Below are 55,251 nucleotides of genomic sequence, written 5' to 3' on the forward strand. Positions count from 1 at the left end.
ATCCCCGACAGCAGAGTGTCTGTGTTCGCTGTCAATCCTGTAGATCTTGATCAAACTTTCAAAATCAAGCCTGAACGTGACGCCCGACCCTCTTTTTCTCAGGAGCCACGCTTCGATTTCCGCCACATCCACGTATCTCTCCACCTTTACCTTCCTCTTCAGCTTTTTCTTGAATGCATTTCTGAGGAATTCGACATCTATCTGGACAGCGTATCCGACCAGGATGTTATCTCTCAGGAGCTTTTCGATTTCATCTGCAATATCCTCGAACCTCGGCGCCTCTCTGAGATCGTTCTCTGTTATTCCGTGATACTTAACTGAGTCCACCTTGAACTTCTCTGGCCTGACGAATGTGCAGTATACCTTGTCCATGTCTATTTTCAGATTTCTGATAGGAATTACTGCGATGGATAGAATCTCATCCTTCTTCGTATTCAGTCCAGTGGTTTCCAGGTCGATTATGCAGTAATTCTGCTCATACAAATCGCTTACCATTCTCAACAACCCGCAGAACCTCGTCGATATATTTCCTGAGATATATGATGGACTCCTTAACAATAAGGTTCTCAATTCTCTCTGTTTTATCGAACATCCTTTGCTTTAACCTGATGAATTTCATTGCCATATATGCCTCAGAAGCGCTTTCAGAGAGTTTACTGTCGGGGATTTTTGCTTCCCTCAACCTGTCTGCCGTGGATTTGGACAGAAAGTCTCCCCTGAGAATTGACATGTATCTTGCGAATTTCTCCACCATCTCACAGCAGTTCTCGTAATTTAACTTTCTCGGAGATACTTCCAGCAGAAAGTCTCTAATCTCTTCCCTTCTGCTGTTCATTTTTTTCTCGATTTCCTCTCTGAATCTGATGTATGTCTTTCCCTCACCGTAAATGTATCTGGAGTCCACAAGTCTTGAGAGTCCCTCGACATCATCCCGAAATGCATGCAGATCCGAAACTGAGACAAAGTCCTCGAGTATTTCAGTTATTCCTGTATTCTGCCCGTCAAATGAAATCAGTTCATAACTGACCGGAAACTCGACTTCTCGCCTTCCAAAACTGCCTATTACTGCGAACGTCGGCCTCTCTCCAGAAAGCCTGCTGGTGAGTATTTTCTCCACTATACTGTCTGTCACAGGAACGATAATTGATGAAATTCTGTCATAACTGAAACCGAGATTTATGAATCTCCTGATAGTGGTTTCAACTTCGTTCAGTATTGCTTCAATATCTCCCGGTTTTTCCAGTTCTTTAATTCTTCTCGGGAGATTCAGCAGGGACATCTGTGGCTCAAAGTGCTTGAGAAGATTCTTCACGGTGATAACTCCAACAATTTTACCGTTCTCAGCCACCGCCAGATGGTTTATTCCATACTCCACGAACTTTCTGTATGCATCGAAGAGCGATGAAGTAACATCGACTGCCTGAACGGGACTCGTCATGACTTCTCCTGCCTGTCTCGAAAGGTTGTCCATCTTCCCCGCAACAAGTCTGACCACATCTGAATGGGTTATTATCCCGACAGGGTTTTTCGAGCTGTTGAGTACAATCACACTCCCGACGTTGTGTCTGTCCATGAGCTGTATCACATCAATCAGTGTATCGCTCTCCATGCAGGTGACAGGTTGTTTGGAGATCACTTCAGATATTTTTAACGAGAAAAGTTTTACAACTCCATTTTCCTCTGAGTGGACGAGCTCTCCGAATCTCTTTGAGATTAGGTTATTCACAAAGTCAGAAAAATCCTGACTGTTTGAAAGTACTTTTGAAATATCGCTGGCCTTAAATTCAAAACAGATCGTGTCTGAAATCGCTCTGCCTTCGAATTCAGTTTTTTCCCTTTTCAGAGCAGATGTCCAGCCGACAAATTCACCCTCGCCAATCGTCTCGACAAGCTCACTTTCATGAAACAGTCCAATTTCCCCACTTCTCACGAGGTAGATTTTGTCCAGAACCTTTCCCCGCTTGAAAACGGTCTTACCAGACTTGTAAAGGGAGACACTCATTTTTCCCACAAGGTAGGCTATGTCTTCCTGGTTCAGATAGTAAAAGGGTTTTATTTTCGAGAGGTATTCTGCTGGAGGAAGAATCTGGTTCATATAAGAAAAAATAAAGATTATTTAGCTTTCTAAAGCTTTCTTTACCATTTCGTAGGCCTTCTTCGCCTCCTCAACTGCCACATCGCTCTCGAGGGTTGTTATGTCTCCAAGTTCCTTGCCCTCGGCCACGGCTCTGAGCAGTCTTCTCATGATCTTTCCGCTTCTTGTTTTTGGAAGTGTATCGACAAATGTTATGAGCGCATCCGATGCAACAACAGGACCCATGGTGGACCTGAGGTGCTTCTTCAGCTCCACTACCATCTCATCGCTCGGTTCGTATCCCTTCTTCAGGACAACATATATGAGTGGAACCTCTCCTTTTATCTCATCGCTCTTTCCAACACATGCAGCTTCTGCAACGGCTGAATGGCTCACCAACGCAGACTCAACCTCAGCAGTTCCAATTCTGTGACCTGCCACCTTCAGGATGTCATCAGCTCTGCCAAGCACCCAGACATATCCATCGGGATCAAGCATCGCAAAATCTCCGGTATAGTAATACCATCCCTTGCTCTTGTATTTGCCAAAGTAGACGTCAATGTATCTTTCCGGATCCTTGAACAGCGTCATCAGCATTCCCGGCCATGGATTTGTTATGACATAGTAACCTCTCTTGCCCGGTTCGACCGGATTGCCATCGTCATCAAAAACGGCGACATTAATACCGGGAATCGGAAATCCATTGGTACCGGGTTTCAGCGGGGTAATCTTCCCGAGTCCGGGGAAGTGGCCGGTAATAATTCCTCCTGTCTCCGTCATCCACCAGGTGCTTGTAACAACAGCATCGTTATGCCCGAAAACCTTGTAGTACCAGTTCCAGGCCTCCGGATTGATAGGTTCACCGACACTGTTGACTATTCTCAGCGTGGAGAGGTCGTACTTTGTGAACGTCTCCTCCGGCTCTCTCATGAGCATCCTGATTGCTGTTGGGGCAGTGTAGAATATCGTAACTCCATATCTCTCGATCATGGCCGCCCATCTACCGATGTCGGGGTAGTTCGGAGCACCCTCATACATAATGCTTGTTGCCCCCGTCATGAGCGGGCCGTAAACGATGTAGCTGTGGCCGGTTATCCAGCCTATATCTGCGGTACACCAGTAGATATCGTCATCCTGTATGTCCCATATCATTTTCATTGTGGCGTAGAGGTGTACTGCATAGCCACCAACAGAGTGCTGGGCACCCTTTGGTCTGCCGGTTGTACCTGAGGTGTAGAGTATGAAGCTGAAATCCTCGGATCCGAGAGGTACACACTCTACCTCCACATTACCGGAAACGTCTTCAAGCAGCTCATCATGCCAGACGTCCCTGTCCTCGTACCAGCTGATTTCGTTTCCTGCTCTCTTCACCACAATGACCTTCTCGACCTTGTGTCCCTCCTTCTCGCAGATCTTCACCGCCTCATCCACGATCGGCTTCAGAGGGACTACCTTGCCCCTTCTGTATACTCCATCGGATGTTACGACAATTCTTGCTCCGGCATCCATTATCCTTATTGCGAGAGCTTCAGCACTGAATCCACTGAAGACAATACTGTGCTTCGCACCAAGCCTCTGGACGGCGAGCATGTAGAACGGAAGTTCAGGGATCATTGGCATGTAGAATGTGAGAATCTCGTCTTTCTTTACCCCGAGCTTCTCTTTCAGCATGTATGCAATTCTGTTTGACTCTCTGTAGAGGTCATAGTATGTTATTTTTCTGACTTCGAGAGGTTCACCCTTCTCGTCAACCGGTTCACCTTCCCAGATAATCGCGACCTTGTTCTTTCTGCCCTGCTCAATCTGCCAGTCTGCACATAAATACGCCAGATTGGTCTCCCCTCCGATAAACCATCTGTAGAATGGTGGATTGCTGTCATCGAGGACCTTGTCCCACTTCTTGAACCAGAATATTTCATTTGCCCACTTCTCCCACCACTTCTCGAGAGATTCCCTGTCTTTCAGTATATCCTCCCTGAACTTTCGGAAGTCCTCGATCTCCCAGATTCTATCTTTCCAGCTTGGTGGAACAATGTAGTTCTCAAATTCTTTTTTTAAATTCTCAATCGGGTCTGTCATACAGGTTATGGGTGTAAAATTATGATATTAAAACGTTTCGAATTATTGATAATGAGAAAAACGTAAAACTCTTATATCAGAGCCATTACACCGGGTAATTCCTGATTAATTCTGCAGAACTCACGAATTGCTGGCAGAGGCCCCACGATGTCTGATACAATTGCATCCTTCCAGTGTGTCCACAGCGGGTGGTTATTAGTTTAACTGGCCAGAATCACCTTTTGAGAATGGAATAAACTTCAGATAGCTCTTTCATCAGGTGGATCAGCTCCTTCAACTCATGGAAATTGTCGGTCTGCATGGCTCTGTCGAGCAACCTGCTGAATAGGCTGTCTATCTTTCCCGTGATTGTGTTCATGTTCTCATCGTGGTCAGCTCTGACAGACTCTCGATGGGTATTTTTCTGATTGTGATCTCTTTTTTCTTCAGTTTTTATTTTCAGGATTTTTCTATTCCCGCTTTCAATAATTTCAAACTCTTTTTTACACGATGGACAGAAAACGGTCTCGTCTTTCTGGAAAAGGGGAAGCATGCAATCTGGACAGTGAAGGCTGAGCATTTTTGCTCCCTTCATTAAAAGTTCAGCAGCTTCCGAAATTTTTTTATCTTGAGTCATTGGAGAGAGTAGAGACGCCAAGATATTTAATTTTGTTTGGGGGTGGTAGCTTGAGTGATGCTATGAACGAAGTGCTTGAAACTCTGGACAGAATTATCCACGATGATAGTGTTCCGAGAAATGTTAGGAAAACTGCCGGTGAGATTAAAGAAGACCTGCTGGCCGGTGGGGATATCTCGCTTAAGGCCGCCAGTGCAATTTCGATCCTTGAGGACCTCTCCGCTGACCCGAATCTTCCGATGCATGTGAGGACGATGATCTGGAACCTGGTCAGCAATCTTGAGAGGCTTACAGTTCAGTAATTCTACTTCAAATTTTCTCCAAAAATTGTTGCGCATATCGGTTTGCGGTTTCTCCGAAAATTCATGTACCTTCTGTAGGGGATAGGCTGTACCCTGACCTGGGGGTCATTGTTACTGACACTTTATGGAAAATCTATTAATTTGGTTTGCGAAAATTGAGATGTGGAAAGGCAGTTTGTGAGAGGGTTTATTGACGGAGCGCTGTCTGTGCTTGGTGTTGTCATAGGAGCATCGGGAGGCCAGCTTGATATCATCATTTCTGCAGGAATAGGTGGTGGAGTCGCCAACGGTATTTCGAACATATTCGGTGCTTTTACGGCTGAGCGCGTGGAAGAAGAACGGGAATTCCGCGAACTTGAAAAATCCATGCTCGTTGAGCTGAGGGAGACTGAACTTTACAGAAAGGTTAGAAAGAGGGTGATGCTCAGAGGCATCGTGGATGGCATATCTACCATTCTGGGAAGTATTGTGCCAGTACTTCCGTTCATACTTGCGTACTTTCTGGATTTCTCAGTTCAGCTTGCCCTGATCGCATCCGTAACGCTGACAGCGTTATCGCTTGGCGTCCTTGGATTGTACTTTGGAAGTGTTTCAAAGGAGAATCTCGCAGTTTCTTCGGCAAAGATGGTTCTCATGGGTCTTGTAATCGCCATCGTCTCTATAGCAATCGAGAGAGGCATTCATACTGTAGTTAAATAGTAACAGAAGCTTTTTACTTCTCTTCTTTTATTTCCGCCGGTCTGTAATGCAGGTAGAGCTTTTCTATGAAAGCATCGAAGTCAATTTCCTCAAGTATGCTCCAGTTGAATGGTTCTGCGTCTCTTTCCTCTATGTAGAGAGAGTTTGCCGGACAGACGGCTATGCATGAACCAAAACCGTCACACAGCTTTTCATCAATGAGCTGGACTTTTCCGTCCACCATCTTCAGTGCACCTGTGGGGCATGACTCAATGCATCTTCCACAAGATATGCAGGTGTCGTGGTTTACTGCAATTATCATCCTCTTTGATTTCATCTAAAACCCCCTGTGGGCTTTTTTCTCTGCCTCAATCATGCTCTCATCGATTTTGCCCCTGTATTCTTCAACGTTCCCGTTCACTCTGACAATGAACCTCCTGATTTCCTTGTCTCCCTTCTCTCTTTCCACCATCATGTGGAGTGCCTGACAGCACGGCACTTCCATCGTGAAAACCTGGACGCTGTTGAATTCTCCTTCCTTCATCAGCATCTGTATTTTTTCATAGACTCTTTTCGGGTCTTCCAGCATGGGGCACCCTATAAGCACAGCTTTTTTTCCGAATCTGTCCGAAATTTCCCTGTTTACAAGTACTGCACAGTCCGCAGCAATCGTAATTTCATCATCTTTCAGGAAATCCGCTTTTGGATGCACGAGCATTATTTTAACTGGCCACTGTGTCATGGTGGAATATATGCCTTCTTACAAGATATACCTTACCCCTAAGCTCTTCACTTTCCAGTGGAAATCATGGGGTGGGAGTGTGCTTGCAGCAATGAGGGACATTGGTGTTCCACAGGAAATAAAGGGGGTGGGCATTATTAATAATTTAAAAATCTGAAAAAAACCCATGTCCGGCCAGACAGGAGAAAGGGATAAGGACGTGTGCTCTCTCAGCTTATCTGAAATCTGCAGACTCGTCTTACGAATGTTTTGATTTTGGCCATCTTGATGGCCTGATACACATGTTTTAGCCCCCTGTTTGCGAAACAGAAATGTTACAAAGCAAATTTTACCTTTCCACACGAAATCATGGGGTGGGGGAGTGTCTCTCGATCCACCTCAAAAGCCTGACGATGGCCTTTTCGATGTCTTCTCCCATGCCCAGTCCCCTGCAGTTCCTGTCAACCAGTATGTAGTAACGTTTTCCATTGTACATGAATTCGGACCTTTTATCCCCTGAATTGCGTATGTAAAATGGATACTTTCTGCATGCCACAGGTCTGAACCGGTAAATTTTGCATCTGTTCTTTCTGAAAATGCATTTACTGTTTCTCCTTTTCAGATATACCCCTATTTTTCCGTAGCTGAAAACACTGCCGAATTTTCTGAGAATTCTTTCGTCTTCATATCCGAGAGAAATATCGTATTCCCTGCAGCAGTACCCGCAGTGGATGCACCTCCAGCGTCTGAACTCGCTGTATGGTGCGAGGTCCATGATATTTCAAATCCGTTACTGTTAAAAATACAGCTTGTTATGGCATATCATGGGTAAGACCATCACCGAAAAAATATTCTCTGATGCTTCCGGAAAAGATGTGAAATCGGGAGAATATGTTTTTGCGAAAATAGACAGAGCAATGATTCACGATATAACCGGACCCCTTGCCGTAAAAGCTTTCAGGGAAATTGCTGGTGAGAATGGAGAGGTCTGGGACAGCTCAAAAATAATCATGGCGTTTGACCATCAGGCTCCTGCCGATAGTGTTGTTGCAGCCGAAAATCAGAAAATGCTGAGGAAGTTTGCCGAAGAACAGAACATTCTTAATTACGACATTAAGGAGGGAATTGCTCACCAGATTATGGTAGAGAAGGGTCATGTCCTTCCAGGAATGCTTGTGGTTGGGGCCGATAGCCATACCTGCATGTATGGTGCTCTTGGAGCATTTTCAACCGGTATAGGCTCCACTGACATGGGTGCGGTATTCGCTCTCGGCAGGCTCTGGTTCAAGGTGCCTGAGACCATCAGGTTTGAGATAAATGGAACTCTGCCTCGCAGGGTTTACAGCAAGGACGTCGTGCTTAGAATAATCGGCATGATTGGTGCGGATGGTGCAAATTACAGGGCCGCGGAATTTGCAGGCACGACCATTGAAAAAATGGAGATGTCCCAGCGTTTCACAATCACAAACATGGCGATAGAGATGGGCGCAAAAACGGGAATAATCGAGCCTGACAGGGAGACTGAGAGGTATTTAAGGAGCATTGGAGTTGAAGGAAAGCTCGAAGACTGGGAGTGGCTGGAAAGCGATGAGGATGCAGAGTATTTCAGAAAAATTGAGATTGATGTGAGCAATCTCGAGCCTCAGGTTGCTCTGCCCCACTCGGTTGACAACGTGAAACCCGTAAGTGAGGTTGAGGGAATAAAGGCCGATCAGGTCTTCATTGGCTCATGCACCAATGGCAGGTATGAGGATCTGAAAATAGCTGCCGAGATTCTGGAAGGAGAGCAGGTTGCACGCGGAACGAGGCTCATAGTGATTCCAGCTTCGAGATCGATTTACATGAAGGCTTTGAATGACGGACTCATTGATACGTTCGTTGATGCTGGAGCAGTTGTGGAGTTTCCGAGCTGCGGTCCGTGCATGGGCGGGAGCTTCGGTCTGATCGCCGGAGGGGAGACGAGCATTTCCACGTCCAACAGGAACTTCATAGGAAGGCAGGGCAGTCCTGAGGGCAGGGTGTATCTTGTCTCTCCAGCCACAGCAGCAGCAACTGCAATTTACGGTCAGATAACAGACCCAAGAAAGGTTTGAAACAACCTATTCTTATTTTTACGATTTTGACCAATGGACGTGACGGGCTGGCTTTTTTGCCCTTCTGATGGCAAATTTAAAGGTCTTTCAGAAAAACTTATCTTGTGAACTGAAAAACTTAATCACAATGAGTCGTGCAGAAAAACTTACAGACCAGATTCTTGAGAGAATTAAAGGTAAAGACGTTAAGGTGAAGAGGGAAGACATTCTCAGAAGGATGAAACTGCTCATTGAGGAATTCAAGGTTCCGGAAAGTGAGGCAGTAAGAACTATAATGAACTATCTTGTCAGAGAATATGGGATTCCCAGGGAGGAGCTTTTCGATAGAGACAGTCCTCTTGTAAAAATTGCTGACATTTCCAAGGTTAACCAGTGGGTCAGCCTCAGGGCCAAGGTTGTTCAGCTCTGGGATTCCAATTCTCCAAACGTCTCGCAGGTCGGTCTGATTGGTGATGAAACGGGAATCGTGAAGTTTGTCGTGTGGGCCAAGGCCAGTCAGCCCGAGGTTGAGGAGGGAAAGAGCTACATTTTCAGGAATGTCGTTACTGACAGCTTTCAGGGAAGGATGCAGATAAATGTAACGAGGACAAGCAGAATTGAGGAGATCGATGAGGACATCCAGCTGCCTCCAAGGGAGATCGAAGTGGTTGGGTCAATGGTGGCGATTCAGCAGAACAGCGGGCTCGTCAAGAGATGCAATGAGTGCGGAAGGGTGCTGAACAAGGGCGTTTGCCATCAGCACGGAAAGGTTGAGGGTTATGATGACCTGAGGATCAAAGCCGTAATCGATGACGGTGAGAACGTCTATGAGATCATTTTAAATGAGGAAAATATAAAGGAGCTTACCGGAATTGGGCTTGATGAGGCTCTGAAAATAGCACACGAGACCCTCGACAGGAATGCAGTTCTTGCGGAGCTTAAAAATATGCTTCTGGGGAGGTACTTCAGGGTAAAGGGGCTTAGAGGGGGCAGGTATCTGCTTGTCAAGGAAATTTCGGTTCACAAACCAAAGGCTGATGATTTTAACGAAATTCTGGAGGCATTGGCATGATGAGGAGGAGAGAGGTCGCCAAAAGGGTGTTTGCTTACGAACTTTTGAGAAGCACACATCAAATAGAATCCGAGGGTTTGAGATACGTTCTCACGCCAACCGGCGAGAGGGTGAACAGGATTTTCAGCGTGGCGGTTCTGCTTGACAAGGAAGAGATTGGTGCGGATACCAACAACTGGAGGCTGAGACTTGCGGATCCTACCGGGACGTTTTATGCGACCGTAGGAAAATTCCAGCCCGAAGCGCTTGAGGCAATCAATGAAATGAACGTTCCGGAGCTTGTGGCAATCGTGGGAAAGCCGAGAGTTTTTGAGGGAGTTTCGAGAAAGCTTATCTCAATCAGACCCGAAAACATAGTTGCCGTTGATCTCTCTGTCAGGGACTACTGGGTTCTTGAAACTGCCAGACGCACGCTGGAAAGGATTGAAGCGATGGAGAAAAGGGAAGGTGAAGACGTGGAACTTGCCTGGACAGTGTATGATCCTGACCTGAATGAGTACAGGGAGATGGTGAAAAAAGCGCTCCTGACGGTGAAGGAAGACGTTGAAATCATGGAGAAACTTGAGGAGTCCCCACATGAAGATGAACCCGAAGAGGAGTTCGATTTCGAAGAATTTGAATTTGAGGAAGAGGAGTTTGATTTAACCGATCTTCTGGAGGATTGAAGATGGCGGCTGAAAGAGTTAGGGAAATCTCGACATCCCTCATAAGGAGGATGTTTGAGATTGTGGAGAGAGCGAGAAGGGAAGGAAAGGATGTCATAAATCTCAGCATTGGTGAACCGGACTTTTCAACACCTGCGGAGCTTGTTGACCTCGCTCATGATTACATGAAAAAGGGATACACGCATTACACACCCAATCTGGGCATTGAAGAGCTCAGAGAAGTCATTGCTGGCAGATACGGGGTGGAGAAGGACGAGGTGATGGTTACTGTTGGTGCAAGTGAAGCACTGCTCAACGCATCTCTCGCCTTCATAGAACAGGGATCCGACGTCCTGATACACACTCCGTCATTCCTCTCTTACTTCACGTACGCCAGACTCGGCATGGGAAATATTGTGGAAATCAGCACTTTTCCGGACTTCAGGCTCAATCCTGATGATGTAGCAGAAAAAGTATCTGGGAACACCTCTTTAATGTTTCTGAACTTTCCCACGAATCCAACGGGTGCTGTGCTTGGTCAGAAAGAACTTGATGCTGTCCATCAGGCGCTGGATGGAAGGGCAATCATCGTGAGTGATGAGGTTTATGACAGGATTTACTACGATAAAAAGCCGGGAACCCTTGCAGGCTACGAGAACACAGTTGTGGTCAATGCATTCTCCAAAACGCTTGCAATGACCGGCTGGAGAATCGGATTTGTCATCGCTGACAGGCATCTGCTGGATGAAATGCTCAAAGTCCATCAGGTGAACGGCGTCTGTGCCCCGGCATTTGCCCAGAAGGCTGTTGCGGATTTCATGGCCGATGGTAAGGACAGGGAATTCGTGGAAGGCATGGTGAGGGAATTCAGAAAGAGAAGGGACTTTGTTGTTTCCAGGCTCAAAAGGCATTTTGATGTGGTTGAGCCACAGGGTGCCTTCTACGTATTTGCAAAGGCTTATGACGGATTCATTGAGGACGTTCTGCTCGAAAAAGGTGTGGCTTTAACTCCCGGTAACGCGTTTGGCTCCGGTCTTGATGACTACTTCAGGCTGAGCTATGCAACGTCCATGGAGAATCTGGAAAAGGCGATGGACAGAATTGACGAATTCATGGAAGAGAAGAAAGATTGATCTCTCTTATTTTATTTTGCCTGTTAATTCAGTCAAGCCTGAGAGCCAGCTTTAAGACTGCCTCCTCCTTGCCCATCAGGTGATATTCCGGTCCAAACCGCCTTTCGACCACGAATCCATACTTCCGGAAAATGTGTATGCTGCATGCGTTGTTCTCGTTTATGAACGCTATGAGCTTCTTTATGCCCTCTTTTCTGGCGAACTCAATTGCCTCTCTCACGAGACTCTGGCCTATTCCCTGATACTGAAATTCGTCATGCACAACGAAGCCAATCTCTCCGGAGCCGGTCTCATGCATGATTATTCTGAGCTCTCCGACAATTCCGAAATCCCTTTCCTCGGCCACTATTGAATATACCCTTTCAAAATCGACCTTCCGGAACATCTCTCTGACTTCATCTTCTGTAAATTTTTCAGCCCTCATGTATTTCAGCGTTGAATCTGACAGAGTCGTGTACATCTTGATCAGGGAGTCCAGATCATTTTCATTCAGGGGTCTGATTCGGATTACCCTGCCCTTCGGTGTGAGCATCTTCTTCTGCATTTACAGTTCGTATGGCAGTGAGGATTTATAAACTTAAATAATAATGATAAAAAATTAGCAATAAAATTCGAGCTGAAAACCACTAAATTTTTAATGTTTCATGAAAAGTCTGAAAACATGAAATTCACTGCAGATGTCATTATAAGCCTGAAAAAAGGGGTAATCGACCCCGAGGGAGAGGCAACGAAAAAAGCGCTCAATCTTCTCGGCTTCAGGAACGTGAACAGGGTAGAATCCATGAAAATCTTCAGGATTGAGCTTTCTGCCAAAACAAAAGAAGATGCTGAGGACATGCTCAGGGATATGTGCGACAGGCTGCTCGCGAACCCCGTAATTCAGGACTACTCCATAAGGTGGGTAGAGTGATGTACAGACTGATACATCCTGAACCGGAGGTTTATGAAATTGATGTACTGAATGCGGACGATTCCCAGCTTGAGAAAATAAGCAATGATCTTGGACTGAATTTAAATCTGGACGAAATGCGTAAGGTTAAGGGCTATTTTGCCGAAAAAGGCAGAAATCCCACCGACATAGAGCTTCAGTCCATCGCCCAGGCATGGAGTGAGCATTGCTGTTATAAAAGCTCCAAGTACTACCTCAAAAAGTACCTGCTCGGTTACAGACCGGATTACGTTCTCTCCACAACAGATGATGCCGGAGTGGTTGAATTCGATGAGAATTATGCTTATGTGATTGGTTTCGAGAGCCACAATCACCCATCTGCAATTGAGCCGTACGGTGGGGCTGCAACCGGAATTGGCGGGATTCTGAGAGATGTTGTTTGCATGGGTGCCCAGCCTGTTGCGCTCATTGATCCGCTCTTTTTTGGTGAGCCCGATACAGCGCATGAGAACCTTCCAAAAGGGACGAAGCATCCTCTGTATCTTGTCTCCGGTGTTGTTGCCGGAATCAGAGATTACGGCAACAGGGTTGGAATCCCTACGGTTTCTGGAATGGTGTTCTTCGATAACAGCTACCTGACGAACTGCCTGGTTAACGTTGGCTGTGTTGGAATTGCCAGAAAGGACAGAATAATCCCCAGCAGGGTTGGTGGTGTGGGAGAGGTCATAATCCTGGCAGGTGGGGCAACAGGGAGAGATGGAATTCACGGCGTAACCTTTGCGAGTGCTGAGCTGGACGAGACGAGCGAGGAGGTCTCCAGGAGCGCGGTTCAGCTCGGAAATCCCATAATGAAGGAACCTCTGATGCATGCATGCCTCGAAATCGTTGAAAAGGGGCTCGTGTCGGGAATGAAGGATCTTGGAGGGGGAGGGCTGAGCGGAGCGGTAGGAGAGATGAGCCTTGCGGGGAACTGCGGAGCAAAGGTCTGGCTCGACAAGGTTCACCTGAAGGAAGAGGGAATGAAGCCCTGGGAAATATGGGTGAGCGAAAGTCAGGAAAGGATGCTCCTCTCCATAAAACCGCAGCATGTTGATGAGGTTCTCCACATCTTTGCAAAATGGGACGTTCCAGCCAGAATAATTGGAGTTACGACCGATGACAGGAAGATGCGGGTATACTGGGGAGACAGGCTGATATACGACATGGACATCGAATTCGTCTCAAAAGGACCGGAATACTGCAGAACCTATGCTGCAAAAGAGCCAGAGAAAGAGTTTGGAGATGAGGTCAGGGATGCCGGGAACCATGAAGGTTTAATTCTGGAAATGCTTTCTCATCCCAACGTTGCAAGCAAGGAGTGGGTGATAAGGCAGTATGATCATGAGGTCAGGGCTGGGACGGCACTGAAACCCCTTCAGGGCGTTCTCGGACATGAGGGTCATGGTGATGCAGCCGTTATTAAGCCGACTGAGTCATTCAGGGGAATTGCGGTAACTGCCGATGTGAACCCGTGGATGACGGCTGTGGATCCATTCTGGGGTTCTGCAAGTTCCTTCGACGAGATGGTAAGGAATCTGGTTGCGGTGAACAGCAGACCACACAGCTTCGTTGACTGCCTCAATTTTGGGAATCCTGAGAAGCCTGATAGAATGGGAGAGTTCGTCGAGAGCGTCAGGGCACTGGGATGGATGTCAAAGGAGTTCGGAATGCCCGTTGTGAGTGGAAACGTGAGCTTTTACAATGAAACTCCTTACGGGGCAATAGCCCCGACTCCATCGCTGATCGGGGTTGGAATCGTGGAGGATGTGAGAAAGGCGGTGAGTGCGGACTTCAAGAACGAGGACAGTGCGATCATCTTGGTTGGAGAGACTGAGAAGGAATTCGGGGGAAGCCTGTATTCGAAGATGACAGGAATGCAAAGCCCGAGAGTCCCGAGGACTGATCCCGGAAGGCTCAGAAAATATGTAAACGTGATGCTCGAGGCATTCTCGAAATTCAGAATCAGAGCGTGTCACGACGTCTCCATGGGTGGAGTGGCTGTTGCCCTCTCGGAAATGGCATTTTCGGGGCAGATTGGTTTCAGGGTTGAGCTTGAGAATTACATAGAGCTTTTCAGCGAGAGCAACACCAGGTGGATTGTTGAGGGAGACGAGAGGCTGGTGGAATTTTTGCGGAGTAAGGGGATCAGTGCGAAAATCATCGGATACACGGGAGGGGATGCTCTTGATTACGGTATCGCCAGAGTTGATTTTGACAGAGCCGAGAAGGCGTGGAGAGAGGGCTTTTCAAAATACATGGGGTGATTGAGATGGACAGGGAGGAGATAAGAGTTGCAGTGCTGAGAATCGAGGGGACGAACTGTGAGGACGAGACGGTCAGCGCATTCAGGGCACTGGGGGTTGAAGCTGAGGCGATCCATCTCAAGCAGTTTTACAGCGACATGATAAGAGATGACGAGGCGAGGAATATATGGGACTACTCTGCAGTGGTTTTTCCGGGCGGATTTTCAGCGGGAGATTATGTTCGAGCCGGGGCGATTTTCTCTGCAAGGATTAAAAGCAAGCTGAGACACGATCTTGAACTTTTCATAAAGGAGGGCTATGCTGTCCTCGGTATATGCAATGGATTTCAGATACTGGTAGAGCTTGGCGCACTCCCAGGTTTTGACGAGGACAGGCCGGTGGCAGATAAGCCCCAAATGGCCCTTGCGATAAACGATTCGAGCAGGTTTGAGTGCAGGCAGAGCTACCTGAAACATGAAAATTCCGGAAATTGTATTTTCACGAAGCTTTACCGCAAAAACGAGGTCGTTGTGTTCCCTGTTGCTCATGCCGAGGGCAAGGTTACGTTCCCTGTCGGAAGGGAGGAAGAATATCTCCAGCGGCTTGAGGAGAATGATCAGATCGTCTTCAGATATGTGGATGGTGCAGGAAATTACGCCGGCTATCCCTGGAATCCCAACGGGAGCTTTTCGAACATCGCCGGAATATGCAACGTTAAGGGCAACGTTTTCGGATTGATGCCCCATCCCGAGAGGGTGATTCATCCCTGGCAGCACTCTGACTGGGCAAGAAGGCAGAGGAACGAGGGGGATGGGCTAAGGGTTTTCAAGAGCGTCATTGAATACCTTGAGAGGCTCTAATTCATTTTTTCAATTAATCCATTCGGGAGTTAGCCGTATATATCTGAAGAAATTATTTTCAGATGGTGGTGAGATGATACTTGTCAGGAGAGTGGATGGCTATGACAAAGCTGAAAGGTTCGTCAGAGAGGCCTTTGAACTCTTTGAACCAGAGTTTGAGCATGAGGTTCTGCTCAAGCCGAACTTTCTGAAGTTCAGTGATCCATCTAAGGGATGCATAACTCATCCCGATGTCGTTAAGGCTGTTGCAGGGTATTTGAGTGGCCGCGGACACGATGTGATTATAGCTGAGGGAGGATTTTACAGGGAGGATGCGGATAGGTGCTTCGATTCTTTCGGTCTGAGGGATTGCTGGAAGTGTGTAAACGTAAACACGCAGAAGCTCGTAAAGCTTGATGTGGGTGGGAAGGCTCTCAAAACAGTTGAAGCTGGAGAGATTGCTTTAAAGGCCATGAGATCGCCGTTTGTGAGCCTCCCCAAAATGAAGGTTCACACTCTTGCAACCGTAACCCTTGGAATAAAAAACAATATGGGCTTTTTGAAGAAACCCGCCTCGTACATGCACGTAAAAATAAATCAGAAGCTGGTGGATTTGCTGAAAATTCTCAAACCGGCGTTTGTAATCGCTGATGGTGTCATAGGTGGTGCTAACAGCGAGATGAACACCGAGCCTGTAAATCACGGCGTTATGGTTGCAGGAGACAATGTCATTGAAGTTGATGCTGTATGTGCATACCTCATGGGCTTCGAGCCGGAGAAGATTGGCCATATAAGAAAAGCGGCAGAGGAATTTGGAGTTGACCTGAAAAATATGGAAGTTCAGGGGGACGATATTGAGAGTCTCAGGGTGAACTATAAAAGGAACTTTCTGGGACGGATAGCGGGGCATTTGGCGTGGTGATCTGATGAGGCGGCTGATTGAGGCGGAGGAGGCAAAGAGAATCCTTTCGCAGGTCAGAATAGGTTACGATGTCGAGGAGCTTTCAATACTGGATGCGGTTGGGAAAGTGGCTGCCGAGAACGTGTTTTCCCCCATAAACCTCCCGCCTTTCAGCAGATCCCTGAGGGATGGTTATGCAGTCATGAGCGAGGATGTTTTCAATGCAACTGAACTGAACCCTGTAAAACTCGAAGTAGTGGGCAGGATCAATGCCGGTGAGGACAAAAGGTTAAGGATAGAGCATGGTAAGGCCGTGGAGGTTGCCACCGGGGCAGTTATGCCCGAAAATGCTGATTCGGTCGTGATGGTGGAGAACACGTTTCAGGAGGGAAACACGGTTTTCGTAAAAAAAGCCGTCTCTCCCAAGGAGAACGTCATGCTTGAGGGGGCAGACATCCAGCAGGGAGAACTTCTGCTGCGGGAGGGGGAGGTCATTGATGGAATCAGGGCAGGATTGCTTGCAGGTGTTGGGATTGGGACTGTGAGAGTAAAGAGCATGAGAATCGGAATAATATCGACGGGAGATGAGCTTGTAGAACCTGGAAAACCTCTTTCTCCGGGAAAAATTTACGACGTGAACAGCTACACTCTCTACAGTGAGGTTAGGAATCTGGGAGCCGAGCCTGTTCTTTTCGGGATTGTGGGGGATTCAATGGATGAGCTTGAAAGTTCTTTAACAGCCGCCGCTGAAAAATGCCATGCGATAGTCACATCCGGCTCTACCTCAGCCGGAAAGGGTGATCTGCTTTACAGGATTGCGGAAAGCCGGGGTGAGATGGTCTTTCACGGTGTGAGGGTTAAGCCGGGCAAGCCTTTTTTCTATGCTGAATTCGAGGGCAGACCTTTATTTGGCCTGCCGGGATTCCCTACCTCGTGCCTGACAATCTTCAGGGAGTTCGTGTCGGATGTTATAGCCAGAAATCTTGGCTACCAGCTTAAGCCGAAAACGCTGCGGGGGTTTGTGGCCAGGAGGATCTACTCCGAGGGTAGGAGAGAGCTCTTACCTGTTTTTGTCGCAGGAAACAGAATTTTCCCTGTGGAGAAAGGTTCGGGAGCGATAACATCTCTTAGCGAAGCGACGGCCTATCTTGAGATTGAGGAGGGTGAGGAAATCATTGAAAAAGGTTCGGAGAGGGAGGTAAAGATTTTTGGAGAAGTCTATGACTATGTTTTCGGCGGACTGGATGTGATGGATCTGATTGAGGTTGAGGGCAGGGTTAAAAGAGCTTACGTGAAGCCAGAGCTTGCCGCACTCGAATTTGCAAGGAAGAATTTTGATGCCGTCTTTCTCAGAGGTGATAGTTTTTCGGTTGAGTATGGTTTTGCGGGCAGAGATGGTAAGGTGGGGGCGGTGTCGGGCTATGGAATGGAGGCCGATTTCATGGCGAGAAACCATGTGCAGCTCATCAATCTGCTGAAAGCGGGAGCTGTGGATGGGGCATACCTTCTGAAGCCCTTTGCGGATAAGCACGGCATTGAGATTGAAATCGTTGGAGAAGTGGGTCTGGGGTTCAGGGCAATAGAGGAGCTGGAAGAACCGATAAGGCGTCAGATCGACCTTCTCACGAAATAAAACGCAATCAGGAATGTGAAGCCAAGTAGCGAGAGCGATACTATGGGGCTGATCTCAGCCCTTCTTTCCCAGTCACCCTCAAAAACTTCTTTCATGAATTCACTCACATCCTGGCTTTCTATCACCACCGCAATTTCCCTGTTGAGCTTCAACCCGTATTTGTTGAAATTTGCGGAAGTTACGAGGACCTTCCCTTCGGTAATCAGATACTTGCCATGAAGCTCATCGAATTCCGGAGACCTCACGATTCTGGCTGAAACGTTCGGAATGCTGTTCAGAAACTCTACAACCTCTCTGTTTCTATCGTAATCGTTCAGCATCACCCTGACCTCGTGCTTTTCCGATGCATTGATGATGGCGTTCAGAAGTGGCGATTCGTCTGAAAACCATTCAAAATCGATGTACGGGACGGCGATGTAAAGGAAGCCTTCAGAACTCTCTATGAAATCGAAGACCGGATTGGAATCGGGGAGGACGTGAAGCTCGACATAACCCTCAAACTGCAGCTCTTTCCCTTTTCCCTCGCTGTAATCTCCTTCCACGTCAGATACCCTTCCGGGTTTTGTTTCGTATTTGAGGTCGTTTCTGAAAACTTTTTCAAGGAATCTTGAAAACTTTGAACTGTAAAGCTCAACGATAATTCCTCTGTTGTCCCACTTCCAGTTTTCTGTGGTTATTACTGTCCTGTTCCCCACAACAGCAAACTTGTAATGAAAGTTCCTGTAAGACCCCTCGAGGAAGTGGAAGCGGTATTTTTTCGCAAGTGCAATTTCCTCTGATGGCAGGCCCCCGACAGGACTCGCATCGACGATGAACTCAAAATCACCTCTGAAGCTGTCTCTGGTTACGGTGTACGATGCAACAATTCCCTCTCCCTCCAGAACGTATTTTGCCGGGGTTATGATTATCCTGCCCTTGACAAAATCCGATTCAGGTTTAAAGCTGCTCCAGTCCTCGTATCTGAAGTCCCATCCATTCTCTGTTTTGAAATAGACCACTCCGGGGTCTCTGTATTCTTCACTCCAGTCGAAACTTATGGCCTTGCTGTCACAGAGCAGCACAACCTCCTCACCGCTGTTGGAGAGCCTGATACCATCAAAATCAGGCTCAAATCCGTAATACTGCCTGAATGCGGTTTTGTTGTTTGCGATGTAGTGAACACCTTTGCTCAGGTTGAATGTGCTTTCGTGGTCTGTCAGCGTACAGTTTTGGCTGCACTCAACCTTGACGTATTCCCTGCCGTCATCTCCGTATGGATTGGGCAGCACTTCGAGAATTTCACAGGCTGAGGTTTTGAAAATCATCAGAAAAAGGAGTATGGCTGCTGCAAACTCAGCCAATTTCATTCCTCAGCTCTCCCATGGTTGCGTAACGTTCAGCAACAACATCGTGCTGATGGATGCTCTCCTCGTTTATCTGCCGGAAATAAAGGATGGCATCATCCGGAGCATCCGAAAACTTTTCAACCGCTTTTTTCGCCATGAGTCTAACAGCGTCCTCAACAAATCGGGGGTTGAAGTGGGCTTCCTTTACCACTTCAAGCTCGTCACTCCTCTTGAGGATTTCGTAAATTTCGTGACTCATTCCGGATTTTGCCACCTCTATTATTTCCTCGATCCTGGGTCTGAAGTCCTCCCTTACTTCCACCTTGACAAAACCCCGTCCGCGCTGGTTGTGGGAAGCGAACGGGATTATTTTCATGATTTCAGTTATCTGGTGTGCTGTGAAGCCTGCTTTCTCGAGCTGCTCTGCTGTGTAGGCTCTCACAAGCTCCTGAGCACACGGACAGACCGTGATGCCGTAAACTTCTGCCCCCACGAACAGCTTTTTACTTCCATTCCTCCGCTTAACTGCCTCGCTGTATATCCTCACCACCTCCTGAGTTTTCTGATTTGAGGCAGGAGTTCGCTTCCTCAGTATGTATTCTGCCTCCATCAGGACCTCCGCTTTTGTTGCATACTCATGTCTCTTGAGCAGCTCGTCCACGATCCTCTCATTGAGTTCTTCTATGTTCTCAACAGGATTTCGTGTGAGGTTCTCGATGACCTCATCGACAGCCTCAAAATTTCTGCTCAAATTGACCCCCTTCCTCGTAGACGGCAGGTCAACGAACACCTCAAAAGTGGCTATCAGGATTACGGGTCTTTTGCCTTCTCTCTTCACCTGCACGAGCTTTCTTATGCCCTTGGCTCCCACTCTGCTGAGGCCAAGTTCAATTTCGGGTTTTGAGAGCTGGACATCCGGGAGCATTATAAGGGTTGCTAAACCCCGAAAGGTTAAAATCTTTGCTATTTATTCTAAAATAATAACTGACCTGTTACATCTGTGATGTGCATTTATCTATATTCTGCAGACTTCACCGGCAATCCGGTGATGATAATGATGGGAAAAGTTTAAATATTTGTTGGTTACACATTTACTCTTGCAGAAGAGGTGATGCGAATGAAACTGTTTAGGGACGAGAAGGGTGTATCGCCTGTTATAGGCGTAATTTTAATGGTGGCAATAACGGTTATACTGGCGGCAGTGATTGCGAGCTTTGTGTTCGGACTGGGAAGCAAGGCACCAAAGAGTGCTCCGCAGGCGAGTTTGGTTGCTAGTGCAGATGCGGATGCTACTATAAATAATCAAGAAGTAGATTATGTTCTGATAGATCATCAAGGTGGAGAAAATATTCCGTGGAAAGATATTAAAATTATTCTGGAAAGCGGATCTAACAAAATCAGTTTATCTAATGATGGCGTGTCTGGTAGTGTTAGTGGCGTGACAATCACACAGTTAGTCACTACCGAAAATCAGGTTGCAAATAAAACTGCATTCTGGATAACAGATGAAATAGGTACTGCTAATGAGTTTTGGGAGCCTGGTGAAAAGCTTAAAATCGGTCTTGGAGATAATTCTTCTGCAGGATTCGACTTTTTCAAGTCTGGCGAGACAGTAACCATCAAAATACTCCACACGCCAAGCAACCAGCTTATCCTAAGCACACAGGTGCCAGCACAGTAAAGCAAAAATAGTATCCCTGATCTTTTTATTTTTTGCAGTCTGTTTTGTAATTTTCATGGCTTTGTTGCAATTTTTCGAGATGAAAAGGAGGAATTGGAAAGCAGAGTGGATAAGCATGCACTTTTAACAGATAAATGCTAAAGTTGGTGGCAAGAATGGTAATGTTTCTCCCTTTTACTGACGTTTTTTTAAGTATTCTGGATTTTTTCTGGAAAGGGTAATCAAATCTAAAAACCTTGGTATGGTTGTTATGTAACCTTTTGCTGGATTTTCTGCTGTATTGGCGATGCGTTTTTCCGGAGTCGGTAGTTTCCCCAGCTTCACTGTTCAGATTCTATCCGGACTCTTCAACTCAATCTCTTTCTCAGTCAATCCTATCCACAAACAACAGACGATCCAGTACTCTCACGCAAAGAGGTATTAATAATCCCCTGTGCAAAAGAAACAGAGCAGTATTCCTAAAATTTTCTGAGGGGTGACACAAACCTTTCCGGTGGTTTCAAGGCATATACTGCTTTCAGTACTGCGCAATGCGTACGGATACCATTGTTTTTCCACCGAGATTGAACGAGTTAGAGTCAAACACTCATATCTGCTCTGCAGTTCGATCCGGAACTCACGAAAACGTCTAAATCTAATTGAGACAAATTTCGCTATATGGTTAAAACAGTCACAATTCAGCTACCTGACTGGATTGATGAAGAGAGGCTCGGAAAAGCCATAGCTCAGGCGATCTCAAAAATCACGTCTGCAAAAGAGGTGTCTGTAGACGAGCTGGGAGAAATTCTGGGAGTGAAGCCTGAAGATCTTACAGAAGAGATTGATGTTGAAAATATCGTGGAATTGAGAAAAAATGGGAAAGATTGAGATGGTAGTGCTGGACACAAATGTTGTGATAGGACTTGTCAAAAACAAAAAAGAGATTGAAGACAACATAACGGCTGTTACTTTTGTGGAGTTTCCACGTATTGTGTAATATAAAAAATTCAGTGGAAAAATTCTGTTTCCGGATGTGGATGATTTTGTGCTGGTTCATAAAATTCAGAGCGACCTTTTAAAGGCTGGCAGGGCAAAAGCCTTTGCAGACTTGCTGATAGCCCCAATCTGCATAAACAGAAAAGAAGCATTGATATCCACACCGATTTTTTAGACATATCTGAGGTGTCGGAATTAGAAGTTAAAATCGTTCAGTCCAATAGGAGATTGTCAAACTAACACTCCCCGATTTTATAGCATACCAAAAACTCTCCAGCCAGCTTTGCACAGAGTCAAAAGAAACTGAATGTTCGGCAAAGAGCCCTCACAAGCAACTGCCCCAAAACTCTTTAAACTTTCAAATTTAAATTAAGTCTGGATGGAAAAGGAGCTGAAGGTAATTAAAGAGGTTATTCTCGAAATTGCTGAAGAACATGGAATTGAGGTAGAGAAGGTTGTTTTATTCGGCTCAAGGGCGAGGGGAGACTTCAAAGAAGATTCAGACTGGGATATCTTGATTGTGACAAACGAAAGGCTTGACAAAAATGCGAAGAGTAAATTCATACTCGAGGTTAGGAGAGAGATCGTGTGGAAGCTGGAGGTTCCCGTTGATGTTATTGTGGTTGACAGTAATAAGTACGGCGAGTACGAGCAGGTTTACGGTTCGGTGATCGGACAAGCAGCAAGCGAAGGGATTACGGTATGAGGAAGGAGGTTGTGGAGCAAACCAGAAGATGGCTGGAAAAAAAGCGGATAGAGATATAACCGCAGCGGAGAAACTATTTGAAGCTGACATTTACGATTACTCCCTGTTCCATTCTCAGCAGGCAATTGAATAGTTTCTGAAAGCTTTTTTGACTTACCGAAACAGACCCTTCAGAAAAACCCACGATGTAACGTTGTTGCTCAAGCTCTGCATAGATATCGATGAAAGTTTCAAACAGCTTCTTGAAGCTGAAGTGGACAAGCTGTATCCCAAAGCCGTCGAAGTAAGATATCCGGAAGTGGAATACGATGTTTCATTCGAGGAGGCTAAAGAAGCAATAGAACTGGCAGAAAAAGTAAAGGATTTCGTCTTGAAAAAGCTTAATATTAATGACAGCCAAGGGTAGGCCAGATGAGAGAGGAGCTTGGGGCTATTAAAAATGCAATCCTTGAAGTGGCTAAGAAGCATGAAGTGGGGGTAGAGAAGAAGAGGTCGCTAATGAACACAAGGTATATTAATTTTCGACTGCAATGTTAAAATGGTGAGAGAATGGAGAAAGTCAGCGAAAAGAACGTTGAACACATCTTGAGAGAACTGGAGAGACTAAAGGTTGAGATCCAGAGGCTTGAGGCCATGATTGTTCCACTTAAGAGAGATCCGGACATAACAGACGAGGAAGTTGCGGAGCTGCTTGAGCTTGCCAAGGACGACAATCCGGAGAACTGGATTGACGCTAAGGAACTTCTCTCGAAGACTGAATGACGTATCATGTTAAGATTTATCGACAGGTTGAAAAGGTCCTCAGGAATTTGCCCAAAGCGCACTACCGTAAGTTTCTGGAATTTATTGGTATTCTGGAGTACGAACCTGTCCCAGTAAAGAATTTTGACATAACCAAGCTTGAGGGGACAGGCAATCTGGACATTTATCGTGTTCGTCTGGGTGATTACAGAGTGATTTACTCAGTGAATTGGAGAGACAAAGTCATAAAGATTCTAAAGCTCAAACCGAGAGGTAAAGTCTACAAATGATTACGGAGCGATTCTACGGGATATTCGAAATTGTCTCCGCAGCATAACATAACGCTTCCAAATTTTGTAACACACCAGGTTCTTTTTGCCTGAGTGTTCGGGGTTGGCGAATCTTCCAAAACTCCTTAAACTTCCTAATCCAAGATAAATTCGGACGGAAGAAGAGCTGAAAACAATCAGAGAAGTTTTTCTCGAAGTGGCAAGAGAAGCTTTTAAAATGGGATACACGAGACCTTCGAGTTTTCACGCTCATCAGTCAGTGGAGAGGCTTCTAAAGGCGTTTCTGCATTGCACGGGATGAGAACATGCATTCTGTTCTTTATTCATAGGCGTCATTGGAAATGTGTTTGAATAATAGAAGATAAGGTTAAATACAACTATCGGAAAATTCCAACTATGAGAGTAAAGGTTACGCGAAACTACCAGGTAACCATACCTGCAGAAGTAAGGAGAAAAATAAACCTCAGGCTTGGTGAGGTTGTCGATGTGACCTACGATGAAAAGACTGGTGAGATAAGGATAAAAAAGATTTCAGAAGGGCGAAAAACCCTGAAAATCGGAAGAAAGCTCACTCCAGAAGAGATTGAGAGGCTGATAAATAGAGGTATGGAAGATTCTCTATGAAGGCAGTCATAGATACAAATGTCCTCATTTACGACACGTTTGAAGACAGCATTTACCACTCTCAGGCAAAAGACCTGCTTGACGAGCTTGAACAGTGGTACATCCCAGCAATAGTCGTCCACGAGTATGTATGGGTGCTGAAATCGCTCGGAATCTCTCCAGACGACGTCCTCTACAAGGTGGAGGAGATACTGAACCACCACAAATTCAGATTGCTTGAAAGCACGGAATACGACATTCTCTCTGCATTGAATGTGGTGGTCAGGGAGAATCTGAGTCTGTCAAGATACAATGACAAGGTGATTCTCTCAGCAGCAATCAGAAACAGAATGGGCATTGCCACGTTTGACGAGAAGCTGAGAAAACAGGCCCTCTTTTTAGGTGTGGATGTTCTGCCTTGATGATTGACCAGGCCCGGGTCGTCTGATGGATAAAGCACGAAGCGATCAAGGTTATTTTCATGCCCTTTAATGCCAGCTTACCGTTTTTGGCAGCAATGGTCCTTTAGTAGTCCTTTTTCTCAGGGTTTGATGGACAGGCTGTTCAGAAGGGCTGAGAGTCCAAAAAAGCTCTTCCATCAGCTCTCTCTTGCTGATTCCTAAATGCTCTGCAACATCCTTGAGAATAGAGTACCGATCAGGTACTGTATGCTATGAGAATACATAAATGTTTTGCAAGTGAGAGTTTCAGAGTGGTTTTTCTCTGTGTTTCTTCCAGAACTTCCCAGACAAGCTTTTCACAGCATCCCAAGGTGATATTCCAACAGGAAGATTCACCTTCACAACTATTTTTAAACTCTTTAAAGTTCTCAGTCAAGGTGGATTTAATAAATATGGGTTTTTTACCCTTTCTAAGGCCTTTTGACAAATTACAGCTTCACCTCTACCCCCTCGAATACGATTTCCGGTGTAAGCGTAACCCCTACCTGTCTCTGGTCTTTACCAAAGTGGCTTATCCTGCTCAGAAGGTCATAGATGTTGCCGTAAATCATCGCTCCCTTCACGGCCCTGCCCTCGTAATAGGCGTTTCCAAGTTCAAGGCTGAAATCTCCGCTGACGAAGTTTGCTGTGTGGGCTCCGATAAATGAATGGACGTAAATCCCCTCTGCCTCTCCCCTGTCACCGTATTCCAGAATTATGTTCGACGGGGAGGTTGAGGGATAGGCGGAGTAATCGTCTCTGAAACCGTTTCCTGTCGGGTTTTCGGGACTGTTTTTCAGATCAGAGATGAATCCTTTCAGCACTCCATTCATCACAAGTGTCTTGCTTTTCGCAGGAACACCCTCGTCGTCGAATGAGCATGAACCCATGCCGTAAGGTATCAGAGGGTCATCCTTAACTGTAAGTTCTCCAAAAACGTTCTTGTCTATCTTGTCTGCCAGCAGAGACCTGCCCTTTTTGACGTTCTCGTGATAGAAAGCGGGATAAAGAGCATGGCTCAGGAGCTGGTCGACTGCAATTGGTGAGAGGGTGACGGTGTACTTTCCGCTCTCCAGCTTAACTCTCTGGCCATCCATCCTTGCAAGTTCAAGCGCCCGCTCGGCAAAGTCTTCAGGCCTGAAATCAAGCCTTCTTGAACTGTGGTATTCGTATGCACTTCCACCGTTGAAAACAGCCTCTACAACAATCCCAACAGCGCTCTCCTTTTCTGAATACTCCACTCCACTGGAGTTTGTCAGCCTTCTCTCTGTAACTTCAAACTCTATCTGGGCATAAGATATGTTTCCCACAGCTGAAATCGCCTCGCACAGGTCACGGATCTCATCGGGAGATATTTTTTCCACCTCTCGGTCATATATCTCTACTTTGGGAAGCTTTTCCTTTTCGGGAAACTCTTTCAGCTCTTCCTGGGAATTTCGCGCGAGTTTCACTGCAAGCTCTTTCATCCTGTCATCTATTTTGCTTCCCGAAACCATTGCCACCTTTCCATCTACTATGGCTCTGAACGCCTCTCCTTTGGATGTTTTCTCGCCAATCTCTTTTATTTTGCTGTTCTCAATTACCGCATATTTGCTGATGGTTCTTTCAGTGTAAATCTCCCAGCCATCCATGTTACTCCCCTCCGACGAACGCTTTTACCAGTGCGTAAGGTCCGCCATCTGATACCGGAACGGCCTGACCGGATTTCCCGCAGAATCCCGGATCGAAGACGATCTCGTCTCCAAGCCTGATTTCCCTCAGAATTTCAAGCGTGTTTCCGCTCAGGGACACGTCTCTCACCATTCCTGAAACCTCTCCCCTGTGAATCAGAAAGCCGTACTGGGCGTTGAAGTGAAAGAAACCGGTCGCCGGGTTCGTCTCTCCACCTCTCGAACCAAAAAGCATCACACCCTCTCTTGCCTCATCAAGAAGCTCTTCGAGGCTGTAATCTCCTGCCTCAATAAACGTGTTGCTCATCCTCACTATCGGCGGCTCAAGACCGTCTGCCCTTCCGTTTCCCGGCCTACCGCCAAGTCTTTTTCCGCTCTCTCTTGAGTTGAGGTAGTTCTTCAGAATACCGTTCTCTATAATGGGTGTTCTCTCAGCCCGGTATCCCTCATCATCAAATGGGTAAAACCCGAATTCTTTCAACGTTGGATCATCGTAAACATTGACGCTATCATCAGCCACCCTCTCTCCGATCATGTTTCTAAGCACTGTGGCGTTCTGGAGAACATGATCTCCCTCGACAGCATGTCCGAAGGCTTCATGTATGAAAACACCGGTAAGGGACGGGTCCATTATCACGTTCATTCTTCCTGCAGGGGGCGAGTCAGCGTTTGAGAGTTTTACAGCAATCTCAGCAACTTTTTCGGCCTTTTCTATTGCTCTTTCGGCAATTTCAAACCCTCCAACCGATAGCTCTCTTTCTGAGTGGTACTGCAGCGTTTTACCTTTCGCAAACGCCTGCATCACCACCCCGCATCTCGGCACCCTGTAGTAAACGTCTCCTCCGTTTGAGCTGGTAATCCTGACCTCCCTCACGCTCTCGATATACACCACCCTCGTGCTTACAATTCCTTCTGCCCTGATCATGCTTTCGAGCTCTCTCAGGAATGCAATCTTGTCCTCCAACGCAATCTCTTCAAAATCTCTTTCAGGCTTGAGGACAAACCTGCCCTCAAAAGGCCTGTCATCCACGTCAGCGTCCCCTGTTCCCACTGCGCACCTTTCAGCCCTGCGGAGACCCTCCTCATCCTCAACGTTTCCGGTGAAGTACCCCCAGAAACCATTTTTAAGGATTCTGAACGCCTTTCCATGCTCCTTAACGGCTCTCGGCCTCTCTATTTTCCCATCCTCAAGACTGAGCTGAAGAGAATAGGTTTTAATCTCTCTGATCTCATAGTACTTCATTTTATCTTCCTCCTGCTTGTTATGGCTCTACCGTCGACCTCACCCATATATTTTCCGGGGATAACTGCCTGGCCAACACCCGTGGTTATGCTGTTGTAATACACCACCACATCGTTTGGCCTGATTTTTTCGTCAGCATTCAGCACCCCCTGGGAGAAGATGGTTCCCTTTACCTCAAATTCGGCTATTTCCACCGTGTAACTGCCGGCCTCTTTCAGATAGGTCGCAAGGGGAGCGTAGATGTCCAGATTTCCGTACCTCGGGTCAATTCTCGCTACCCTCTCACCCCGGAGGAACTCGAGTTCGGGATATCTGCCCCTCACCCTGTCGATTTCGAACTCTACGCCGAACTGGTATCTCGTCATGTGTCTGAAAATCTCCTTGTACAGGTCGAAGTTCTCCTTCTCTTCATTATCGAGCACCCTCCTGAGGTCCTTCAGGTCTTCAAAGAATTTGATGTCCTTTCCGGCCATATCTCCCGCTTTTTCAGCTACCTTTCTGTATCCGCCGTGGAGATATGCAACAACCCTTTCAAAGCGATTTAGCAGCCCTGCCAGCTTTTCGGCAACAAAATCGACCTCCCAGTCGCTCCATACCCCCGTTGTGGGGGTGTCGTAAAATGCTATTGGGTATAGGAGCTCGAATTCCCTTGGTGAAATGAAAGGGGATGAGATTATTACCTCATTTACTCCTTTCAGGGCTGAACCGAGAGCGCTTCTGATTCTCCTGTGGGACTTTGAAAGCATGTACGGCTTTCTTGCAGAGCAGGGTAGAAGCAGGGCTATATGTGACTTCGGATCGTAGGTCTCGTAAAGCCTCTCAAAGTAATACCTGAAATCAGGCCTGAAAAATGAGTCCTCGGAGTTGGGGTACACGGAGGATTTCCTGAACCTCGCAAATGGGATGTCCGAAACTCTGTCGAAAATTCTCAGCATTGACGTGGTTTCGGGACTGGCTTTCACCCTCATCTCAGCGAGCTCTCTCAGCGATTCATTTCTCAACGCAGTTCTGGCGAGCTTGACCTCCTTCTGGAGGATCAGCGTGTTATGCTCGGAGAGAAACTCAAAATCGTTTCTGTACTGCTCTCTGTTCATGCATGCTTCGCAGCTGCATGGCAGCTCTTTCAAGCTTTCTATCTTTAATTCTCCCGCTTCTGTTAGATAAATCCCCTCATAAGCTTTTTTCAGGGAAAGTGCGTTATCCAGGATGTCTGCTCCGGCATAGATGAGTAATGCAGCATTCCAGGGAAGTGCGATGGCTGGAACATAGAGCGGCTTGGCGCCTTTTCCCGCTTCGAGAATAATTTCAATTTTATCTTTCGGAAGCTCATTGCCTGTAACGGCCTTTCTGATCATCCCGCTTTTTAGAAATGCTTTGTAAGTTTCTGGAAGAATTCTTCTGACGGCCTCAGGAGGTCTCCTTTCTGTAAGGGCTTCAAAAAATTCAACTTCATCCTCATCTCTGATGTCTATAAGGTGGGGAGTTGTGTACTCCCCAATTTTCCCGAGCCTTGCAAAGCCGTCCTGTTTTTCAATCCTGAATCTCATTCAGGTATCTCCTCCATTTATCGTCAACAACAAGCCTGATCTTTTTATCCCTGTTGGCATCCATGAATTTTTTCAATCCCTCTGCTGCCACGATATATGCTTCATCTTCGAGATCGTCATACGTCTCGGCATGTCCAGCGGGATAGCTCTCCATGAGCTCCGCAGGCACAACTCCAAATACGGGTCTCAGGTAAAAATCTGCCGGAATGCCTGTGTCTGAGGAAATCACGATTTCATCTTTTTCGATTTCAACCTGCAGGACCCGTTCCTGGTGTCTCTTTACAGCAGGCCTGAAAGCGCTCTCTCTTCCCAGGTAAAAGAACACCTTTTTTGCAGAGGGGTCATGTCTCTCCAGCAACTCGAGATGGTTCCTGATCTCTCTCCACGCCTGAATCAGATAGGGGTGTGCCCTTATTCTGCGCTCCACAAGTTCGAAAAGTTCATTGCTCTTTATTGCCTGCTTGACCCTTCTTATCTCTTCAAAGCTTGTGTAAAGGTTGTGTTCCGCTATGAGGTATGCCCTCTCGTTCTTGTTCATTTTCCTGAGTTCTTCAGGAGTGTGGTTGAGGCATACAGGACATGAACAGGGGAAGTACTGAATTTCCTCGAGTTTCAGGGTCCCGTAGGGGGTGAGGTATCGATCGTCCTTTGCAAATAGTGCATAGGCGGCTGAATCGAATAGATCAATCCCCATAGCCGTGAACAGCGCAAATATCATCGGATGCCCGGCACCAAATAGGTGGACGGGTTTTGTTGGAGTTAAGATGGACTTGCTGGTGAGAACGATTCTTGCCACATCTGCGAACCTGTATGAGTCGAGAAGTGGAACGACAGCGCCTATTGCGAAAACGTCTCCGTTTATCCCGTTCGCTTCCATGGCAGAAAGCTTTCTGAGTTCGATGTGCGTTGAACCCTGTACGGGAATTGAGAGCAGATTTTCGTGTCCGTAGCTCTCATGGATCTCCTCTGCCTCTCTCTCCCTCCTCAGCGTCTCCTCAAGGTCGCTCATGGCAGTACTGTATTCAGCGTCCGGAGGAGTGGGAATGTCGAGGGGGGTTACAATATCGCTCTTTATCTCATTCTGGAATTGCACGATTTCGGAATTGGTTATCTCCACATCGCCGTACACCATTAGCTGGAAGCTTCCACTGTCTGTCATCACGGGGATGTCCACACCGAGAAGTCCATGCAGCCCTTTTTCCAGAGCGGTTTCCCTGAGCTTTCTGCTTCTGTATATGATGTATGAGTTCGTGATGAGAATCTCGGCACCGTATCTTTTCATGTCTGCTGGCGGAATGAACCTGATGTTGGGGTTTATAACCGGCATTAAAGCGGGAGTCTCGACAACCCCGTGGGGGGTGTGGAGCTTCCCGACTCTGCCCATAGCATCCTTTGCGGTTATTTCAAAACGCATAAGACGTAATAACCTCGCACGGTTATAAATATTTCATCAGTTTAAAAATGGAATGTGTTATTTCAGCATCTTCTCGATATCCATTGCCTTTTTGAGGGTCAGCAGAAACATCGCCAGGACCACCAGCATGACTACGGTTGAGGCAAGAAAAACGGCGGTAAAATCACTCATTCAAGATCACCTCCTCAAATCTATCAAGCCTGTAATTTATTGCGGCGTAAGCAACAACAAGAAGTATGAACGAGGTTATTGCAATTCCCAGCGGCATTCCTATTTCGAGACTGATGCTTTCGACCTTGGGGTGCAGGGAAAAGAAGATCTGCGAGCTGAAGTAGCTGAATGGAATCGTTACGTAGGCGAAGATTGAGTATATGGCTGAGATTCTTGCCCTGTCGTCGGGCGCATCTATGCTCTGCCTCAGGGCATGATACGCTGCGTAAACGAACCATGTTATCAGGACTGCCGTCTCCCTTGGATCCCAGTTCCAGAATGATCCCCATGCGACGTTGGCCCAGATACTCCCGCTTATGAGTGCGGCAGTGATGAGATAAAAGCCCGCAACGGCAAAGTTTTTGGCGATCAAATCGTACCTGTAATCCCGTCTGATGAGATACATGATCGAGGCAGCCATTGTTACCGTGAACGCAAAAAAGGATCCTATGGCCGATGGCAGGTGGAAGAATATTATCCTGTAGTTATCTTTCAGGATGGGCGAAGGTGAGGGCGGAAGGTTCATTGCTGCGTACACTGCAAAGGTGAACATCAACACCGCAACTACTGCGATAGCTGCTATTTTTCGCATGAAGTAAATCTAACTTCTTTTGTTTAAAAATCTAATCCAGCGAACTGAGGGGAATTGATTCGTGTCTTCCGGAGGGGTCACATTTTTTCGAAGCGATATCCCCTGCTTTCCAGTTCAGCAAGGATTTTTTCCACCACCTGAGACGATTCCACCTCGAAAACTATTTTCAGTGCTGTGTGCCATGCCGGGGCCCGCAGATCCTCTCTGTGGTGGATCACATCTATGATGTTACCCCTGTGTCTTGCTATTATCCCCGTAACCTCGCTGAGATTTCCGGGAGAGTCGGGAACGAATCCATATATGACGGCAAGCTTGCCTGAATTGGCAAGCGCTCTGATAATCAGCTTGTAAATTGCGGTGAGGTCTATGTTTCCTCCTGAGATGACCACTGCCACATTTTTTCCTCTGACATCTACTTTGTTTCCGAGAAGGGCCGCAACTCCAGCAGCGCCGGCACCCTCGGCAAGAACCTTCTCTTTTTCGAGGAGATAGTGGATGGCTCTCGCAATTTCGTCTTCATTCACCGTTACTATTTCATCTACAAGGGATCTCACGACCATGAACGTGTTTTTGCCAGGTCTCTTTGTGGCAAGACCATCGGCTATTGTTGGTTTCACCTCTGTAACCGCAATTCTGCCAAGCTTCAGGGACTCTGCAAATTTGGGTACGTTTTCAGGTTCCACGCCAATAATCTCCACACTGTCTGTGAGATTCTTCATCACTGTCGAAATGCCAGATATGAGTCCCCCACCTCCCAATGGGACGATTACAGTGTCTATTTTACTTATCTGTTCGACCATTTCCCAGGCTATGGTTCCCTGTCCTGAAATCACATCCGGATCATCAAATGGATGGATGAACGCATATTCTCTCTCTTCAGCTATCTCGATTGCTTTCTGCTCGGAATCATCGTATATTTTTCCGTGCAGTATCACCTCAGCGCCGAAATTTTTCACTGCTTCGATTTTTGTTATGCTTGCAGATTCCGGCATCACCACTATGCACGGAAGACCAAAAACGGAGGATGCGTATGCCACGCCCTGTGCGTGGTTTCCGGCTGATGCTGTCACAATGCCTGAGACGCTTCCTGCAAGCCTGCTGACCTTGTAAAGGGCACCCCGTATTTTGAAGCTTCCAGTCTTCTGAAGGTTTTCAAGTTTGAGGTGAATTTTTCCTCCGGTCAGCCTACTGAGTTCATGGCTGTATTCAACCGGAGTGGTGTATGCGTGTTCCGAAACAATTTTTCTCGCTTCCTGCGAGCCTTCAAAAATTTTTTTAACCAGTAACAGTATGTCTTCTCTCACAATACCTCCGCTCCTTAAAGTTTTTTCACCATGTATTCGAATTCCTTTCTGTATCCATGTTTTCTGTAATACTCTCTTACACCCACACCACTTATAACTGCTATCCTGTCGTAGTGTTCTCCGGCTATTTCCTCTGCCAGGCTCAGCAACCTCTCTCCAAAGCCTCTGTGCTGGAAAGCTTTCTCGTCCCTGTCTCCAATCCCAACGGCTTTTCCGTAGACGTGCAGCTCTCTGATCAGGGCAGTATTATAAAGTTCCTGTATGAATGGTTCGTCCGGGAATCTGAGTCTTATGAACCCGACAAGAATTTCCCGGGACGAATCCTCGAATGAAATTAAGAATTCCTTCCCGTTATTCGCCTCATACTTTCTCACTACCTCCTCGAAGTCTTTTTCCATGTATTCCTTCAGCCTGTGTCCTGCTTCCCTGCACCTTATGCACCTGCATGAATATCCAAGCTCCCTCAACCTCTCGTGGATTAGCTGCCTGATGTTTCCCTTGTCCAGCCCGATTGCCCGGTCAACGGGAATATCTCTCTGAATACGCTGAATCCTTACGTATTCGGGTATGTACTTCTTTGCCCTTGCTACAAGCTCCACGACCTCTTCGGTGGTGTATGGTGTGTATTCGCCCTTTTCATACATCTCGTAGAGCTGGGTGCCCCTGACGACAAGGGTTGGATAGATCTTCAGATAGTCTGGCCTGAAATCGGGATTTTCGAAAAGAATTCTGAACATTTTCAGATCTCTCTCAAAGTCGGAACCCGGCAGACCGGGCATGATGTGATATCCGACCTTGAATGCCGAATCTCTCAATCTCTTCGTCGCTTCTGCAACATCCCGAACAGTATGCCCTCTCTGAATTTTTTCAAGCACGTCGTCATAAACGCTCTGCACCCCAAGCTCCACCTTTGTCCCGCCAAACCTGAGCATCTCGATAATATGTTCCTCTTTAGCGTAATCTGGCCTCGTTTCGAACGTCATGCCGACACATCTCGCCTTTGACCTCTCGTTATCTTTCTTTGCCTGTTCAAGGTCGCTGTAGAGCTTTTTCTCGCCTTCAAAGCTGTTCAAAGCTGAGAAAATTCCGAGAATGAACTTTCGTTTGTACTCTTCCTCTCTTGCCGGGAACGTGCCGCCCATGACGATAATCTCGACCTTATCCACGTCGTGGCCGATCTCCTTAAGCTCACTCAGCCTTGATGTTACCTGTCTGAAAGAATCATAGTCATGCTGCCTGCCTCTCTGTGCAGCAGGCTCAAATCCAATGTAGCTCTGGGGGGTGTTGAATTCCACGCCTCCTGGACAGGGGATGCACTTCCCATGCGGGCAAGGGGCGGGAGAGGTCATCACGCTCACAACAGCAACACCGCTTATCGTTCTCACGGGTTTCAGCCTGAGAATCTCCCTCAGCTTTTCGTAAAGCGGCTCACCTCTAATGGCTTTCAGAACATCTGCATCAGAAGGAATCGTTGAGAGTGAGTACTTTTTGGCAACCTTCTTCTTGATCCTGGCTATCTCCCTCTTGTCCACTCTCCCGACTTTTGCAATTTCGAGGGCAATCTCTCTCAGTGCTGCGTCAGTCATTCCCTGAAAATACGGAAATGCAGGTTAAAAATTTGACGGAGAAAGTTTCAGTTTTACGCTCATGTATTTCATTAGATTTTGGTCTCTTCTGCAATTTCAGCGGAAAGCTTCTTAAGAAAGGCCATGAAGCCAAGAATCAGTACTGGTATGGCTCCTAAAGTTACAGGCAAAAACCATTCTGGCATTGCACCTGCAACAGTTCCTGCATAGATACCATACTCGATTGCAAAAAAGTAGAATGTCATAACAGCACCAAGGCCCAGCAGAACCTCGAAATATTTGTTTACCCACCACGCTCTTTTTTCTACAGGAATTCGATCCATAATCATGAAGAATGCTGGTAGATTAATTAGGTACGGATGGTTGTTGATGATGGTAAATCTGTATTTCGCGATAAGGAGGAACATTAGAGGGGCAATGCTAAATGCAGCGGGCAAAATCAGCCAGGTACTTTTGTCTCCGTAGCTATCTGGTTTGCCCCCGAAGTTGAAGTGGGTGGGAATAGTATCGGGCAGAGTTTGATACGCATATATTGCAAGAATCCAGATTCCTGCAAAACCGAGAAGTATCAACCCGGCAAAAAACCTTCCTCTCCGGGAGAGCGGTTCTGGATGGATTTTTTTGGATATCATCACTCGATTTATTCTGATAAATTTAATATTAAAGAATTGTGCTGAGATCACAGCAGTTTTGTAAGGTTCCATATCTGATAAATGCCAAACAACACAGTCGGAATCAAAGCACAGATGAAAGCTTTTCTCAGTTCAACCCCTCGTGCGTGCTTTACTGCGAACGTCCAGATTACCAGTCCCCAGACGGTTACTGCAAGGTTGATTATCAGGTTTGAGTAAACGACATCTCTGGGTATAAATGAAAGTATTATGTCCCCCACTGCATCGGGATTTTGAAGCTGAGCAAGGTCTATCTTTGGAATCTCTGCGTTCATCAGGTAATATGCCGACACTGGGACTGTTATCAACGAACCCACCAGCGAAGGTAAGAATCCGTAGCCGATGAACTCGAAAGTCCTCCTGAATGAACCCTTGCCGCCGAAGAATGCCGATAATCCGTGCATAACTATCGCCATAATTACCCAGACTGCAAACATTCCAGTAAACGAACCGATTATCCCTATGTATGCTCCAGCTACGAAAAATGTGGCCAGATCTTCAGGAATTGCCTGTGCAAGCTTTGACATGAGCAAGTACTGATATGCTGAAACCAGGATTGAGAGGGCAGACACCACTGCCAGAGGTCTTTTCAGGTTGATGTCCCTGTTCTTCAGGTCTTCAAAGAACCTGTCTGGATCTGTAATCAGCCTCATATCGCATGGCCACTGCATCAACATATAAATTTTTCTCATTTTGAAGGTTTAAAAATTTCGAACTGATTCAAAAGTTTTGAACGCACTCAAAATGATTGAAAAGATTTAAGATTTTTGGAGAGTTATATAAAATTTAGAAAAGATAAATTTATATAACAGAATGTTACGAAATAAGCATTGCCGGAATGGGGGTGGAGAAGGATGTATGCTGTGAGAAACTGGAATGAAGAAATAGTCAAGTGGTTGGCGGTTGGAATAGTGTTGGCGATGGCTGGGTTGGTGATGGTGCCTTTGAATGTTGGGGACGTGGGAGCAGTTATTGGGGGATTACAAGCAGGTGTAAGTTCAAATAGCTGGGAGCAAGCTGTAGTAAGTGGAGCTTGGAATGGATTTAATGCAGGAGCTGTTGGTGCCGGGGTGTACTTAGGACTGCTTGGACTTGGTGTTGCAACTGGTGGAACTGCGTTTGCTGTAGGTCTTGGGATAGCTTTATAAATTAAAAATTTTTTATAGGCAATAGCAGCAGTTGAGGTGTTGCATGATGAAAAATTTTATTTTCTTTCCGGAATATATGTTATACAAAATCGCTAAAAATCAGAATAAGCATAACCGAGATATCTTGTTTGCGTTGGCTCTGTTATGGGTAATACTTAAATTGGGAATTATTTTGGGAGTTATTGTTAATTTCCTGACACCTTACAAATTAACATCTGCAAATCTGACCGGAATAGCCTCTGCAGTTATCATGGTGATTATATCAACCAACATCGGTCTTAAAAGAGTCTCACGAATATGAACGGAATAAGAGTGACAGTTATAATTTTAGCGTTAATAATTTATATTTCTGGATTTCTTATTTCTACTTGCTTTTTTGAATTTAATGAAGTAAGTTTCCAAAGTTGTCGGAATATTCTTTTTTACCTATAAATAAAATAAATATGTTTTTAATTTTGTCAAATAATTTAACTATGATAATGACTTTAATTCTTGGCGGTTTCATCTTCGGGATTCCTACCTTTACTAATATTTTTTCGAATGGATACATGTTTGGGGTCATTTTTGCAGTTTACATAAAAGCCTTTAGAATTGATCAATTTCTGTTGCTGATCTTACCACACGGCATCTTCGAAATTCCGGCAATAATCATAGCCGGAGCTGCCGGCTTCAAAATCCCATATGAAATTGTAAGGTATTTGGCTGGCAAGAAAGAAACGATTCTAACAAAAGAAGACATAAAAGAATACCTGACCTTTGCGTTAATCTCCATAATATTAATCGTAATCGCAGCGTGGATAGAGGCGAACGTAACGCTGAAAATCGCAGAAGCAATGCTGAATTCGACAAATGGTTTTAATCGATAATACAGTTCTTTCAAACTTTGTGAAAGCAGGTAGATACGACTCACTAAAAAAGCTTTTGGGATTGTTATGTGATGGAGCAGTTTTTGGAGGGATTCAGATTTTGGTGCTGGGAATGGAGTCGGAAGTTTTCTTTCTTTTACTGCTTTTCTTGTTTGGACTTATAAAGATTGGTTGAAGGTTTGTGGGATGTTCTGAGTCTTCCAAATAAATGTTGGTGAAATTTAAATTTTTCTATTTAAAAAGTAGAAAACTTTTTCACCAATCCAGCATCTTTGAACAACAATAAAATATAAATTCTGCAGACAGTTTTTACCGAAAGATGATGTGTTCAGAGGTCTCCAGGATTCTCGATTTCGCAGCAAATGATAGAGTGTTGGAGATTCTCGAAGCGATTGAGAGGGAGGAAATTTCGGACCTGAAAAAATGCTACCCGAGATCGACTTTACACTACACAATTCAGAAGCTGAAAAGAGCAAATCTGATTGAAAGGAGAATACATAGGTACGAACTCACCCAACTGGGCATAACGTACCTGAAAATGATTAGAAAATTTCACAGATGTCTTGACAGATTCCACAACCTTATGGACAAATTTCCCGATCACAGAATAGAACTTCCAGAGGACTTCGTTCTCAGGTTGGACGAACTTGGTGAATTTGATGTTGTGGAATCGCAAAATACGGATGTTCTGAGGCCCCACAGGATTGTATTGGGCCAGATCCTGCGCTCGAAGGAGGTAAGGGGGATAGTCCCCATACTCTATCCAGATTATCCTACTGTCTTCAGGGAGGTCGTAAGTAAGGTTGACCTTCTTGAGATCATCGTAACGGAAGATGTGTGGAAGCTTGTGGAAAAGTATGACCATGTCGAAGAACATACCGGCAAATTTCGCGTGTATCTGGCTGATAAACATCCATGTATATCTCTCATAGTCACAGACACTTTCTTTTCGGCCGGATTTTATCGGAGATCGGGAGACTTCGATTTCTGGAGGCTGTTGATTTCAAATGACAAATCAGCGACCAGATTTGGAAGGGACCTGTTTGAGCATTACAGGCGCATATCCCAGAGGGTGCTTTAACCGGTTCAATATTTCTGGGCAAGTTCAGAATCATAGAAGAAATCTGAATTAATTTAATAAAAGAAAAAAACACATATATTGCAATTACAGAGCATAGGTAGATTAAATTAAGGAAGCAGGCAGGACGTATGCTGTGAAGAACTGGAACGGGAAAGTAATATGGCGGATGGATGTTTGGGGTGGTTCTGGCGATGGTCGGGTTAGCAATAACGCCACTGACAACCTCTGATGCGGGGATTGCACTTGCTGTGTATGGATACAGAAATGGCGATCTTCCGTCATTGACAGGTGGGCTTGCAACAGTAGGATCTGGTGTTGCTGGACTTGGTGCAGGAATTGTAGCGGTCGCTGGTATGGAATCTCTTTCCACACTTGCACTGGCAGGATGTGCAGTCACCGGTGTAGGTCTTGGGATTGTAATTGGCTGAAAAGAGGAGGTGACAGATCATCTATGCTATTTTTTATTTATGCCTTAATTGTGCTGACATTCATTCTGGCATTCTGGAATCTTTCTGAGATAATTAAAACAAGGTCGAAACAGTCAGTACTGTTGATGGGAACTCTATTGGGATCTTCTGTTGCTTCTATGATGCATCTTGCAGGAGTCAGTGATTTCCTTCTGGTCACCGTTGCGATTGGTACGGGCATTTTTGGAATTGGGACTGTGTTGATGAGGTTTTGAGGATGGGGGTAGAGCCTTGGTTAGATTATCCAAAAATTTAACATGTTTTCCATATTTTTTGCTTGAGAGGGGTATGAAGCGAAAGATCATGCTCAGACTGGGTGGTCTCAGTTACGCTTGCCGCTATTTATGCATAATCGCAAAAGTTAGGGGATATGGAACGCTCAAAGCTTTTGCAAGTGGTACAGCTGCGTTTATTGCCTGTTACGTAATGCTCATGCCAAAGCCAGTGAAAGAAGCCAGCGGCCAGTACAGGAAGGACTCAATATTCTCCAAACCCGGTATTGTTGAAATCATTCTGTTTGTCGGGTTGATCTCTATGCTACTGGGGCTGATAGTTTGATACGCAGATGATTGTACTCCTGGCAGAATTTTTCGCGGATCGTTGAGTTACTGGTGCCAAACCAAAATCGAAAGTCAGTAGTGGCTGGGTCTGGAATAAACTTTTAATTTTTCCAGGCTGAAAGGTGAGAGTATGCATGTTGAAAACACAGTGGAGGGGTTGCTGGAACTCATAAAATCCTGCAATGGTGAGCTTGTGGCCCTAACGGGTGCAGGCATATCTGCGGACAGCGGGATACCGACGTTCAGGGGGAAGGACGGCCTCTGGAATAAATACCGGCCTGAAGAACTTGCGACTCCAGAGGCGTTCAGAAAAGACCCCGTGCTTGTGTGGAAATGGTACGCATGGAGGATGAATCTCGTGTTCAACGCAGAGCCCAATGACGCACATATTGCTCTGGCACTTCTCGAGAGAAAGGGTCTGCTGAAAGCCATCGTAACCCAGAACGTGGACAATCTGCACGAAAGGGCGGGAAGCAGGAATGTCATCCATCTTCATGGCAGGATTGATGAGGTAAGGTGTACGGGGTGTGGCAGGGTTGGGAGACTGGAAAAGGCCCCGGAAACGATTCCGCCTCTGTGTGGCTGCGGAGCATTGATGAGGCCGAACGTCGTGTGGTTTGGAGAGCCTTTACCTGCTGAAGCACTCAATCTCGCAGTCGAGCTGTGCAGTCAGAACAGCGTCATCGTAATCGGCACCTCAGCAGTGGTTTATCCAGCTGCACAGCTCCCGTATTACGCAAAAAAAGCTGGAAAAACAGTCATTGAGGTGAATCCAGAAATAACCCCTCTTTCAGACCTTGCAGATCTGTCCATAAGGCAGCGGGCTGGCGATGCTTTCAGGCAGATCAGAGCTATTTTAGAAGCGGGAGACTCCCCGTGATTTTATCGATCCTGTCGCTCCTTTCGGGGCCGACAACAACGGCGGTTATTGTTCCTGGTGGAATTTCGGTGAGACCCGCATCCTTCACGTAAGCAGTCGGCAAACCATTTTTTCTGGCCATGTCAAATATCCTCATAAGATTCTCGAGATTTTTAACCTTCAGAACAATCTTTTTCTGTCCTTCAAGCTTCCACTTTTCTCTGGTTGCTCTCTCTGAAATTTCATAACCCAGAATGGCCGCATGGGCTACCTGAACTGCCAGCTTTCCTTTCGATAGCTGCAAATCTTCTCTTACGACGATTACCTGCTTGTACTCACTCCTCTCCGAATCCATACTTCTCAAGCTCTTCTAAACTCACTGGTTTGGACTTTTCCACCATCCACTTTTCCCCAATCTCCTTTGCTCTTTCTTCGTCGAATTCTTCGAGCACCAGGCCATCACCGTCCTCTTTTACAGCAGACAGCGGGACTCCAAAGAACTTATCCGAGCTTTTTATTATCAGATGATCGCCATAGACATCGATGCTCTCTCCGATTTCTTTCCCGTCCATGAACACGAATCTGCAGATGAGGTCCATGCAAAGACTTTATAGAATTTAAATAAATTATTTGCGAAATGCACGGCGAAAGACATATCCATTTTCATGGGAAAATTACAGTGATGGATGAATACGCGAGGGTTTGCCCCAGATGTCTCAGCAGTGATGTTGAGCCAGACCTGTACAATCCCGCAGCTGTTGCTTTTGGGGCACTGAACACATACAGATGCAACTCTTGCGGACATACTGGCGTGTTTTTTCCTGAATTCAGAAAAGAGGACTTAAAGACTGCTGAAAAACTCCAGATTGAAGAAAAAGGTGCTTTTGAAGGCACTTCGTTTGCAAAGGGGTTTTATTCCGCTGTGGCCCTTTTTTCGGCACTTGGACTTGTGCTTTCGGTGCTGTTTTACCTTATGTATCATGATCCTGTTTTTATGCTCGCATTTTCAGTGTATCTGGTAATTCTGACCTCAAACTTTCGCATGGAAAGAAGGGAATCGTTGCTTTACAAAATATGCCTGATAATCTCCTTGGTCCTTTATTCAGTGTTTTTCAGATTGCTGTGATAAATCATCAGATTTATTAATCTGTCCAGTTCACTCACCACAATGAGGATTTACATTCCCTTTAAGCCCGAAAATCCAAAATCGAGGCTGTCGGGTGTGCTTTCACCTGAAGAAAGGAAAAAGCTTGCATATTTAATGCTGCTTGATGTTATTGATGCATGTGGGGATTGCACTGTAGTCTCAAGCTCTGCAAGCAGGCTTCTTGAAGGAATAAAGCACGAAATTGATAGGAGAAGCCTTGACGAAGCTGTAACGTCCCGGATTAAACAGGGTGATGCTGCTATTGTCATGTCCGACCTCGCCCTTTTGACCGAAAAAACGGTTGAACGTTTTATCGAAATGGATGGCGATGTTGTCCTGGCTCCGGGAAGAAAGGGCGGGACAAACATGCTTCTCGCAAGAAACAGGCGGTTTTACACCTCTTATCATTATGGAAGTTTTTTCAAGCATATCGATATATGCGGAAAATTGAGGCTTGAATGCAGAATTTTTGACTCCTTTTTTGCAAGCGTCGATATTGATGAGGAAGATGATCTGCTCGAACTCATCCTCCACGGAAAAGGGAGGAGAAGCTACGAGTATCTGGAGGGTCTTGGCTTTTACGTCGATCTGTCTGGAAAGGACCCTAAACTCGTGAGGGAATAGGTTTTCCAGCACCAGTTATGGTGCTGAATTTAAAAATAGAATCTTTAAAAGATCAATTCTTCAAGCATGTCTTTTTCAACCGCAATTCTTATTTCGCGGGCTATTCTCCTGCCCATATACATGTTCTCTCCGAAGAGGATGTATGAGTACGGTGAGGCAGGAATCCCCACGCTGCTTCCTGCAACTATCCTTGCAGATATCTCGAAATAGTAAATGGTTCCGTTCTCATCGATAACGCTTTCAAGGCAGAATGGTCCCACCATTCCCGGCTCGGCGATTTTTCTGGAGTACTCGTAAACCTGCTCACCGTCCCGCAAAATTCTGGAAAGCAGGCTTTCCCTTACAATCAGAGGAATGTTCCCCACAACCGTATATGTCGGGATCAGGTTTGTTTTGAGCTGTTCTTCAGCAGGAATCCTGCCGAAACCATCCACGTTTGACTCATACCTTCTGTCGATGGCTATAAGCTCAATTCTTGAATTGACTGGAGAGTAAAAGAAGGAGAAGTACACAGGTACGCCAAGGACGCATTCCTGTATGTGTGCCTTGTTAATGTCGTCCCTGGATATTATTCCCCTCCTGACCAGTTCATCAGCCTTGCTCAGAAAATCTTCCTTTGATGCGGCGATGAAATAACCCTTTCCTCCCCTTGCACCGGGATACTTCACAATTGCAAGACCGTCAATCTCATCGGGCGAATGATAGGTTTTTGGCACATTAAGTCCAGAATTTACGAGCCAGTCCCTCTGTTTCTCTCTAACAGTTTCCCATTCCATGAGGACTCTGTTTCCGAAAACCGGAACTTTCAGACTGTAAAGGCTACCGATGTAAGCATTGTAGCTGCCGTGAGGGATTAAAATTGTATTCATTTCGATTAGCTTCTTCTGAATGCCATCATCAAGAAGCTGCCTGAAGTCATTCACCTCTATGATGTGATCTGCAACTCCAAAATTGCGGTAAACGAAGCTCTCCTTTTTCCGGGCTATGCATACAGTTTCGAAACCCTCCTCTTTGGCGCCTTTGAGAATGTTCAGAGCCGAATGGCTCCCTATGGTGCCTATTCTTATGTTTTCTCTATCGTAGTTTTTCAGAGTTGAGAGAATCAGCTCTCTGAGTTTTTCCATGTATCTGTTTTGCCAGCACGGTTATAAGATTTACCGTTCCGGATATTTTTGTTCATTTTTCTTTATTTTGTCCACTATGGCCTTCTCGACATCAATCCTGCACTCGTGTGCGAGAGGGAGTAGATAGATGAGTACATCACTGATTTCTTCGCCAATTCTACTTCTGTAATCATCGTTTTCAAGCTCTCTGAGAATTTCATCATCTTTTTTCCATTGAAAAAGCTCTAAAAGCTCTCCAACTTCTATGGCGACAGATAGTGCGAGATTCTTTGGAGTATGGTATTTTTTCCACTCTCTTCTGTCTCTGAAATCAATCAGCATCTCGGTGAGATCTGAAATGTGCATGATTGGGTTTTGGATGAAGCCAATATTTGTTTTTTCCAGAGTATGTGCAATAGGCATTTGGGGCGCAGCACTGTTGTATTGAGGCATGTGTGGACAGATTTTACCGTTCTCTTTTCGTCCTATCTGCTTTCATCTCCTCGTAAATGTCGAGAAATGCTGTGAGAGAGACGGGTATGGCAAGCTCTGTTGGGAATGTTATGTATGGGCTGAGATCAACGACGAAATCTGCGAGTCTCAGGACTCCTTTTGGAAGCCCAGTCCTGCTTCCCGCAAAGATTACAATTTCGTTTGCTCTCTCGAATGCTCTTTTAAGCTCGTCTCTCACGTCTGAGATTTGCCTTCCGGTGGGGTCTGTGGCGATGACAACGTATTTTCTCCGTTTTTTATCTCTGAGAGTCTGGAAGAGGTCGTGGACGAGTATTTTTGTTTCTCTGACCTCTCTGGCATAGCTCTTTCTCTGAATGCTGAGTCTCGACAGTTTACCTCTCCTCACACCCCTGAGGAATTCAAACAGCTCTTCAGCATCCACGTATCCGTAAGGAGCTATTATCAGCTCCTTTATTTCAAATGACTGTGCGTTTCTTCCAATCCTCTCTCCAATCTCTCTCGCTCCCTTCAGGTTTTCAAGATATGGCATCTGGACAAAAGAGACCTTCTCAAAGAATCTGAGACTATCTGCCTTTTCTGGAGTGTACTTTCTCCTCTCCTCAGCGCCATCAAGGATGCCGATGAATGTTCTCTCATTGACAACCTCCACGTAAATGGCCTTATCTGGTGTGTTCAGGTCGACATCCCTGCCACTTATCTCCTGAATCCGCCTTCCAAGCTGAATGCTTATGTCCATGCTGCTGAATCTGTGCTTTAATCCCCTTCTCGTAGCTCTGATGGCGAAGGTATCGAACTCTCCCATTGCCTTTACGACTTCTTCTGCTTTTTCGAGGATTTCATCCAGGTTGCTCTCAATCTCGAAAAGAACAGGTATTGCTCTTTCAACCTCTGGAACCTGTCGGACCTGTTCAAGTTCGTCAGAATGGACTACAAGTATACCGAGATATCCGGCTGGCCTTATCTCTATTTTTACGTCACCTAAAAGCTCTTTTATGTTCTGTGCGGCAATGTATTCCATTCCCCTCTGGGTTTTCACGAAAATCATTACTGATTCAGTGCCTGTTAGGGTTTTTTATATGTTCTCCTGCCTTGAACATCTCATACGATTTTTCTGAACTTGAAGATGGCTCTTCTGAAAATTTCGGCAGAGAAAACGAAAAGTATCAGCGAAAAACCCTCGAGAATCTCATAAGCATTCTCATCTCCGGCCAGCTTCATCAGCACGGCAAGTGAAAACGTGGCCAGGGACATGGATATCCCTGTAAGCCCATCGAGTGACGGTATGGGCGAATGTATTATGTCTGACTCGATTTTCTTTTCCTTCAGGGTGTAGTAAATCAGAGTAAGGGCTATCGGGAACGAGAAAATGTATATTATCTCAGACAGCATTGCTATAAATTTGATTGACCCTCTGAAGTGGTATGATTCTACGGAGATGAGCCAGAAGACGCCGAGATATATCAACGGAAGACCAACCCTGTTGAGATTCACGCTTTCCACGTCAAAATTGAGGAATTTGAGCAGTTTAATGCACCCGTAGGTGTGTATTGTTATCGAGACCGGGACGACCAGCAGGATGTAGACAAGCAGGGTTATCCTGTCTATATCCAAGTGGATCAGGCCAAACTCTTCGACAAGCTCCAGAAATTCCGAGAGGATTATTACCAGAAATACTGAGGAAGTGAGGAGAAAGTACGTGGTTACGAATTTCCAGACCTCCGGATTGAGCAGCCTCTCTCTCTCCTGCTGTTAAGTATCAGTACCGTGAAGAAGTAGGCTGCCAGGATGGAGATTGTGGGTATGGTTGAAATGTTCATTGAAAGTTTCTAAACTTTATATTTTAATATGTCTTTCGTTAAACAGAGAATCGGCGAAAAATTTCAAAAGATTAATATTGTTTTTTGTCAAACGCATTGCGGTGGTTTTAATGAAGGTGAACGGAGTTGAGGTTGAGGAGACTTTTGCAGAGGCTTTTGATATAAAAATCGCAAGGGTCTTGATAACTGCCTACGACTACGACTGGGCTCACGTGGCTGCAAACGAGGCAACCGGTTTCGGAACTTCCGTAATCATGTGTCCTGCTGAGGCGGGAATCGAGAAGAGGGCTCTGCCGTCTGAGACCCCGGACGGGAGACCGGGTTACTACATCCAGATCTGCCACATGAGCAAGAAGGGCCTCGAGCAGCAGTTGCTTGCAAGACTCGGCCAGTGCGTCCTGACAGCACCAACAACAGCAGTGTTCAATGGCCTGCCTGATGCTGAGGAGAAGTTTGACACCGGCAACAAGCTCAGGTTCTTTGCAGATGGCTTCGAAAAGCAGTTGGATGTTGGCGGAAGGAAGATGTGGGCAATCCCGATGATGGAAGGTGACTTCCTCATTGAAAATGACATAGGTTACGTTAACGGAATTGCAGGGGGAAACTTTTTCATAATGGGTGAGACCCAGCCTTCAGCTCTTGCTGCTGCAAAGGCAGCTGTTCAGGCCATTGCGGATGTTGAGGGAGTTATCACACCCTTCCCTGGGGGAATAGTGGCTTCAGGTTCCAAGGTTGGGGCAAACAAGTACAAGTTTTTGAACGCGACCACCAACGAGAGATTTGCACCGAGCATAAGGGATCAGGTTCCGGAAACCCATGTGCCTGAGGGCGTTAAAGCGATTTACGAGATCGTCATAAACGGAATCAGCGTGGAGGCAATCAAGGAAGCAACGAGGGTTGGAATTGAAGCTGCAACGAGGATACCCGGAGTCGTGAAGATCACAGCAGGAAACTATGGTGGAAAGCTTGGAAAGCATCTCATTCATCTGAACGAGCTGTTCTGATTCCCGGATTTTTAAATATTTTTATTTGAACAGCTGGCACGGAGAGTGGAACCTGATGGTTTTTGAACTCGTTTCTGTTTGATTTCAGATATCCCCGTTGGACGATCCCCGCAATGCTCAAACGCTCTCCACCGAATTTTGTGGATTTTTTGCTCCGGGTCAGCATCATGGCTGTAAAATCGAAATTATGGTTTGGGTGAACCTCCATTGCGAAAAACAACTCGGAATGCGGTTTCTGGAATCAGTGTGTGGTCGCAGGACTTTGTGTGAGCGATCCGGGGAATTTCTGTCATCCTGCCGGGACACTGGTTCGAATTTTTTCAGAATTATTTCACTTTTTTCACCGATTCGATATCACAAGTATTAAATTTTCATGAGCGGTATCATGTAGGATGATCATCACTCTTGACAAATTCTTCCCGCTCTTTGATGATGGTTCGCGAGATGAGGCTGCAGAAATCAACTTTAAGTTGTACGAAGAAATACGCAGGTATCACGAGTTTCTTCTGAGGGAACTCGAGAGGCTGTACAGGCTTGCTGAAAGGGCAAGAAGCCTCGGCCTCGACCCAAAGCCGTACGTTGAGATTCCTGTTGCAAGAAATATGGCTGAGAGAGTTGAAAAACTCCTCGATATAAATGGGATTGCCAGAAAAATTGAAGATTATGAAAATGCGGGACTTTCAAGAGTTGAAATATGCTTCAGAGTAGCTAAGGACATTGTCTCCGGAGAATTTGGGGATCTTGACAAGGAGACGGCGATAGATAAGGCTGTCAGGGCAGCTGTTGCAATTCAGACTGAGGGTGTTGTTGCGGCACCAATTGAGGGCATAGCCAAAATAAGGCTGGACAGGAATCTTGATGGTAGCGAATTTGTTAAGATATACTATGCTGGGCCAATAAGGAGTGCCGGCGGAACAGCACAGGTCATATCTGTTCTCGTTGCTGACTATGTGAGGCGGTTGCTCGGGCTTAACAGGTACATTCCGACGGAAGAGGAGATATTGAGGTACTGTGAGGAAATCCCACTTTACAAGAAGGTGGCAAACCTTCAGTATCTTCCGAGCGATGACGAAATAAGGCTGATAGTTGAAAACTGTCCGGTGTGCATTGATGGTGAGCCTACAGAAGATGCTGAGGTGTCCGGTTACAGAAATCTTCCGAGAGTGGAGACGAACAGGGTAAGGGGCGGAATGGCTCTGGTCATCGCTGAGGGCATTGCCCTGAAAGCCCCAAAGCTTAAAAAGATCGTCGATAAAATCAGGATAGATGGATGGGAATGGCTTGACAAGCTCATAAACAAGGACAGTGGGGGAAGTGAGACAAAGGATGAAAGCAAGGATGCAGTAAAACCGAAAGACAAGTATCTCGCAGACATTGTTGCCGGAAGACCGGTTTTCAGCCACCCCTCGAGAAAAGGAGGATTCAGGCTGAGATACGGAAGGGCGAGAAATTCCGGTTTTGCGACAGTGGGTTTGAATCCTGCAACAATGGTCATTGCAGGGGGGTTCATTGCTATTGGCACGCAGCTCAAAGTCGAAAGACCTGGAAAAGCTGGTAGCGTAATCCCAGTAACGAGCATCGATGGCCCAACAGTCCGGCTTAAGAACGGAGACGTTGTGAGAGTCAATTCATACGATGAGGCGATGAAGCTCAGAGATTCGGTCGAGAAGATTCTGGATATGGGCGAGATACTCATAAACTTTGGAGACTTTCTGGAAAACAATCACCCTCTGATTCCTGCGGGCTACTGCCATGAGTGGTGGATACAGGAAGTCAGGGGGAAGATACCGGAGGGTGATTACACCCGAATTGACGAAGATACTGCGCTATCTCTGTGTGATGATTACGGTGTCCCGCTGCACCCTGATTACACATACCTCTGGCACGACATCTCTGCCGAGGATGCCCTTTACCTCAGGAATCACATCGTGAATAATGGAAAGGTTGAGGGCAAGTACGGCAAGAGCGCCCTCATCATAAAGTTTGACAGAAAAGCCAAGGAAATTCTGGAGGACCTGCTCGTTGAGCATAAAATCCGGGAGGGATACATCGTTCTGGAGCGCTGGAAGGTTCTGGCGAGATGCCTTGGACTGAATGATGACCTGAAAATTCAGAAAGATGTGAAGCCTGATGAACTCGGAGAACATCCGGACGGGCTTAAATTTGCAAGAAAAGCTTCATGTATTGATATTCGGGCCAAAGCACCTTCGAGAATTGGGGCGAGAATGGGAAGACCTGAAAAATCGAAGGAGAGAATGATGTCTCCTGCTCCTCACATGCTCTTTCCGCTTGGGGATGCGGGAGGAAAGACGAGAGACCTGAAAAAGGCGGTGGATTACACCAGAGGCTACAATGCGACGAAGGGAGAGATTGAGGTTGAACTCCCGCTGAGAGTATGCCCCGAATGTGGAAGAGAAAGTTTCTATCTCAAATGCAGCTGCGGGGCTTTTACCGAGCAGCATTACATCTGCCCCGTCTGCGGGATAAGGACGAAAGATGAAGTCTGTGAAAGGTGCGGGAGAGAGACAACGGGGTACAGGCTATGGAAGGTAAACGTCAGAGAACTTTACCACAGGGCGCTTGAAAATATTGGTGAGAGAGATGGCAATGGCACAATAAAGGGCGTAATAGGTCTGACATCCAGAAATAAATTCCCTGAGAGGATGGAGAAGGGAATACTGAGGGCGAAAAACAGGGTTTACGTGTTTAAGGATGGCACGGTCAGGTACGACATGACTGATCTGCCTGTGACTCATTTCAGGCCTAAGGAGATTGGCCTGACCGTTGATAAATTAAAGGAGCTTGGATATGAGTATGACTACCTCGGGAATGAACTCAGGAGTGAAGATCAGATTGTTGAACTGAAACCTCAGGATCTGATTCTTTCGAAAAGTGCTGGAGAGTATCTGTTCAGGGTGAGCAAATTCGTTGACGAGCTGCTCGTGAAATTCTATGGTCTTGAGCCGTTTTACAATGCTGAAAAGCCTGAGGATTTGATAGGGCATCTTGTGATAGGCCTTGCACCACACACGTCTGCTGGAGTTCTGGGAAGGATAATTGGCTTTGCTGATGTGAATGCGGGCTACGCACACCCCTATTTCCATGCCGCAAAGAGAAGAAACTGTGATGGGGATGAAGACTGCGTTATGCTTCTCATGGATGGTCTGCTCAACTTTTCGAGAGAATTCCTTCCTGATAAGAGGGGTGGCCAGATGGATGCCCCTCTCGTTCTGACGGCAATACTCGATCCAAAGGAGGTCGATGGCGAGGTTCACAACATGGATGTTGCAGACAGGTATCCGCTGGAGTTTTACATTGCGACTTTAAGATGTGCGCATCCTAAGGAATTTTCGGGAGTTATTGAGAGGGTTGAGGACAGACTGGGTGATGAGAGAAAGTATTTCGGGCTTAAATTCACCCACGATACCGACGATATTGCTCTTGGAGTCAAAAGCAGTGCATACAAGACGCTGAAATCTATGCAGGATAAGGTAAGTCATCAAATGGAGCTGGCGAGGAAGATAAGGGCTGTGGATGAACATGATGTTGCTGAGAGGGTAATAAAAACTCACTTTCTGCCGGACATCATAGGTAACCTCAGGGCATTTTCGAGGCAGGAATTCAGGTGTGTGAACTGCAACCAGAAGTTCAGGAGAATCCCACTTGCGGGCAAATGTACGAGGTGCGGGGGTTCTCTTACGCTCACAGTCCATGAGGGTTCGATAGTGAAATACCTGGACCTCTCAAAAACTCTTGCTGAGACCTACAACGTGAGCGACTACACCAGACAGAGGATAAGGTTGATTGAAGTGGAGACACAGTCTCTGTTTGAAAGCGAGCTGAAAAGACAGATAAAAATTGACGAGTTCTTTTAACCATGACTGTAATGGTTTTCGGTGCCGGAGCTCTGGGAAGCCTGATTGGTGCGCTAATGCTGAAATCGGGGCAGGACGTGGTTTTTATCGCAAGAGGGGAGCAGTTCAGGGCGCTGAGGGAGGGGGGCCTGAGGGTTAGCGGGTTGATGGACGGAGAATTCGAGGTGGAGGTGTACAGCAGACCCGTTGATGCCGACCTTGTTTTTCTCACTGTGAAAGCCTATGACACAGAAAAAGCGGCTGAGTTGCTGAGGAATGTTAGTTTTGAGGGAATATGCAGCCTTCAGAATGGAGTGGGGAACGAGGACATTTTATCAAGCTATTTCAGTGCGGTCGTTGGAGGAGTTACCACCTACGGGGCAAACCTGAAGGAACCGGGCCATGTGGTTTATGCGGGAGAGGGCATGACTTTCCTGGGGGACTGGAAGGGAGATGCTGCCCGTAACTTTGCAGACGTTCTTAAAAAAGCTGGAATGAATGTGGAGGTTGTTGGCGACATTGGAAAAAGAATATGGGAAAAGGCAGCAATAAACGCAGTAATAAATCCGCTCACAGCAATTTGCAGGGTTAGAAACGGCAAAATAGTGGAAATTCCTCAGATATGGACCATTGCGAAAAAATTAGCTGGAGAATGTGAGGCAATTCTTGATAGGCTGGGTTTTCATGTTGATGTTGAGAATGTGGCAAGGGACGTGGCGCTGAGGACCTCACTGAACAGGTCTTCAATGCTCCAGGATGTCGAAAAAGGCAAGAGGACTGAGGTAGAATTTATAAATGGAGCCTTCGTCAGGAAGGGCAGGGAGCTTGGAATTGATGCCATCTACAATGAGATGATGGTCAATCTTATCAGGGGGATGGAACTTGGAATGGATTGATGTGTTTGTGCTGTCGATGCTACCGGTCTCTGAGCTGAGAGGTGCAATACCATATGCGATTGTAAAAGGCTTTTCTCCGGGGGAAGCATACGCCGTGAGCGTTGTGGGCAATTTCATTCCTGTGCCTTTGATACTCTTTCTTCTTGAGAGGCTCGATAGATTTTTCAGGAAACTGCCTGTTCTTGGCAGAATCTATGTGTTCGCGCTGGGTTTGGCAGACAAAAGGCGGGAGAAGGTGGAAAAATATGGCTATCTCGGTCTTACACTTTTTGTCGCCATACCGCTCCCTGTTACCGGCGCATGGACTGGCAGTCTGATAGCGTTTCTTCTTGGCATGAACAGGATAAAGGCAACGCTGTTCATTCTCGCGGGGATTCTCGTAGCAGGTGTCATTGTCCTCTCTGCATCCACCGGTGTCTGGGCTGTCTATACCGGGCTGTTGAGGTAGATACAGACCTCATGAGTATATTTTAAATAATTTATCATTCTAAATTTATAATAGGTTTTATCTCAAAAAAGCGTTTCAGGCTCTCAATTTGGTTGAAAATCCGTTTCTATTGCTTTTTCAGTGAAACATGAAGAAGGTAAAAATATTTAAAACCACTTGCTCAGAGTTGCCTTTAAGCAGGGTGATGGTGATGACCGCAGACCTTCCAGTAAAGGAAATAATGACCAGGGAAGTATGCACAGTCTCAAAAGATGAATCTGTGCTTAATGCTTCGAGGAAAATGATTGAATGTGGAGTGGGCAGTGTTGTTGTGGTTGAAGACTCCAAACCCGTTGGGATTGTTACTGAAAGGGACATAATCACCAAGGTTGTTGCCCGGAACAGGGTTCCAGCAGACGTGCTGGTTGAGGAAATAATGAGCTATCCTGTCATAACCGTGTCTCCAAACACAAGCACAAGAGATGCCGGCACAATCATGCTCAAAAAGGGCATAAGGAGATTGCCCGTTATTAATGGCGATGAACTTGTTGGGATTGTGACCGATACTGATCTGCTCTCTTACTCAATCGATTTGGGCGAGTACATGGGGTTGATAAGAGAAGAGCAGTATGTTGTTGATGAGCCGGAAATCGGAAAATGTGAGATTTGCGGAAGAATTGCTGAGCTGAGAGATGCAGATGGAATGAGGGTTTGTGAGGACTGTTATGAAACTCTCTGATGAGGGGTTCTGATGCCGAACAACAGGAAGAATTCCAAATTTGGAAGTGTGATGGAGATCGCATCCATAAACGCAATAACGATCCCCCCCACGTCGACGATAATGACCTCCATGAAGACCATGATTAAATACAGTTTCAGGAGGGTCCCTATAGCCGACGCGGGAACCAGAAGGCTCGAAGGGATTGTAACGAGCATGGACATCCTCAACTTTCTGGGAGGGGGAGAGAAACACAAGCTCGTTAAGGAGAGATACCTCGGGAACCTGATCGCAGCCATAAATGAAGAGGTCAGGGAAATTATGGAAAAGAACGTTCTCTCGATCCCGGTGTCAAGTTCCTGGGAAGATGCTCTGAACACCATGCTTGATAACAACGTTGGTGGCGTACCTGTTGTGGATGACGAGGAGAGTGTTGTGGGTATCATCACCGAAAGAGACCTGATGACCTTCCTCGCCTCGCAGACAAAATGTGACGGGCAGGTTTCTGAGTTCATGACAAGGGGCGTCATTACTGCAGAGCCGAAAATGACAATAGAGGAAGCGATGAAGCTGATGGTACAGAAGAAGTTCAGAAGGCTGCCTGTTGTTAAGGATGGAGTTCTCATAGGCCTCATTACAGCCACATCGCTGGTTCATTACTTTTCGGGCGAGGCTTTCAAAAAGCTCATAACCGGAAATGCAAAGGATGTTCTCACCCAGCCATTGACCGCAATCCTGAACAACGAAAATGTGCTCAAGTACCGCGAACCTCTCGTTGTCAGACCTGATGCGAAGATATCGGATGTTGTGAGAAAAATGATAGACAGCAACCAGTCCTCTGCGCTTGTTGTCGATAATGAGCTTGTGGGCATCATAACTGAAAGAGATCTGATGAGAGCGTTATGTTCGTCGAAATAAGAAAATGTTTGTCTCTGAGAGTCTTGGCCTTTCAAAGCACCTGGGAGAAACTCTTGAGGAAAGGAAAATCCTTAGAGAGGCTTTAATCCCTCATTCTTTCTTTTCTGATGTTATTGAAGCGGTTAGGTTCGATAAGAAATTCGGGGAAATCGAGGAAGGCACGGTTGTTGCAAAGACGATTAATGGCGTCCGCATTGTGAGAGGTTTTCCCAAAATAAAAAGGGCCCTTGTTCTGAACCCCACCCTGAAAAAGCATTTTGAGAATGAAGTTGCTGTCGAGGAAAAAATGAACGGATATAATGTGCGGATAGCGAGATTCGGGAAGAACCTGTATGCCATGACGAGGAGAGGCATCATCTGTCCCTACACAACTGAAAAGGCGAGGGAACTGATAAATCCAGAGTTTTTTAAGGACCATGGCAACCTTGTTCTCTGCTGTGAGGCTGTAGGCGAGGAATCGCCTTACGTCCCGAAGAGCATGTACGGTGTGGAGGGTCTTGACTTTTTTGTATTCGACATAAGGGAAGAGCGGACGAACAAACCTCTTCCTGTAGAGGAAAAGCTGAGGCTGTGCGATGAATATGGTCTCAAACATGCCACGTATTTTGGAACGTACGATGTTGAGGTTGCACATGATGAAATAAGGGATGTAATTTCACATCTGGCCAGGGAAGGAAGAGAAGGCGTGGTCATCAAGGATCCGGAAATGAAACTTTCGCCATTGAAGTACACCACTTCTCAAACCAACGCTGAAGATTTGAAGTATGCCTTCAGGTTTTTCAACGATTACGGCAAGGATTTCATGTTCTCCAGGATAGTTAGGGAAGGTTTCCAGAGCTTTGAGTTCAGTGAGAGCGACGAGGAATTCCGGGAGAGGTGCCTCAGGCTGGGCATGGCAATTCTGAAGCCCATGGTTGAGAGCATAAGGGAGGTTGCGCAGGGTGGCAAGGTATCTGAGAAACTAAGACTGAGGTTTGGCAGTCTTGATGTTATGAATCTGTTCTTTGAGCAGTGGAAGAGAAGCAAGGTGGATTTTGAGATAACCGACATCAGAAAGGACGGAAAGGATATTGTCGTTTTTGTCAACAAGACAATGAGAAACACCACCGACAAAATCAAAGCACATCTGGAGGGGGTACCTTGGTAAATGCCGGGATCGATGCCGGGACGAAAAGCTATGCAGTGTATGTGTTTGAAGATGGCAGGTATTTTGAGATTGATTCCTCAGCAGTCAAAGCCAGTCCTGAAGATTTCGTTGAATTTCTCGACTCGCTTGAAATTGAAGCTGGAGCAGGACTTTCAGGCTACGGTTTACCCGTGAAGCGGATTTATGAGGTTGACGAACATGATCTTCGAATGATGACCCTCAACTTCGATGAAACCGTAACCATGGGAATGAGAAAGGTCATAGACCTCGTGAGAGAAAAGAAACTTGAGATTTACACAGTACCTGCGGTCATACACCTGAACACAGTGCCGGATCACAGGAAAATTAATCGAATTGATATGGGCACATACGACAAGGTCTGTTCCGTGGCGTTTGTTCTCCACGAGTTTGGGATTGACCAGAGTTTTGTTCTTGCAGAACTTGGATATGGGTTCAATGCGTTTATTGCTGTTGAGAACGGAAAGATCGTTGATGGTCTCGGAGGCACGTCCGGTTTTCCGGGTTTCTCAAGCCTCTCTTCTATAGATGCAGAGCTTGCATATCTCCTGAGGGACATAAACAAAGACCTCGTGTTTTCAGGAGGGCTTAAGAGCTATTTTGAAGACAGAAATATGGGCTTTGACGCCGATATATTCTCCGAATGGGTTATGAAGGGAATTCACTCACTGAAGGCCATTGTGGATTTCGATACCGTCTATCTATCTGGCAGGTTTGCGGATCATGTCCATAAAAGGGTCTCCGAGGAGTTCAATGCAGTTAATCTTGGCAGAATTGGCAAGAAGATTTCTGCGATTGGGGCGTCAATAATAGCGAGCGGGATTTCCGGTAAGGATGGCAGAGAGGTTCTGGAATCTCTCGAAATTTTGAGTGCGAGAGGCACCGTGCTGGATCACCTCACGTCTGACGTTGCGAGATTCCTGAGAGAAAACATAACCTTTAATATCCATAATAAATGACTGGGGATGTGATTGTAACCTACTCAATGAATGTTTTCATCCCTCTCACAAGGACATGCCGGAATAACTGCCATTACTGCGGTTTCAGGACCAACGATGGAAAGGTAATGGGTGAGGTTGAGGTAGAGAATTTGCTGAAAAGGACAAGTTCTGCTACTGAAGCTCTTTTCACCTTTGGCGAGAAGGCGGATGAATTCGAAAATGTGAGGGGCTGGCTACGGGAGAGGGGCT

Annotated in this window: 66 protein-coding genes and 1 pseudogene (2 of these 67 cut by a window edge); 40 read left to right on the plus strand and 27 right to left on the minus strand. The window is 46.2% G+C overall.

Annotation, left to right across the window (positions count from 1 at the left end; genetic code table 11):
* The 4 genes from GACE_RS11250 to GACE_RS11255 form a co-directional block, all read right to left on the minus strand.
* Positions 1-495, minus strand: the 5' portion of a protein-coding gene (locus GACE_RS11250; protein WP_052400278.1) for a 3'-5' exonuclease. The gene continues 105 nt to the left of window position 1, outside the view; 495 of the gene's 600 nt are visible here — the first part of the coding sequence; the start codon lies at positions 493-495; its stop codon lies beyond the left edge, outside the window.
* Complete coding sequence (locus GACE_RS09775; RefSeq protein ID WP_048093096.1) at positions 476-2,095, minus strand: CBS domain-containing protein; 1,620 nt, start codon at positions 2,093-2,095, stop codon at positions 476-478. Before GACE_RS09775 ends, GACE_RS11250 begins: the two co-directional genes overlap by 20 nt.
* 21 nt (positions 2,096-2,116) lie before the next feature.
* Positions 2,117-4,153 carry an acetate--CoA ligase gene (gene acs / locus GACE_RS09780; RefSeq protein ID WP_048093098.1) on the minus strand — a complete coding sequence of 679 codons (2,037 nt, stop codon included), beginning with the start codon at positions 4,151-4,153 and terminating at the stop codon, positions 2,117-2,119.
* 214 nt (positions 4,154-4,367) lie between these two features.
* Complete coding sequence (locus GACE_RS11255; RefSeq protein WP_052400279.1) at positions 4,368-4,769, minus strand: Sjogren's syndrome/scleroderma autoantigen 1 family protein; 402 nt, start codon at positions 4,767-4,769, stop codon at positions 4,368-4,370.
* A gap of 50 nt (positions 4,770-4,819) precedes the next feature.
* On the opposite strand from GACE_RS11255, the gene GACE_RS09790 reads away from it, so the two are divergent.
* A complete protein-coding gene (locus GACE_RS09790; protein ID WP_318249205.1) occupies positions 4,820-5,071 on the plus strand; it encodes a UPF0147 family protein in 252 nt (83 codons plus the stop codon).
* A 162-nt stretch (positions 5,072-5,233) separates the two neighbouring features.
* Positions 5,234-5,770 (plus strand): TIGR00267 family protein, encoded by a 537-nt coding sequence (locus tag GACE_RS09795; RefSeq protein WP_048093102.1) that lies wholly within the window; start codon positions 5,234-5,236, stop codon positions 5,768-5,770.
* Between the two features lie 13 nt (positions 5,771-5,783).
* Here the strand turns inward: GACE_RS09795 and GACE_RS09800 are convergent, their stop codons facing one another.
* Positions 5,784-6,086 carry an ATP-binding protein gene (locus tag GACE_RS09800; protein ID WP_048093104.1) on the minus strand — a complete coding sequence of 101 codons (303 nt, stop codon included), beginning with the start codon at positions 6,084-6,086 and terminating at the stop codon, positions 5,784-5,786.
* Positions 6,087-6,491: a hypothetical protein gene (locus GACE_RS09805; RefSeq protein ID WP_048093105.1), complete on the minus strand. Its 405-nt coding sequence runs from the start codon at positions 6,489-6,491 to the stop codon at positions 6,087-6,089.
* A gap of 10 nt (positions 6,492-6,501) precedes the next feature.
* On the opposite strand from GACE_RS09805, the gene GACE_RS11735 reads away from it, so the two are divergent.
* Positions 6,502-6,648, plus strand: coding sequence for a hypothetical protein (locus tag GACE_RS11735; RefSeq protein ID WP_158413834.1), 147 nt, complete (start codon positions 6,502-6,504; stop codon positions 6,646-6,648).
* 189 nt (positions 6,649-6,837) lie between these two features.
* Here the strand turns inward: GACE_RS11735 and GACE_RS09810 are convergent, their stop codons facing one another.
* Entirely contained in the window at positions 6,838-7,245 is a 408-nt protein-coding gene (locus GACE_RS09810) for a YkgJ family cysteine cluster protein (protein WP_048093106.1), read from the minus strand.
* Positions 7,246-7,294: 49 nt separating this feature from the next.
* Here GACE_RS09810 and GACE_RS09815 point away from each other — a divergent pair, with 49 nt between their 5' ends.
* The 4 genes from GACE_RS09815 (at position 7,295) to GACE_RS09830 (ending at position 11,391) form a co-directional block, all read left to right on the plus strand.
* On the plus strand, positions 7,295-8,563 hold the full coding sequence (locus GACE_RS09815) for a 3-isopropylmalate dehydratase large subunit (RefSeq protein ID WP_048093107.1): 1,269 nt from the start codon (positions 7,295-7,297) through the stop codon (positions 8,561-8,563).
* Positions 8,564-8,690: 127 nt separating this feature from the next.
* Positions 8,691-9,614, plus strand: a complete 924-nt coding sequence (locus GACE_RS09820; protein WP_048093109.1) for a replication protein A — start codon at positions 8,691-8,693, stop codon at positions 9,612-9,614.
* Positions 9,611-10,279, plus strand: a complete 669-nt coding sequence (locus GACE_RS09825) for a hypothetical protein (protein WP_052400280.1) — start codon at positions 9,611-9,613, stop codon at positions 10,277-10,279. Before GACE_RS09820 ends, GACE_RS09825 begins: the two co-directional genes overlap by 4 nt.
* A gap of 2 nt (positions 10,280-10,281) precedes the next feature.
* Complete coding sequence (locus tag GACE_RS09830; RefSeq protein ID WP_048093113.1) at positions 10,282-11,391, plus strand: pyridoxal phosphate-dependent aminotransferase; 1,110 nt, start codon at positions 10,282-10,284, stop codon at positions 11,389-11,391.
* 28 nt (positions 11,392-11,419) lie between these two features.
* Here the strand turns inward: GACE_RS09830 and GACE_RS11260 are convergent, their stop codons facing one another.
* Positions 11,420-11,935, minus strand: coding sequence for a GNAT family N-acetyltransferase (locus GACE_RS11260; protein WP_052400281.1), 516 nt, complete (start codon positions 11,933-11,935; stop codon positions 11,420-11,422).
* 117 nt (positions 11,936-12,052) lie between these two features.
* Here GACE_RS11260 and purS point away from each other — a divergent pair, with 117 nt between their 5' ends.
* The 5 genes from purS (at position 12,053) to GACE_RS09860 (ending at position 17,935) form a co-directional block, all read left to right on the plus strand.
* Complete coding sequence (purS, locus tag GACE_RS09840) at positions 12,053-12,301, plus strand: phosphoribosylformylglycinamidine synthase subunit PurS (protein WP_048093868.1); 249 nt, start codon at positions 12,053-12,055, stop codon at positions 12,299-12,301.
* Positions 12,301-14,583: a phosphoribosylformylglycinamidine synthase subunit PurL gene (purL, locus tag GACE_RS09845; protein ID WP_048093115.1), complete on the plus strand. Its 2,283-nt coding sequence runs from the start codon at positions 12,301-12,303 to the stop codon at positions 14,581-14,583. The genes purS and purL overlap by 1 nt, the downstream gene beginning before the upstream one ends.
* Before the next feature lie 5 nt (positions 14,584-14,588).
* Positions 14,589-15,422 carry a phosphoribosylformylglycinamidine synthase subunit PurQ gene (purQ, locus tag GACE_RS09850; RefSeq protein WP_052400331.1) on the plus strand — a complete coding sequence of 278 codons (834 nt, stop codon included), beginning with the start codon at positions 14,589-14,591 and terminating at the stop codon, positions 15,420-15,422.
* Positions 15,423-15,495: 73 nt separating this feature from the next.
* Entirely contained in the window at positions 15,496-16,323 is an 828-nt protein-coding gene (locus GACE_RS11265) for a DUF362 domain-containing protein (RefSeq protein WP_052400282.1), read from the plus strand.
* A 4-nt stretch (positions 16,324-16,327) separates the two neighbouring features.
* Entirely contained in the window at positions 16,328-17,935 is a 1,608-nt protein-coding gene (locus GACE_RS09860; protein WP_052400283.1) for a molybdenum cofactor synthesis domain-containing protein, read from the plus strand.
* Here the strand turns inward: GACE_RS09860 and GACE_RS09865 are convergent.
* Positions 17,911-19,281, minus strand: coding sequence for a phospholipase D-like domain-containing protein (locus tag GACE_RS09865; protein ID WP_048093117.1), 1,371 nt, complete (start codon positions 19,279-19,281; stop codon positions 17,911-17,913). The two genes, GACE_RS09860 and GACE_RS09865, sit on opposite strands and share 25 nt — an antisense overlap.
* A complete protein-coding gene (gene mptA / locus GACE_RS09870; RefSeq protein ID WP_048093118.1) occupies positions 19,268-20,185 on the minus strand; it encodes a GTP cyclohydrolase MptA in 918 nt (305 codons plus the stop codon). The genes GACE_RS09865 and mptA overlap by 14 nt, the downstream gene beginning before the upstream one ends.
* A 192-nt stretch (positions 20,186-20,377) precedes the next feature.
* Here mptA and GACE_RS11270 point away from each other — a divergent pair, with 192 nt between their 5' ends.
* The 11 genes and pseudogenes from GACE_RS11270 (at position 20,378) to GACE_RS09915 (ending at position 24,678) form a co-directional block, all read left to right on the plus strand.
* Positions 20,378-20,941 carry a type IV pilin gene (locus GACE_RS11270; RefSeq protein ID WP_202962738.1) on the plus strand — a complete coding sequence of 188 codons (564 nt, stop codon included), beginning with the start codon at positions 20,378-20,380 and terminating at the stop codon, positions 20,939-20,941.
* Between the two features lie 657 nt (positions 20,942-21,598).
* The gene (locus GACE_RS09880) at positions 21,599-21,808 is read left to right on the plus strand and encodes a hypothetical protein (RefSeq protein ID WP_048093120.1); all 210 of its coding nucleotides are present in this window, start codon (positions 21,599-21,601) and stop codon (positions 21,806-21,808) included.
* 157 nt (positions 21,809-21,965) lie between these two features.
* Entirely contained in the window at positions 21,966-22,091 is a 126-nt protein-coding gene (locus tag GACE_RS11950) for a hypothetical protein (RefSeq protein ID WP_318249207.1), read from the plus strand.
* 204 nt (positions 22,092-22,295) lie between these two features.
* Positions 22,296-22,622 carry a nucleotidyltransferase family protein gene (locus GACE_RS09890; protein WP_052400285.1) on the plus strand — a complete coding sequence of 109 codons (327 nt, stop codon included), beginning with the start codon at positions 22,296-22,298 and terminating at the stop codon, positions 22,620-22,622.
* A gap of 28 nt (positions 22,623-22,650) precedes the next feature.
* Positions 22,651-23,028, plus strand: a pseudogene (locus GACE_RS11275) (HEPN domain-containing protein).
* A 5-nt stretch (positions 23,029-23,033) separates the two neighbouring features.
* On the plus strand, positions 23,034-23,159 hold the full coding sequence (locus tag GACE_RS11955; RefSeq protein ID WP_318249208.1) for a hypothetical protein: 126 nt from the start codon (positions 23,034-23,036) through the stop codon (positions 23,157-23,159).
* 12 nt (positions 23,160-23,171) lie between these two features.
* Positions 23,172-23,384 carry a DUF5646 family protein gene (locus GACE_RS09900; RefSeq protein ID WP_048093122.1) on the plus strand — a complete coding sequence of 71 codons (213 nt, stop codon included), beginning with the start codon at positions 23,172-23,174 and terminating at the stop codon, positions 23,382-23,384.
* Positions 23,381-23,653: a type II toxin-antitoxin system RelE family toxin gene (locus tag GACE_RS09905; protein WP_048093124.1), complete on the plus strand. Its 273-nt coding sequence runs from the start codon at positions 23,381-23,383 to the stop codon at positions 23,651-23,653. The genes GACE_RS09900 and GACE_RS09905 overlap by 4 nt, the downstream gene beginning before the upstream one ends.
* A gap of 175 nt (positions 23,654-23,828) precedes the next feature.
* A complete protein-coding gene (locus GACE_RS12025) occupies positions 23,829-23,954 on the plus strand; it encodes a HEPN domain-containing protein (protein WP_394324666.1) in 126 nt (41 codons plus the stop codon).
* A gap of 95 nt (positions 23,955-24,049) precedes the next feature.
* Entirely contained in the window at positions 24,050-24,277 is a 228-nt protein-coding gene (locus tag GACE_RS09910; RefSeq protein WP_048093125.1) for an AbrB/MazE/SpoVT family DNA-binding domain-containing protein, read from the plus strand.
* Positions 24,274-24,678: a PIN domain-containing protein gene (locus tag GACE_RS09915; protein ID WP_048093126.1), complete on the plus strand. Its 405-nt coding sequence runs from the start codon at positions 24,274-24,276 to the stop codon at positions 24,676-24,678. Before GACE_RS09910 ends, GACE_RS09915 begins: the two co-directional genes overlap by 4 nt.
* Positions 24,679-24,913: 235 nt before the next feature.
* Here GACE_RS09915 and GACE_RS11580 read toward each other — a convergent pair whose 3' ends face one another.
* The 10 genes from GACE_RS11580 to GACE_RS09960 all read right to left on the minus strand — a co-directional run bounded on the left by GACE_RS11580 (position 24,914) and on the right by GACE_RS09960 (position 35,586).
* The gene (locus tag GACE_RS11580) at positions 24,914-25,144 is read right to left on the minus strand and encodes a hypothetical protein (RefSeq protein ID WP_148305965.1); all 231 of its coding nucleotides are present in this window, start codon (positions 25,142-25,144) and stop codon (positions 24,914-24,916) included.
* Position 25,145: 1 nt separating this feature from the next.
* Complete coding sequence (locus GACE_RS11280) at positions 25,146-26,327, minus strand: TldD/PmbA family protein (protein WP_052400287.1); 1,182 nt, start codon at positions 26,325-26,327, stop codon at positions 25,146-25,148.
* A gap of 1 nt (position 26,328) precedes the next feature.
* A complete protein-coding gene (locus tag GACE_RS09925) occupies positions 26,329-27,609 on the minus strand; it encodes a TldD/PmbA family protein (RefSeq protein ID WP_048093127.1) in 1,281 nt (426 codons plus the stop codon).
* Complete coding sequence (locus GACE_RS09930) at positions 27,606-29,156, minus strand: DUF5591 domain-containing protein (RefSeq protein WP_048093128.1); 1,551 nt, start codon at positions 29,154-29,156, stop codon at positions 27,606-27,608. The genes GACE_RS09925 and GACE_RS09930 overlap by 4 nt, the downstream gene beginning before the upstream one ends.
* Positions 29,140-30,570 (minus strand): tRNA guanosine(15) transglycosylase TgtA, encoded by a 1,431-nt coding sequence (tgtA, locus tag GACE_RS09935; RefSeq protein ID WP_048093130.1) that lies wholly within the window; start codon positions 30,568-30,570, stop codon positions 29,140-29,142. Before tgtA ends, GACE_RS09930 begins: the two co-directional genes overlap by 17 nt.
* Positions 30,571-30,733: 163 nt before the next feature.
* Positions 30,734-31,372 carry a cytochrome c biogenesis protein CcsA gene (locus GACE_RS09940; protein WP_048093132.1) on the minus strand — a complete coding sequence of 213 codons (639 nt, stop codon included), beginning with the start codon at positions 31,370-31,372 and terminating at the stop codon, positions 30,734-30,736.
* A gap of 77 nt (positions 31,373-31,449) precedes the next feature.
* Positions 31,450-32,676, minus strand: a complete 1,227-nt coding sequence (gene ilvA / locus GACE_RS09945; protein WP_052400288.1) for a threonine ammonia-lyase — start codon at positions 32,674-32,676, stop codon at positions 31,450-31,452.
* 14 nt (positions 32,677-32,690) lie between these two features.
* Positions 32,691-34,262 carry a tRNA uridine(34) 5-carboxymethylaminomethyl modification radical SAM/GNAT enzyme Elp3 gene (locus GACE_RS09950; protein WP_048093134.1) on the minus strand — a complete coding sequence of 524 codons (1,572 nt, stop codon included), beginning with the start codon at positions 34,260-34,262 and terminating at the stop codon, positions 32,691-32,693.
* A gap of 71 nt (positions 34,263-34,333) precedes the next feature.
* Complete coding sequence (locus GACE_RS11285) at positions 34,334-34,894, minus strand: DUF1648 domain-containing protein (protein ID WP_158413837.1); 561 nt, start codon at positions 34,892-34,894, stop codon at positions 34,334-34,336.
* A 47-nt stretch (positions 34,895-34,941) separates the two neighbouring features.
* Positions 34,942-35,586, minus strand: a complete 645-nt coding sequence (locus GACE_RS09960) for a Yip1 family protein (RefSeq protein WP_048093136.1) — start codon at positions 35,584-35,586, stop codon at positions 34,942-34,944.
* 201 nt (positions 35,587-35,787) lie between these two features.
* Here GACE_RS09960 and GACE_RS09965 point away from each other — a divergent pair, with 201 nt between their 5' ends.
* Complete coding sequence (locus tag GACE_RS09965) at positions 35,788-36,081, plus strand: hypothetical protein (RefSeq protein WP_148305966.1); 294 nt, start codon at positions 35,788-35,790, stop codon at positions 36,079-36,081.
* 382 nt (positions 36,082-36,463) lie between these two features.
* Here GACE_RS09965 and GACE_RS11960 read toward each other — a convergent pair whose 3' ends face one another.
* The gene (locus GACE_RS11960) at positions 36,464-36,631 is read right to left on the minus strand and encodes a hypothetical protein (protein WP_318249325.1); all 168 of its coding nucleotides are present in this window, start codon (positions 36,629-36,631) and stop codon (positions 36,464-36,466) included.
* Between GACE_RS11960 and GACE_RS09975 the strand changes: the two genes are divergently transcribed.
* The 5 genes from GACE_RS09975 (at position 36,561) to GACE_RS10000 (ending at position 39,935) form a co-directional block, all read left to right on the plus strand.
* Positions 36,561-36,947, plus strand: a complete 387-nt coding sequence (locus GACE_RS09975; RefSeq protein WP_318249320.1) for a stage II sporulation protein M — start codon at positions 36,561-36,563, stop codon at positions 36,945-36,947. The genes GACE_RS11960 and GACE_RS09975 overlap by 71 nt on opposite strands.
* Positions 36,948-37,266: 319 nt before the next feature.
* On the plus strand, positions 37,267-38,028 hold the full coding sequence (locus GACE_RS09980) for a helix-turn-helix transcriptional regulator (protein ID WP_048093144.1): 762 nt from the start codon (positions 37,267-37,269) through the stop codon (positions 38,026-38,028).
* 170 nt (positions 38,029-38,198) lie between these two features.
* Positions 38,199-38,456: a hypothetical protein gene (locus GACE_RS09985; protein WP_048093145.1), complete on the plus strand. Its 258-nt coding sequence runs from the start codon at positions 38,199-38,201 to the stop codon at positions 38,454-38,456.
* Positions 38,457-38,783: 327 nt separating this feature from the next.
* Positions 38,784-39,053: a hypothetical protein gene (locus GACE_RS09995; protein ID WP_048093148.1), complete on the plus strand. Its 270-nt coding sequence runs from the start codon at positions 38,784-38,786 to the stop codon at positions 39,051-39,053.
* A 132-nt stretch (positions 39,054-39,185) separates the two neighbouring features.
* On the plus strand, positions 39,186-39,935 hold the full coding sequence (locus GACE_RS10000; protein ID WP_084063720.1) for an NAD-dependent deacylase: 750 nt from the start codon (positions 39,186-39,188) through the stop codon (positions 39,933-39,935).
* Here GACE_RS10000 and pth2 read toward each other — a convergent pair.
* Together pth2 and GACE_RS10010 are read right to left on the minus strand one after the other, a co-directional pair.
* Positions 39,907-40,269: a peptidyl-tRNA hydrolase Pth2 gene (pth2, locus tag GACE_RS10005; RefSeq protein ID WP_048093151.1), complete on the minus strand. Its 363-nt coding sequence runs from the start codon at positions 40,267-40,269 to the stop codon at positions 39,907-39,909. The genes GACE_RS10000 and pth2 overlap by 29 nt on opposite strands.
* Positions 40,250-40,513, minus strand: coding sequence for a DUF5749 family beta-barrel protein (locus tag GACE_RS10010; RefSeq protein ID WP_048093152.1), 264 nt, complete (start codon positions 40,511-40,513; stop codon positions 40,250-40,252). The genes pth2 and GACE_RS10010 overlap by 20 nt, the downstream gene beginning before the upstream one ends.
* Before the next feature lie 83 nt (positions 40,514-40,596).
* On the opposite strand from GACE_RS10010, the gene GACE_RS10015 reads away from it, so the two are divergent.
* Together GACE_RS10015 and cofC are read left to right on the plus strand one after the other, a co-directional pair.
* Positions 40,597-41,040 (plus strand): hypothetical protein, encoded by a 444-nt coding sequence (locus GACE_RS10015; protein WP_148305967.1) that lies wholly within the window; start codon positions 40,597-40,599, stop codon positions 41,038-41,040.
* A gap of 42 nt (positions 41,041-41,082) precedes the next feature.
* Positions 41,083-41,685 carry a 2-phospho-L-lactate guanylyltransferase gene (gene cofC, locus GACE_RS10020; protein ID WP_048093154.1) on the plus strand — a complete coding sequence of 201 codons (603 nt, stop codon included), beginning with the start codon at positions 41,083-41,085 and terminating at the stop codon, positions 41,683-41,685.
* A 44-nt stretch (positions 41,686-41,729) separates the two neighbouring features.
* On the opposite strand, the gene GACE_RS10025 is transcribed toward cofC, so the two are convergent.
* From GACE_RS10025 to GACE_RS10040, 4 genes are all read right to left on the minus strand, one after another.
* Positions 41,730-42,809 (minus strand): formate--phosphoribosylaminoimidazolecarboxamide ligase, encoded by a 1,080-nt coding sequence (locus tag GACE_RS10025; RefSeq protein WP_048093155.1) that lies wholly within the window; start codon positions 42,807-42,809, stop codon positions 41,730-41,732.
* A gap of 30 nt (positions 42,810-42,839) precedes the next feature.
* Positions 42,840-43,154 carry a MazG-like family protein gene (locus GACE_RS10030; protein WP_048093156.1) on the minus strand — a complete coding sequence of 105 codons (315 nt, stop codon included), beginning with the start codon at positions 43,152-43,154 and terminating at the stop codon, positions 42,840-42,842.
* A 100-nt stretch (positions 43,155-43,254) separates the two neighbouring features.
* On the minus strand, positions 43,255-44,307 hold the full coding sequence (locus GACE_RS10035) for an SPOUT family RNA methylase (protein WP_048093158.1): 1,053 nt from the start codon (positions 44,305-44,307) through the stop codon (positions 43,255-43,257).
* 53 nt (positions 44,308-44,360) lie between these two features.
* Positions 44,361-44,873: a hypothetical protein gene (locus GACE_RS10040; RefSeq protein ID WP_048093161.1), complete on the minus strand. Its 513-nt coding sequence runs from the start codon at positions 44,871-44,873 to the stop codon at positions 44,361-44,363.
* 316 nt (positions 44,874-45,189) lie between these two features.
* Here GACE_RS10040 and fhcD point away from each other — a divergent pair, with 316 nt between their 5' ends.
* The 9 genes from fhcD to cofG form a co-directional block, all read left to right on the plus strand.
* On the plus strand, positions 45,190-46,083 hold the full coding sequence (gene fhcD, locus GACE_RS10045) for a formylmethanofuran--tetrahydromethanopterin N-formyltransferase (RefSeq protein WP_048093163.1): 894 nt from the start codon (positions 45,190-45,192) through the stop codon (positions 46,081-46,083).
* 392 nt (positions 46,084-46,475) lie between these two features.
* Positions 46,476-49,958, plus strand: coding sequence for a DNA polymerase II large subunit (polC, locus tag GACE_RS10055; protein WP_084063721.1), 3,483 nt, complete (start codon positions 46,476-46,478; stop codon positions 49,956-49,958).
* A gap of 2 nt (positions 49,959-49,960) precedes the next feature.
* Positions 49,961-50,833, plus strand: coding sequence for a ketopantoate reductase family protein (locus GACE_RS10060; RefSeq protein WP_048093168.1), 873 nt, complete (start codon positions 49,961-49,963; stop codon positions 50,831-50,833).
* Positions 50,820-51,281 carry a COG2426 family protein gene (locus tag GACE_RS10065; RefSeq protein WP_318249211.1) on the plus strand — a complete coding sequence of 154 codons (462 nt, stop codon included), beginning with the start codon at positions 50,820-50,822 and terminating at the stop codon, positions 51,279-51,281. Before GACE_RS10060 ends, GACE_RS10065 begins: the two co-directional genes overlap by 14 nt.
* A 190-nt stretch (positions 51,282-51,471) precedes the next feature.
* Positions 51,472-51,999: a CBS domain-containing protein gene (locus tag GACE_RS10070; RefSeq protein ID WP_052400333.1), complete on the plus strand. Its 528-nt coding sequence runs from the start codon at positions 51,472-51,474 to the stop codon at positions 51,997-51,999.
* Positions 52,000-52,011: 12 nt separating this feature from the next.
* Complete coding sequence (locus GACE_RS10075) at positions 52,012-52,896, plus strand: CBS domain-containing protein (protein ID WP_048093171.1); 885 nt, start codon at positions 52,012-52,014, stop codon at positions 52,894-52,896.
* A 4-nt stretch (positions 52,897-52,900) separates the two neighbouring features.
* A complete protein-coding gene (locus GACE_RS10080; RefSeq protein WP_048093172.1) occupies positions 52,901-54,043 on the plus strand; it encodes an RNA ligase in 1,143 nt (380 codons plus the stop codon).
* On the plus strand, positions 54,037-55,020 hold the full coding sequence (locus GACE_RS10085) for a DUF1464 family protein (protein WP_048093173.1): 984 nt from the start codon (positions 54,037-54,039) through the stop codon (positions 55,018-55,020). The genes GACE_RS10080 and GACE_RS10085 overlap by 7 nt, the downstream gene beginning before the upstream one ends.
* Positions 55,017-55,251 carry the 5' end (the start) of a 7,8-didemethyl-8-hydroxy-5-deazariboflavin synthase subunit CofG gene (gene cofG, locus GACE_RS10090; RefSeq protein WP_048093174.1) on the plus strand. Its footprint extends 749 nt past the window's final position, so the window shows 235 of its 984 coding nt (coding positions 1-235); its start codon is at positions 55,017-55,019; the stop codon falls past the right edge of the window. The genes GACE_RS10085 and cofG overlap by 4 nt, the downstream gene beginning before the upstream one ends.

This window comes from Geoglobus acetivorans, assembly GCF_000789255.1.
GTDB classification, from domain to species: Archaea; Halobacteriota; Archaeoglobi; order Archaeoglobales; family Archaeoglobaceae; genus Geoglobus; species Geoglobus acetivorans_B.

Bases quoted from the DNA above. Each gene is read 5' to 3' on its own strand.
- GACE_RS09775 (WP_048093096.1), bottom strand. From the start codon at position 2,095: ATGAACCAGATTCTTCCTCCAGCAGAATACCTCTCGAAAATAAAACCC.
- acs (WP_048093098.1), bottom strand. From the start codon at position 4,153: ATGACAGACCCGATTGAGAATTTAAAAAAAGAATTTGAGAACTACATT.
- GACE_RS11255 (WP_052400279.1), bottom strand. From the start codon at position 4,769: ATGACTCAAGATAAAAAAATTTCGGAAGCTGCTGAACTTTTAATGAAG.
- GACE_RS09800 (WP_048093104.1), bottom strand. From the start codon at position 6,086: ATGAAATCAAAGAGGATGATAATTGCAGTAAACCACGACACCTGCATA.
- GACE_RS09805 (WP_048093105.1), bottom strand. From the start codon at position 6,491: ATGACACAGTGGCCAGTTAAAATAATGCTCGTGCATCCAAAAGCGGAT.
- GACE_RS11735 (WP_158413834.1), top strand. From the start codon at position 6,502: ATGCCTTCTTACAAGATATACCTTACCCCTAAGCTCTTCACTTTCCAG.
- GACE_RS09810 (WP_048093106.1), bottom strand. From the start codon at position 7,245: ATGGACCTCGCACCATACAGCGAGTTCAGACGCTGGAGGTGCATCCAC.
- GACE_RS09815 (WP_048093107.1), top strand. From the start codon at position 7,295: ATGGGTAAGACCATCACCGAAAAAATATTCTCTGATGCTTCCGGAAAA.
- GACE_RS09820 (WP_048093109.1), top strand. From the start codon at position 8,691: ATGAGTCGTGCAGAAAAACTTACAGACCAGATTCTTGAGAGAATTAAA.
- GACE_RS09825 (WP_052400280.1), top strand. From the start codon at position 9,611: ATGATGAGGAGGAGAGAGGTCGCCAAAAGGGTGTTTGCTTACGAACTT.
- GACE_RS09830 (WP_048093113.1), top strand. From the start codon at position 10,282: ATGGCGGCTGAAAGAGTTAGGGAAATCTCGACATCCCTCATAAGGAGG.
- GACE_RS11260 (WP_052400281.1), bottom strand. From the start codon at position 11,935: ATGCAGAAGAAGATGCTCACACCGAAGGGCAGGGTAATCCGAATCAGA.
- purS (WP_048093868.1), top strand. From the start codon at position 12,053: ATGAAATTCACTGCAGATGTCATTATAAGCCTGAAAAAAGGGGTAATC.
- purL (WP_048093115.1), top strand. From the start codon at position 12,301: ATGTACAGACTGATACATCCTGAACCGGAGGTTTATGAAATTGATGTA.
- purQ (WP_052400331.1), top strand. From the start codon at position 14,589: ATGGACAGGGAGGAGATAAGAGTTGCAGTGCTGAGAATCGAGGGGACG.
- GACE_RS11265 (WP_052400282.1), top strand. From the start codon at position 15,496: ATGATACTTGTCAGGAGAGTGGATGGCTATGACAAAGCTGAAAGGTTC.
- GACE_RS09860 (WP_052400283.1), top strand. From the start codon at position 16,328: ATGAGGCGGCTGATTGAGGCGGAGGAGGCAAAGAGAATCCTTTCGCAG.
- GACE_RS09865 (WP_048093117.1), bottom strand. From the start codon at position 19,281: ATGAAATTGGCTGAGTTTGCAGCAGCCATACTCCTTTTTCTGATGATT.
- mptA (WP_048093118.1), bottom strand. From the start codon at position 20,185: ATGCTCCCGGATGTCCAGCTCTCAAAACCCGAAATTGAACTTGGCCTC.
- GACE_RS11270 (WP_202962738.1), top strand. From the start codon at position 20,378: ATGAAACTGTTTAGGGACGAGAAGGGTGTATCGCCTGTTATAGGCGTA.
- GACE_RS09880 (WP_048093120.1), top strand. From the start codon at position 21,599: ATGGTTAAAACAGTCACAATTCAGCTACCTGACTGGATTGATGAAGAG.
- GACE_RS09890 (WP_052400285.1), top strand. From the start codon at position 22,296: ATGGAAAAGGAGCTGAAGGTAATTAAAGAGGTTATTCTCGAAATTGCT.
- GACE_RS11955 (WP_318249208.1), top strand. From the start codon at position 23,034: ATGAGAGAGGAGCTTGGGGCTATTAAAAATGCAATCCTTGAAGTGGCT.
- GACE_RS09900 (WP_048093122.1), top strand. From the start codon at position 23,172: ATGGAGAAAGTCAGCGAAAAGAACGTTGAACACATCTTGAGAGAACTG.
- GACE_RS09905 (WP_048093124.1), top strand. From the start codon at position 23,381: ATGACGTATCATGTTAAGATTTATCGACAGGTTGAAAAGGTCCTCAGG.
- GACE_RS09910 (WP_048093125.1), top strand. From the start codon at position 24,050: ATGAGAGTAAAGGTTACGCGAAACTACCAGGTAACCATACCTGCAGAA.
- GACE_RS09915 (WP_048093126.1), top strand. From the start codon at position 24,274: ATGAAGGCAGTCATAGATACAAATGTCCTCATTTACGACACGTTTGAA.
- GACE_RS11280 (WP_052400287.1), bottom strand. From the start codon at position 26,327: ATGGATGGCTGGGAGATTTACACTGAAAGAACCATCAGCAAATATGCG.
- GACE_RS09925 (WP_048093127.1), bottom strand. From the start codon at position 27,609: ATGAAGTACTATGAGATCAGAGAGATTAAAACCTATTCTCTTCAGCTC.
- GACE_RS09930 (WP_048093128.1), bottom strand. From the start codon at position 29,156: ATGAGATTCAGGATTGAAAAACAGGACGGCTTTGCAAGGCTCGGGAAA.
- tgtA (WP_048093130.1), bottom strand. From the start codon at position 30,570: ATGCGTTTTGAAATAACCGCAAAGGATGCTATGGGCAGAGTCGGGAAG.
- GACE_RS09940 (WP_048093132.1), bottom strand. From the start codon at position 31,372: ATGCGAAAAATAGCAGCTATCGCAGTAGTTGCGGTGTTGATGTTCACC.
- GACE_RS09950 (WP_048093134.1), bottom strand. From the start codon at position 34,262: ATGACTGACGCAGCACTGAGAGAGATTGCCCTCGAAATTGCAAAAGTC.
- GACE_RS11285 (WP_158413837.1), bottom strand. From the start codon at position 34,894: ATGATATCCAAAAAAATCCATCCAGAACCGCTCTCCCGGAGAGGAAGG.
- GACE_RS09960 (WP_048093136.1), bottom strand. From the start codon at position 35,586: ATGAGGCTGATTACAGATCCAGACAGGTTCTTTGAAGACCTGAAGAAC.
- GACE_RS09965 (WP_148305966.1), top strand. From the start codon at position 35,788: ATGTATGCTGTGAGAAACTGGAATGAAGAAATAGTCAAGTGGTTGGCG.
- GACE_RS09975 (WP_318249320.1), top strand. From the start codon at position 36,561: ATGACTTTAATTCTTGGCGGTTTCATCTTCGGGATTCCTACCTTTACT.
- GACE_RS11960 (WP_318249325.1), bottom strand. From the start codon at position 36,631: ATGTATCCATTCGAAAAAATATTAGTAAAGGTAGGAATCCCGAAGATG.
- GACE_RS09980 (WP_048093144.1), top strand. From the start codon at position 37,267: ATGATGTGTTCAGAGGTCTCCAGGATTCTCGATTTCGCAGCAAATGAT.
- GACE_RS09985 (WP_048093145.1), top strand. From the start codon at position 38,199: ATGTTTGGGGTGGTTCTGGCGATGGTCGGGTTAGCAATAACGCCACTG.
- GACE_RS09995 (WP_048093148.1), top strand. From the start codon at position 38,784: ATGAAGCGAAAGATCATGCTCAGACTGGGTGGTCTCAGTTACGCTTGC.
- GACE_RS10000 (WP_084063720.1), top strand. From the start codon at position 39,186: ATGCATGTTGAAAACACAGTGGAGGGGTTGCTGGAACTCATAAAATCC.
- pth2 (WP_048093151.1), bottom strand. From the start codon at position 40,269: ATGGATTCGGAGAGGAGTGAGTACAAGCAGGTAATCGTCGTAAGAGAA.
- GACE_RS10010 (WP_048093152.1), bottom strand. From the start codon at position 40,513: ATGGACCTCATCTGCAGATTCGTGTTCATGGACGGGAAAGAAATCGGA.
- GACE_RS10015 (WP_148305967.1), top strand. From the start codon at position 40,597: ATGGATGAATACGCGAGGGTTTGCCCCAGATGTCTCAGCAGTGATGTT.
- cofC (WP_048093154.1), top strand. From the start codon at position 41,083: ATGAGGATTTACATTCCCTTTAAGCCCGAAAATCCAAAATCGAGGCTG.
- GACE_RS10025 (WP_048093155.1), bottom strand. From the start codon at position 42,809: ATGGAAAAACTCAGAGAGCTGATTCTCTCAACTCTGAAAAACTACGAT.
- GACE_RS10030 (WP_048093156.1), bottom strand. From the start codon at position 43,154: ATGCACATTTCAGATCTCACCGAGATGCTGATTGATTTCAGAGACAGA.
- GACE_RS10035 (WP_048093158.1), bottom strand. From the start codon at position 44,307: ATGATTTTCGTGAAAACCCAGAGGGGAATGGAATACATTGCCGCACAG.
- fhcD (WP_048093163.1), top strand. From the start codon at position 45,190: ATGAAGGTGAACGGAGTTGAGGTTGAGGAGACTTTTGCAGAGGCTTTT.
- polC (WP_084063721.1), top strand. From the start codon at position 46,476: ATGATCATCACTCTTGACAAATTCTTCCCGCTCTTTGATGATGGTTCG.
- GACE_RS10060 (WP_048093168.1), top strand. From the start codon at position 49,961: ATGACTGTAATGGTTTTCGGTGCCGGAGCTCTGGGAAGCCTGATTGGT.
- GACE_RS10070 (WP_052400333.1), top strand. From the start codon at position 51,472: ATGACCGCAGACCTTCCAGTAAAGGAAATAATGACCAGGGAAGTATGC.
- GACE_RS10075 (WP_048093171.1), top strand. From the start codon at position 52,012: ATGCCGAACAACAGGAAGAATTCCAAATTTGGAAGTGTGATGGAGATC.
- GACE_RS10080 (WP_048093172.1), top strand. From the start codon at position 52,901: ATGTTTGTCTCTGAGAGTCTTGGCCTTTCAAAGCACCTGGGAGAAACT.